Below are 55983 nucleotides of genomic sequence, written 5' to 3' on the forward strand. Positions count from 1 at the left end.
CTGTTGATGGACATTGATCCGGCCACGCTGGACCCGGACGATTTTTCGATCATCACGTCCGATCCGGCGGTGCAGGCCGAACTCGCCTCTGTCTATGACACTGTGCATGACGTGGATCTGTGGGTCGGTGGGCTGGCCGAAGATGCCGCCCCCGGGGCGCAAACCGGCCCCCTGTTCACCCATATCATTGCCGATCAATTCGGGCGGACAGCGGCCGCCGACGAGACTTTCCTCGACCTTGATCCTGCGTTGGGGGCCGAGATCATCGCGCTGGTTCAATCCTCCAGCACCATGTCCGACGTGATCCTGCGCAACACCGATATCGACACGATCGATGGCGACCCCTTCACCGCCCAGACCCGGGCGTTGGAACTGGTGGCCGACGATGTGCTGGGCGTCATGGACGGCGAAGTCATGGAACTGGCCGCCTACGACATCAATGGCGACGTAAACCTGCTGGACGGTGACGACATGGTCATGGTTACGGGCGGCTCGCACCTGTCAGGCGACCTGATGCTGGGCGAAGGCAACGACACGGTCGAGATGTCCTCGGGTCACGTGGATCAAGACGTCATGGGCGGCGCGGGCGATGACCATGTGATGCTGTCCAAGACCGCCCACATCGCGGGCGACGTGATGACCGAAGACGGGGACGACATGGTTTCCCTTACGGATGTGGCGTGGGTCGAGGGCGATGTGATGACCGGCAGCGGTCAGGACACGGTCCTGCTTGGCAACAGCACCCAGATGATGGGGGCCGTGCGTACGGACAGCGGGGCTGACTACGTGCAGGTGAATACGAACCAGACGGACGTTTTGGTGTTTTCCGGCGCGGATGCAGACGTGATCGAGGTCATGTCCGGCGCAGGCACCCTGCACGGGGGCGCGGGCGATGACATGGTCATGATGTCCAACGCCGACACAGACACCAGCACCCTGATCCGCATGGGCACGGGGAACGACACGCTCGACGCCTCGGACGGGGGATCGGCCTTTGTGGCGGGCGGCACCGGCGCGGACGAAATGCAAGGCTCTGCCGTGCATGACCGCCTGTTCGGCGGGCGCGGCGACGATCTGTTGTTCGGCCATGATGGCGACGACCGGGTCATGGGCGCGCGCGGCAATGATATCCTGCGCGGCGGCGATGGGTCGGATTACATCAACGGCGGCGTGGGACGCGACGATCTGGGCGGCGGGCGCGGGGATGACCGCATGTTCGGCGGGCTGGGCGATGACACCATGCAGGGCGGCTGGGGCGACGACCGGATGAACGGCGGCAACGGCAGTGACATCCTGCGCGGCGGACGCGGGGACGACACGCTGGCCACGGGGGGTGACGGCGACGATCACGACATCCTGCTGGCCGGTCAGGGCGACGATGTTCTGTTCTTTGGGGCCAATGGCTCGACCCGGGCCGAGGGCGGCAGCGGCGCGGACAGGTTCGTCCTGCGTGGCGATGGGCCGGAGGGGCAGCTGCAAGGCCAACACGTGATCACGGATTTCGACGGGTCCGAGGATATCCTGAACCTGACGGATGTGTCGGACGGCCAAGTATTGGAGTATCTGTTCGGCCAAGGCGATGGCAACGACCTGAAAATTCAGGTGCAGGGCAGCGACGGCAGTGACTATCTGTTGATCGAGGATCAAGAGGAAGACGACCCCTTCTGGGCCCCGGTGTTGTAGTCCTTTCGGCCTAAAGGCCCCCCAAGGCGAAAACCCCGTGCGCGTATCGCGCCGGGGGCATTGGGTCCTCGGACTGTGAGTGCGTCTAGCGTTGAGCGGCGTAGTACTCGTGCAGCCGTTGCAGGGCGATCCGCAGGACGATCTTGCCGGACCGCGCCGACCAGCCCATGCGTTTCTCGGCGGCCTCCAACCCTTCTAGAAAGCAACACACCCGCAGGACCACATCGCCCAACCCCGGTCCAAGCGCCTTCAGCGCATCCGCCACTCGGGCGCGGGCATCGGTTGGACCGGTGGCCGGACCGTCCCCGTTGAACCCGCCGCGATCTCCGGCGGTCAGAAAGCGGTCCCAGTTCTGGCCCACCCGCGGCCCCATCTGCGCCGTCTCGAAATCCTCGCGCAGACGTTCGCCCGCGATCACCAGATCCATGTTCAGGAAGGGCTTGCCATCCTTGTCCTTCTTGCGGGCCAGTGACCCAAGGGGGCTTTCGGCCAGATTGATCCGCAGCTTGGGGGCGTCCGGTTCGGGGTCCACGGCGCGCACATCCCATTCGGCGTGTTGAGACAGAAAGGGCGACGGCGCCTCGGCCATGCCACGAGCTGCGACCTTTTTCTTGTGATCCTCGGCCAGCAGGCGCTTCAGCGCGGCGCGACCGGCCTCGGTGATGCGGTACTGGGTGACTTTGCCCGCAGCAAAGCAGCTGATCCAGTCCTTCAGGGCGAAGGCTTGCGCGATCATACGCGGCAGCACGGCGGTGCGGGTGGGCGGCCCCTCGGACGGTTGGCGCAGGACCACGGCGCGGTCCATCTCGTGGCTGACCACAAGGACCGCGTCCGCCTCGCACAGACGGCGCAGCACGCGCCGCGCCTCGCGCGCAATGGTTTCATCGTCGGGGGTGCGGGGCATCGGAGACATGACAGTCATTGGGTTTTCGTCCTTTGGTAGGGGGAGGGCTGCGGCCAAACGAGCCGCCAGCAGGTCAAGTGCAGAATCGATCAACGGATCGTCCCTGCGTGTTTCCAGCGCCCGGACCTGTCGCAGGATGGTCGAAGGGTGCACCCCCTCGCCCCGCGCCAGTTCCCGCAACGCCACACCGCCACTGGTATGGGACAGGTAACGCCGCACAGACACAGGCACCCAAGCGGGCAACGACAGGTCATTTGGCGCAATATGCGGGGGCAGAGAAAACGTCATCGCGAGCAGTCCTGACTATCGCCTAGGTTGTTTGAAACACAGAGCCACAACACCTCTGATTGGTTATCAATGCGTTAATGACTGTGGAAAATTCTGTGAATTGTTGACAAATTGTAAACAGTTTCAGGGCCGTCCGCTGCTTGGCTGCGTCCCGCAACGGCCCGAAACCTCGGGCACAGTCGGGGCAGTCAAATCAAAAGGATGCCCCAGATGACCCGATCAACACCCCTTCCCTCGACACCCTACGCCGCCCTCGCATGCTGGTGCGCGCCGCGCGCTGCGGCGTGACCGCTTACGACCGCAAGCGCGATCTGCGCCGCCTGACCCGGGTGGCCGTGCCCAGTTGTCACCGCACCGCGCTGAACCGTTTGATGGATATGGAAGCACGTCTGGACGAGCGGCGCCGCAACCACGACACCAACTACTCCATGACCCGCCATGTGGATGTGTTGATTGCCCTGATGGGCGAAGCGGCGGAGCTATAGGCCCCGCCGCACACGGCTGCCCTAGATGAACGCGTCGGGCATGCCTTCTTTCTTCTTGATGATGTATTCCTTGAGCGCGCTATCGACGGCCGGATCAAGGTGCGGCTGTTGGTAGTCGTTCAGCATCTTGGCCACGCGGGCAGAAGCCAGCGCCGCGGTATCCCGGCCCCCTTCGTCGGCCCATGTCTCGAAGGGTTTGTAGTCCAACAGATCCGACCGCCAGAACGCATCCTTGAAGTTCGCCTGGGTGTGGGCACAGCCAAGGAAATGCCCGCCGGGCCCAACCTCGCGCAACGCATCCATAGCCTGGGCGTTTTCGTCGATCGCCACGCCCCGGGCCAACCCATGCAGGGCGCCCAATTGATCCGCATCCATGACGAATTTCTCGAAGGAGGCGACAAGCCCCCCTTCCAGCCACCCGCAGGCGTGCAGCATGAAGTTCACGCCCGACAGCAGACCCATGTTCAGGCTGTTCGCCGTCTCGTAGGCCGCTTGGGCATCGGGCAGTTTCGATCCACAGAACGACCCTGCCGACCGATAGGGCAGCCCCATGCGCCGGGCCAACTGCCCCGCGCCGTAGGTGATATGGGACGCCTCGGGCGTGCCGAACGTGGGCGCGCCGGAGTTCATGTCGATCGAGGTCACAAAGGCCCCGAAGATCACGGGCGCGCCGGGGCGGATCAACTGGTTGTAGGCCACGCCCGCCATCACCTCGGCCAGCACTTGCGTCAGGGTGCCCGCCACGGACACGGGCGCCATGGCTCCGCCGACGATAAAGGGTGACACGATACAGGCTTGGTTGGCGGCGGCCAGTTCTTCCATCGCGCCCATCATGATCCCGTCAAAGGTCAGGGGGCTGTTGATGTTGATCAGGGAGGTCGTGACCGTGCGGTCATCGAGACCACCGAACAGGATATCGCACATCTCAACCGTGTCGGCGGCGCGAGAGGGTTCGGTTACGGACCCCATGAACGGTTTGTCAGACAGGGACATGTGCGCATAAAGCATATCCAGATGGCGCTTGTTCACGGGCACATCTGTCGGCTCGCACACTGTGCCGCCCGAGTGGTGCAGCCATTTGGACATATAGCCCAGCTTCACAAACTTCTGAAAATCGTCCAGCGTCGCGTAACGGCGACCGCCTTGGGCGTCGCGCACGAAGGGGGGCCGTAGACCGGGGCCAGCACAAGGTTCTTGCCCCCAATCTCGACGGAGCGTTCGGGATTGCGCGCGTGTTGGGTAAAGGTGCTGGGGGCCGTGGCGCACAGCTTGCGGGCCAGTCCCTTGGGCAGGCGCACCCGTTCGCCGTCCACATCCGCCCCCGCGGCGCGCCAGCGATCAAGTGCTGCGGGGTTTTCCACGAAGTTCACGCCGATTTCTTCAAGGATCGTTTCGGCATTGGCCTCGATGATCTGCAACGCCTCTTCGGTCAATACCTCGAAGTTGGGGATGTTGCGTTCGATAAATTTAGCGGTCTCGACGCTGACGGCAGTGCGCTCGGCCCGGCGCGCGGCCCCGCCTCCGCCCCGTGCGCGACGACGACCTGTAGTGACTGCTGCGTCTGACATGGCAAAACTCCCGCTACCTGTTGGACGTCAGATAGCGCGTAAGTGTCACACGGCAGGGCCGATTTCCGCCCCCTGAGGGCGCAAAGCGACATTCCCGCCATTGCACAGCGCCGCCTTTGGGCCTAATCCCGGGCCATGACTGATATCGCCTCCCACGAACGCCTTTTGATCATCGACTTCGGATCCCAAGTGACGCAGCTGATTGCGCGCCGCTTGCGGGAATTGAACGTCTATTGCGAAATTCACCCCTATCAGAACGTCACCGACGCCTTTCTGGCCGATTTCGCGCCGCGCGCGGTGATCCTGTCGGGCGGACCGGATTCGGTGGTGCGCGAGGGCTCGCCCCGCCCACCCGCGTCGGTGTTTGAGATGGGCGTGCCGATCCTTGGCATCTGCTATGGGCAGCAGGTGATGATGCACATGCTGGGCGGCACCGTGGAACGGGGCCACGGGACGGCGGAATTCGGGCGCGCCTATGTGACGCCCAAGGGCAGCCTACCCCTGTTGGACGGCTGGTTCGAAAATGGCGACGAACAGGTCTGGATGTCCCACGGCGACCACGTCAGCGCCATTGCCCCGGGGTTCGAGGTGTTCGGCACCTCGCCCAACGCGCCCTTTGCCATCGTGGCCGACACCGCCCGTGATTTCTATGCCGTGCAATTCCACCCCGAGGTGCACCACACCCCCAAGGGGGCCAAGCTCTACGAGAATTTCGTCCGCATGGCGGGCTTCACCGGCGACTGGACCATGGGCGCTTACCGCGAACAGGCGATCGAGGCGATCCGCGCGCAGGTGGGCGACAAACAGGTGATTTGCGGGCTGTCGGGTGGTGTTGATTCCTCCGTCGCGGCGGTCCTGATCCACGAGGCCATTGGCGACCAGTTGACTTGTGTGTTCGTGGACCACGGGTTGTTGCGTATGGACGAAGGGGCGGAGGTGGTCACCATGTTCCGCGACCACTACAACATGAAACTGATCCACGCCGAAGAGCAGGAGCTGTTCCTGGGCGCGCTGGACGGTGTCAGCGACCCAGAGACCAAGCGCAAGATCATCGGTGGTCTGTTCATCGACGTGTTCCAGAAATACGCCAATGGCATCGAGGGGGCGGAATTCCTGGCCCAAGGCACCCTGTACCCAGACGTCATCGAGTCCGTCAGCTTCAGCGGCGGCCCCTCGGTCACGATCAAATCGCACCACAACGTGGGCGGCCTGCCCGAAAAGATGGGCCTGAAACTGGTCGAACCCCTGCGCGAGCTGTTCAAGGACGAGGTCCGCGCCTTGGGGGCGGAACTGGGCCTGCCTGCGTCTTTCATCGGACGGCACCCCTTCCCCGGGCCGGGCCTTGCGATCCGCTGCCCCGGTGAAATCACCCGCCCCAAGCTGGAAATCCTGCGCAAGGCGGACGCGGTCTACATCGACCAGATCTCGCAAACACGGACTCTATGACGAGATATGGCAGGCCTTTGTGGCGATCCTGCCCGTGCGCACCGTAGGTGTGATGGGCGACGGGCGGACCTATGACTACGCCTGCGCCTTGCGGGCCGTGACCAGCGTCGATGGGATGACGGCGGATTACTATCCGTTCAGTCACGAATTTCTTGGCGAAACCGCCACCCGGATCATCAACGAGGTAGAGGGCATCAACCGCGTGACCTATGACATCACCTCGAAACCCCCGGGCACGATCGAGTGGGAATGAATTCGGGCACGCAACCTATCTAAAAGGACAGGTTCTGTCCCGATTCATTCAACGATAGTCAAGGCCTGCGCCGTCAATTGGCGTCACGTAAATTGACCAGTACCTCTTTTGATCGCTTTCCAATGTAGGGCCGGTATCATGCGACTTTTCCGATGTGCCGAGTGCGGACACAAAATGCGTCTGACGGGCGCACATTGTGGTAAGTGCTACAACGACAAGACAGCGTTTCAACGCCTGTCTACCTACATTTGGATTGCGGTGGGTGTGTTTGGGGTGCTGGTTCTGGCGGCCCTGTAAAGACTTTCACCAAAGATCCGCTTGCACCAACAGATCGGCCGGTATCTCGCCCACGCTGCAGGCTTGCAGATCGCCCCGCTGTCCAACGCTAAACCATTCTGCGCGGGCCTCCAGCCCGATGGAAACCGCAGGCCCCCGGTCCACGGGTGTGCGACCCCAGTGGGAATGGGTGAAGGGTTCACTGTCCACAAGATCCGTCAGCGCGGTGTTCGGCAGGCCCGCGCGATGCCACAGAACACCTGCGATACAATCCACCTGCCGCGTGACCATGCCGCGCAACTCCGCCTCTCGGTGCCGGTTGGCAATTATGGTGGCCAAGGCAAGATCGGCCACCCCGTGGCGCACTTGGGCGGCGTGGCCCATCAAATGGGCGGCGCGATAGGCCTGCAACAGATCAGGCGCATCGGCCAGATAGATGGTGTTGGGGGTCGTACAGTACCGCGCGGGCGCTGTGCCCGGACAGCCCTCTTCCCCGACCCGCGGCGGCATATCCGCAAAAGACGCCGTGGCCGCTGACAGCACCGCCGCCGTATCCGCCTGCGCCGCCCCGATCAGGGCCAGCGCTACACATACCGCCCTTAGAAAAATGCCTGCAACCCCGTCTGCGCGCGGCCAAGGATCAGGGCATGCACGTCATGGGTGCCTTCATAGGTGTTGACCGTTTCCAGGTTCATCATATGGCGCATGACCTGATAGTCCTGCTGGATGCCGTTGCCGCCGTGCATGTCCCGGGACAGGCGCGCAATATCCAGCGCCTTGCCGCAATTCTGGCGCTTGATCATCGAGATCATCTCGGGCGCTGCCGCCCCTCGTCCATCAGCCGCCCCACACGCAGGGCCGCTTGCAGGCCAAAGGCGATGTCGGTTTGCATATCCGCCAGCTTTTTCTGGAAGAGCTGAGTCTGAGCAAGGGGTTTGCCGAATTGCACCCGGTCCAACCCATATTGCCGGGCGGCGTGCCAGCACGCCTCGGCCGCGCCCATGACGCCCCAGCCGATGCCATAGCGCGCGCGGTTCAGACAGCCGAAAGGCCCCTTGAGGCCCGAGACATGGGGCAGCAAAGCCTCCTCCCCCACCTCGACCCCGTCCATGACGATTTCCCCGGTGGTCGAGGCGCGCAGGGACAGCTTCCCCTCGATCTTGGGCGCGGACAGACCGGCCATGCCCTTTTCCAGGACAAAGCCCTTGATCTTGCCATCATGGGCGTCGGACTTGGCCCAGACCACGAACACATCCGCGAAGGGCGCATTGCTGATCCACATCTTGGACCCGGTGATCCGGTAGCCACGTCGCGTCTTTTCCGCACGCGTCTTCATACCGGCGGGGTCGGACCCGGCGTCCGGCTCGGTCAGGCCGAAACACCCGATCAACGCCCCGGCGGCCAGCCCGGGCAGGTATTTCAAGCGCTGCTCTTCGGTGCCGTAGGCCAGGATTGGGTACATCACCAGACTGCTTTGCACGGACATCATGGACCGGTAGCCACTGTCGATCCGCTCGATCTCGCGCGCCACAAGGCCGTAGGTGACGTAGGACGCACCAAGGCCGCCATATTCCTCGGGCACGGTCAGTCCCATCAGACCCGCCTGCCCCATGGCGGCAAAGATGCCGGGATCGACGGTTTCCTCTGCATAGGCCTGCGTGACCTTGGGCATCAGCGTTGCATCCGCAAAGGTTGCGGCGGCGTCGCGCAGCATCCGTTCATCCTCGGTCAACTGATCTTCCAGACGCAGGGGGTCGGCCCAGTCAAAGCTGGACAGATCCGGCGCATCCTTGCCCTTGATCGCACGTGTGACGTTCATCGCAACTCTCCCTTAGCGTTCGGGGATCAACCCGCGTGGGCTGAACCGTAGCACAAGCAACAGGATCAGGCCCATGGTGAACAGACGCATGTGGGCCGCAGCCTCGATCAAGTGATCCTTCAGCCAATAGCCGTCCGCCATGCCGCTGGTGATGATCTGCATCAGACCAAGGCCCATGGGTTCCACCTGAACCCACAGCCACCAGATCAACATGCCACCCAGGATCGACCCCCAGTTGTTGCCAGACCCACCAACGATCACCATCACCCAGATCAGGAAGGTAAAGCGCAGGGGCTGGTAGGTGCCCGGGGTCAACTGCCCGTCCAGCGTGGTCATCATTGCCCCCGCCATGCCGCAAATGGCCGATCCCAGCACGAAGATCTGCAAGTGGCGGCGGGTCACATCCTTGCCCATGGCCTCGGCGGCGACCTCGTTGTCGCGGATCGCGCGCATCATCCGCCCCCAAGGGGAGTTCAGCGCCATCTGCGCCAGCCACAGCAGGATCAGAAGGACAATGGCGAACAGCACCATGTAGTTCAGCTTGACCGTGATGGACGACGCCGTGACCGGGTCAAAGCCCCAGCTGGTCACGCGCTCCACAAAGGTTTCAGAGTTTTGCAGGTCAATCTCATACGGCGTCGGCCGGGGCAGACCGTTGACGTTCTTGACGCCCCGCGCCAGCCACGCCTCGTTCTTGAGAACCGCAATCACGATCTCTGCGATGCCAAGGGTGGCAATGGCCAGATAGTCGGACCGCAGGCCAAGGGCCGTCTTGCCGATGACCCAAGCGGCCCCGGCGGCGATCAGCCCACCTACGGGCCAAGCCAGAACGGTCATGAAGCCCCAGTCGCGCCCGCCCGGGTTGATCCCACCCAGATAGCCGGTGGAGGCCGCATCCACAGCCTCGATCGCCTGCACACCGCCGTCGAATACCGCGCGGAACACAAAGAACCCGACCAGCAGCAGGACCGTCACGGTGATCCCCCGCGCGCGCCCCTTGGGCATGGCGGACCACGTCAAAAGCGCACCCACCACCGTCAGCGCCCCAAGGACAAGGCCGACGATCACCCGGATCCCGCCCGCGGCCCACGCATCCTCGACCGGGGGCATGGAGATCAGCACCGTGGCCAGCCCGCCCAAGGCGACAAACCCCATGATCCCCACATTGAACAGGCCCGCATAGCCCCATTGCATGTTGACCCCAAGGGCCATGATCGCACTGATCAGCCCCATGTTCAGGATCGTCAGGGTCACGTTCCATGATTGATAGAACCCGGTGCCGATGAACAGCAGGGCCACGAATGCGAACAGCAGGCCGTCGCGCGGGGTCAGACCTTTGATCATACGGATTTCCCCTTAAACAGGCCGGTCGGTTTGAACAGCAGGACAATCAACAGGATGCCAAAGCTGACGGCGAATTTGTAATCCGTGGACAGCAGCTGCACGAGGCCGTCCGGCTCCAGACTTTCGGGCAGCAGGTAGCCCAGCACCTTTTTCAGCGGGTAGGTGATGGTCACTTCGGCAAAGGCGATGACAAAGCCCCCGGCGATGGCGCCAAGGGGATTGCCCAAGCCCCCCACGATGGCAGCCGCGAAAATCGGCAGCAGCAGCTGGAAATAGGTGAAGGGTTTGAACGACTTGTCCAGCCCGTACAGGACCCCCGCCGTGGTCGCCAACGCCGCCACGATCAGCCATGTGTACATGACCACACGTTCAGGGTTGATGCCGGACAGCAGGGCCAGATCCTCGTTGTCGGAATAGGCACGCATGGATTTACCCGTGCGCGTCTTGTTCAGGAACCAGAACAACAGGGCCACGACGATGATCGCCACAACGACCGTGATCACGGCGGTGGTGCGGATGGCCAGCCCCTCGGACAGGCCGGTCAGGGTGCGGAACTCGCGCGCCGTGATGATGAACCGCTCCCCGTCCGCGAACCGCTGGTCGTCAGGTCCGATGATAAACCGCACGACCCCGTTCAGGATGAACATCACCCCCAGCGAGGCAATGACATAGATCACCGGGGCCGCCTTTTGGGCGCGGTAGAACTTGTAGACCCCCCGGTCGGTCAACAGGACCAGCCCCATGGTGACCAAGATCCCGAAGGGCAGCGCCAGCAGCGCCGTGGGCAGTGGGCCAAAGCTGAGGCCTGCCCCCTGCATCGCCCAGGTGACAAGGATCGTCGCCATGGTGCCAAAGGCCATGGTGTCCCCGTGGGCAAAGTTGGAAAACCGCAAGATCCCGTAGATCAGCGTCACCCCAAGCGCCCCAAGCGCCAGTTGCGCGCCGTAGGCCGTGGCGGGCAGAAGGACAAAGTTGGAAAAGGCCACAAGGGCGTTCAAAGCATCCATCTCAAATCCTCCCCTCGCAGGAGCCCAGGTAGGTCACGGCCAGCGGCCCGCCCAGGTGGGCCGTCAGGCGCGCGCCCTCGGGCACATAGGTCAGCAGATACCGCGCGGATCCGTCCGACGCGAGGGCCGTCAGGGACCCCGGCGCGCGTTCCGAATGGACCACGATCAGGTCGCCGAACTCCGTGGACACCGTCAGCTCCCCCTCCAAGGTCGGCGCGACCTCCAGGGCAAAGGCGCTGGATTGACAGCCGTCCGCCTCGAAACACTCGGTCTCGAAGGTGCAGGCCAGTTGCGCGCTGGCCGGCAGGGCCACGGCACACAGGGCACAGGTCAGTAAGATGCGCATGTCATCCCCCCAGAAAGCTTTTGCGGACATCAGGGTCGGCCAGCAGGTCGGCCCCGGTCCCGGTATAGGCGTTGCGGCCCTGCACAAGGACATAGCCCTTGTCGGCAATGGCCAGCGCCTGACGGGCGTTCTGTTCCACCATCAGGATCGAAATCCCCGTGCGGGCCACCTCGATAATGCGGTCGAACAGCTCGTCCATGACGATCGGACTGACCCCTGCGGTGGGCTCATCCAGCATCAGGACCGTGGGCTGGGTCATCAGTGCGCGACCCACGGCGACCTGCTGGCGCTGCCCGCCGGACAATTCGCCCGCGGGCTGAAACCGCTTGTCCCGCAGGATCGGAAATAGGGTGTAGACTTGCTCCATGGTGGCCGCGATATCGTCGCGGCGCAGGAAGGCCCCCATCTCAAGGTTCTCTTCCACCGTCATGGAGGTGAAGATGTTCGACGTCTGGGGCACAAAGGCCATGCCCTTGGCCACCCGGTCCTGAGGGGACAGCTTGGTGATATCCTCGCCGTCCAGCCGCACCGCGCCCTCGCGCACGTCCAGCATGCCGAACACGGCCTTCATGGCCGTGGACTTGCCCGCACCATTGGGGCCGACGATCACGGCGATCTCGCCCTTTTCGACCGCTACAGTACATTCGTGCAGGATATTCGGGCCCTTGCCGTAGCCGCCCGACATCCTGTCCCCTATCAAAAACGGCTCCGCCATGGCGCGCCCATCCCCTCATTGTTCTCTAAATACCCTCGGGGGTTTGGGGGCTGGCCCCCAATCCGACCGGCCCACAGGCCAGATCAGGCCCCCACGGCATCCTTGTTTTTCAAACCCGTGCCCAGATAGGCCTCGATCACTTGCTCGTTCGCCTTGATCTCGGCCAGCGTGCCTTCGGCCAGCACCTTGCCTTCGGCCATGCAGATGACCGGGTCGCAGATGCGGCCGATGAAATCCATGTCGTGTTCGATCACGACAAACGTATATCCGCGTTCCTTGTTCAGGCGCAGGATGGCGTCCCCAATGGTGTTCAGCAGCGTGCGGTTCACGCCCGCGCCGACCTCGTCCAGAAAGACGATCTTGGCGTCCACCATCATGGTGCGGCCCAGCTCCAACAGCTTTTTCTGCCCGCCAGAGATCTCGCCCGCCCGTTGCTCTGCCAGATGTTCGACGGTTAGAAACTCCAGCACCTCATCCGCCTTGGCGCGCAGGGCGCGTTCCTCGTCGGCGATGCGCTTGCGTCCGAACCATGTGTTCCACAACGCCTCGCCCGCTTGGTCGCCCGGGACCATCATCAGGTTCTCGCGGCAGGTCATGGTGGAAAATTCATGGGCGATCTGAAAGGTGCGCAGCAGTCCCTTGTGGAACAATGCGTGGGGCGGCAGGCCGGTGATATCCTCGCCCGCCATGGTCACCTTGCCCGACGTGGGCGGCAGAACACCGGCGATCACGTTGAACAGCGTGGTCTTGCCCGCACCGTTCGGACCGATCAGCCCAGTGATGGAGCCGGTTTCGATCCGCAGGGTTGCACCATCCACCGCGTGGAAGCCGCCGAAGTGTTTGTGAAGGTCCTGAACCTCGATCATCGCAAATCCCTCAAATGGGCCACCCTTGCCCCATCGCAAAACGGTCCAATCGTAAAACGGCCCCACAAATTGCGGGGCCGTTGGTCTTGATGTGGGACGTCCTAGCGGAAGCCGACCACGGTCAGCTTGCCGTTTTCGAAGGTCACCTGACGATAGTTGCCAGCGGATTCGCCTGCACCGATCAATTCCACAGCGGATGCGCCGACGAAGTCCACGTCACCGCCATTGGCCAGGATTTCCAGACCTTTGGCCAGCTCGCCGGGCAGGATCTGCTCGCCGGGGGCGTTGGCCACATCCATGACGTGGTCCTTGTAGACCGCGGGATCGGTGGAGCCTGCGGCCTGCATCGCAAGGGCGATCAGGGCTGCAGCGTCATAGGCCTCGGCCGCGAAGGCGGAGGTGCCGTCAAAGCCAGCCTCGGCGGCCAAACCCTGGAAGATGCCCGCGCCATCGCTGTCGGTGCCGGGGTTCGCCCCCAGAGAGCCGTCGATTTCCGTGCCGAAGTTGGTTTCCAGCATGTCGCCCACCATCCCGTCGGGGAAGTAGAACATGTCAAACGCGCCCGTATCCAGTGCTGCGCGGACAATGCCCGACCCGCCGCTGTCCACGTAACCTGCAACCACCAGCAACTCGCCACCGGCGGCAGCCAGCGCGCCCACTTCGGCAGAGTAGTCGGCCTTGTTGTCTTCGTGGGCCGCGTTGATGGTGACTTCACCACCAGCCGCCTCGAAGGCCGCTGCAAATGCGTCTGCCAGACCCTTGCCGTAGTCGTTGTTGGTGTAGGACACGGCCACGGATGTGATGCCGTTTTCCTGCAGGATGTCGCTGATCACAACGCCTTGGCGCGCGTCAGAGGGGGCGGTGCGGAAGAACAGACCGTTGTCTTCCACAGTGGACAGGCCCGGGGACGTGGCCGATGGCGAGATCATCACCATGCCGTTGGGCAGGGCCGCGTTCGACAGGATCGCGCCTGTGGCACCGGAACACATGGCCCCGACAATGCCAGACACGCCGTCGGATGTGATCAGACGCTCGCCCACCGCAGACGCGGCAGAGGCGTCGACGCAGGTGCTGTCGCCGCGCACAGGCTCCAACGTGTGATTGGCAGCGCCACCAGCGGCGTTGACCTCGGCCAGCGCCAGTTCAGCCGCGTCACCCATGGGGCCCGCAAGGCTTTCCAATGGACCGGTGAAGCCCAGGGCAATCCCGATCTTTGCAGCACCATGGCCATCGGCCAGTGCGCCGCCGGTCAACAAGGCGGTCGCCGCCGTTGCCAAAAGTAGTTTCTTCATAAGTCATCTCCCTGACTGGATCTGTGTCCGGATTTTATCCTGAGTCGAAAGCTAGGCCGCAAAGGTCAGAAAGAAAAGGCCAGAAGCGCTGATCACAAGGGCGAGAGGGGCTGGTCGGCGCGGTTTTTGCACTTATCTCTACGTCAACCCGAACGGAGATTGACATGCGCACGCCCCTCATCGCCCTTGGCCTGTTCCTGCTGACGACCCTTGCCCTGCCCGCCAGCGCACGCGAGGTGCAGACCTCGGCAGGCACGCTGCAGGTAAGCCAAGCGGTGGGTGGCCTCGATGAACCCTGGGCCTTTGGCTTTGTGCCAGAGGGGCTGTTGATCACCGAACGCGGCGGCGCGCTGCTGCATATCGCAGACGATGGAACCCGCGTGGAAATGGGCGGCGTGCCAACGGTGGCGGATGTGGGGCAAGGCGGGTTGCTTGATCTGTTGATCCCCCGCGACTTTGCCACCAGCCGCGAGGTGTTCCTGTCCTACGCCAAGCCCCAGGGCCGGGACGAGGGCACGGCGCTGGCCCGCGCCACCTGGGCCGCCGGGTCGGATCGGCTGACGGACGTCGAGGTGATTTTCGAAATGGCCCCCGGCTCGTCCGGCGGACGGCACTTCGGCTCCCGCATCGTCGAGGGGACGGACGGGTTTTTGTATCTGACCATCGGCGACCGGGGCGACCGCCCCTCGGCGCAGGATCTGGGCATCGAAGCGGGCAGCGTGGTGCGCGTGGCCCGCGACGGATCCATCCCGGCGGACAACCCCTTCGCGGCTCAGGCGGGTGCGCGGCCCGGCATCTGGTCCTATGGCCACCGCAACCCCCAAGGGGCAGCCCTGGATGCAGCAGGCCAGCTTTGGGTCATTGAACACGGCGCGCGCGGCGGGGACGAGGTCAACCGGGTGAAGCGCGGGGCCAACTATGGCTGGCCCGTGATCAGTTACGGACGCCACTATTCGGGCCTGCGCATCGGCGAGGGCACCGAGAAAGAGGGCATGGAACAGCCTGCGTTCTACTGGGACCCCAGCATCGCGCCCTCGGGGGCCACGTTCTATACGGGGCCCATCGCGCCCTGGGACGGGGACCTGTTCGTGGGATCGTTACGGGCGGACATGATCGCGCGGCTGGACCCAGACCGCGCCATGGCCGAGGTAGAACGCATCGCCCTGCCCGAAACAGCCCGAGTGCGCGACGTACGCACGGGGCCGGACGGGGCGCTGTGGTTCCTGTCGGTCGGAAACGGCGCGCTCTATCGCTTGGGTCAGTAGTTCGGGCCCCCGGTGGTGCCCATCAGGGCGGCCCAGACACGCTTGCCGAACAAGCCCAGCCCCGCCCCCACGGCGACCAGAAACACGCTCGCATTCACGCCCAGCACACCCAGCACCAGCGAGGCCGCAACCATCATCGCCAGCAAAGCCAGCAGGTCGAATTCGGTCTTCTTCAGCTTGATCTCGGCCAGCATGACGCTTTCGGCCCAGGCCTTCAGCTTCGGCTCCATGATCGGCGTCAGATACCCCACGGCGATCCCAACCACTAAATTCAAAAAAATCATATGCTGCCCTCCGCTGGCGTTTGGCGTCAGATAATCCCACTAATCCCACTGGGCCTTGATCGCAAGCCGGTCTGGACGGATGCGCCGCCGGGGTGTAGGCCGCGCCTATGACTGATACACTCACGATCCGCCGTCCCGACGATTGGCACCTGCACCTGCGCGACGGCGCGATGCTGGCCGCCGTTCTGCCCGAAACCGCCCGCCATTTTGCGCGCGCCATCATCATGCCGAACCTCGTGCCCCCCGTGGTGCGCGGGGCCGACGCCGCCGCCTACCGCGACCGGATCCTCGCCGCCCTGCCCGATGGCATGGTGTTCGAGCCGTTGATGACCCTGTATCTGACCGAAGACACGGACCCCGAGGACGTGCGCGCCGCCGCCGCCAGCGGCCTTGTGAAGGCGGTGAAACTGTACCCCGCCGGGGCCACCACGAACTCTGCCAGTGGTGTGACCGATTTCGACAAGGTCCAGGGCGTGTTGGAGGTCATGGCCGAAATCGGCCTGCCCCTGTGTTTCCACGGCGAAGTCACCGACCCCACCGTGGATATCTTTGACCGCGAGGCGGTGTTTCTGGACACCAAGCTGGACCCGATCCGGCGGCGCAATCCCGACCTGAAGGTCACGCTGGAACATATCACCACCAAGGACGGCATCGACTACGTCGCCGGGGCCTCGGGGCATATCGGCGGCACGATCACCACGCACCACCTGATGATCAACCGCAACCACCTGCTGGCGGGGGGCATCCGGCCCCACTACTATTGCCTGCCCGTGGTCAAACGCGCCACCCACCAAGAGGCCCTGCGCGCCGCAGCCACCAGCGGCAACCCCCGGTTCTTCCTGGGCACCGACAGCGCGCCCCATCTGGATCACGCCAAAGAAAGCGCCTGCGGCTGCGCGGGCTGCTTTACGGCCACCAACACCCTGTCGTGCCTCGCCCATGTGTTCGAGGAGGAAGGCGCGCTGGACAAGTTGGAGGGGTTCACCAGCCTGCACGGCCCCGCCCACTATGGCCTGCCCGTAAACGAAGGCACGGTGACGCTCACCAAAGATGCCGCCGTTGCATATCCGTCGCATATTGAAACGCCCGATGGCGCCGTGACGCTCTTTGATCCGGGCCACGCTTTGCATTGGCACGTTTCCAACTGAACACGATTTTTCGTACGAAAAATCGCACCCCGCCGAAAGGACAGCGCAATGATCCCATCCTCCCACCCCGATGCCACCGAAATCGCCCGCCTGACCGCCCGGATGCTGCTGGAGATCAAGGCCGTGCATTTCAATGCCCGCGACCCGTTCACCCTCGCCTCCGGCCTGCCCAGCCCGACCTATATCGATTGCCGCAAGCTGATCAGCTATCCGCGCATCCGCGCCACGCTGATGGATTTCCTGACTGTCACGGTGATGCGGGACGCCGGGTTCGAGGCCTTCGACAACATCGCAGGCGGCGAGACCGCAGGCATCCCCTTTGCCGCCTTTGTGGCCGAACGCATGGCCCTGCCCATGACCTACGTGCGCAAAAAGCCCAAGGGCTATGGCCGCAATGCCCGGATCGAAGGGGCCATGTCCGAAGGTCAGCGCGTGCTGCTGGTCGAGGATCTGACCACGGACGGTGGATCGAAACTGTCCTTTGTGGATGCGATCCGCGAGACCGGGGCCACCTGCGCGCATACGGCCGTGATCTTCAACTACGGCATCTTCCCCGAAACCGAGACGACCCTGGGGGATCACGGCGTGCGCCTGCATGCGCTGTGCACATGGTGGGACGTGCTGGCCGAGGCCAAGGACCAAGGGGCGTTTGATTCGGACACCCTGGCCGAGGTCGAGGCCTTCCTGAACGCGCCCCGCCCGTGGCAAGAGGCCCGCAAAGGCGCCTAAGCCCGCCGGATCGCTGCACTTTCAGGCGGCCCGCATGGTGCGATGTCGGTCTTGGGTATTTTTGACCCAATGAAGCGGGACTTCGCGCTTTGGGGGCCCGGGCCTGCCAGATGTTGACGCGGCGGCGGTGTTGGCCCCATCATATGGACAGCGCGATGGTTATCCCCGATATCCACATGGGTGGCCCCTTGTGGATCCGGGGCCGCCCGGCGTACCCAAGACGCCTGTACGGTGGGGACATGCAATGAACGAGATCACGACCATTCCAGCGGGCCAGGTGGCCGCAGCCGAGACCACGGAGCTGCCCCACAACATTGAGGCGGAACAGCAGCTGCTGGGCGCGCTTTTGACCAACAACGATCTGTACGATCAGGCGGCCTCTGTGATCGGGCCGCAGCATTTCTATGACCCTGTGCATGCGCGCATCTGGGAAACGGCGGCCGCGCGGATCAGCAAGAACGCCCTGGCCAGCCCAGTGACCCTGAAGGCCTTTCTGGAGGATGACGAGGGGCTGAACGCCCTGGGCGGTGCGGCCTATCTGGTGAACCTTGCCGGCGTGGCGGTGTCGTCCTACGCCGTGCGCGATTATGCCCAGATGATCTACGATCTGGCCATCCGGCGCGAGTTGATCAACCTTGGCAAGGACATCGCCGCCGAGGCCGCAGATGTCACCGTCAGCAACGAGCCCAAGGATCAGATCACCGCTGCGGAACAAAAGCTCTATGCCTTGGCCGAACAGGGCCGGGCTGACAGCGGGTTCCAGTCCTTTCTGTCCGCCATCACCCAGGCCATCGACATGGCCACCGCCGCCTACCAGCGCGACGGCGGTCTGGCGGGCGTGTCCACGGGCCTGCGCGACATGGACAAGAAACTGGGGGGGCTGCACCGGTCGGACCTTTTGATCCTGGCCGGGCGTCCGTCCATGGGCAAGACGTCTCTGGCAACCAACATCGCCTTCAACATCGCCAAGGCCTACCGCAAGAAGATCACGCCCGAGGGCAAGGAAGTGGCCGAGAACGGCGGCGTCGTGGGCTTTTTCAGCCTAGAGATGTCTTCGGAACAGCTGGCCGCACGGATCCTGTCCGAGGCCGCAGAGGTGCCCAGCGAGCAGATCCGGCGCGGCGACATGACCGAGGCCGAATTCCGCCGCTTTGTCGAGGCGGCCAAGGAACTGGAACGCTGCCCCCTGTTCATCGACGACACCCCCGCCCTGCCCATCAGCCAGCTGGCCGCCCGGTCGCGCCGGTTGAAACGGACCCACGGGCTGGACGTGTTGATCGTGGACTACCTGCAACTGCTGCGCCCCGCGACCGCCAAGGACAGCCGGGTCAACGAAGTCTCCGAGATCACCCAAGGCCTGAAGGCCATCGCCAAGGAGTTGGACATCCCCGTCATCGCCCTGTCCCAGCTGTCGCGCCAGGTCGAAAGCCGCGAGGACAAGCGCCCGCAACTGTCGGACCTGCGCGAATCCGGCTCGATCGAGCAGGACGCGGACGTGGTGATGTTCGTGTTCCGCGAGGAATACTACAAGGAACGGGAAAAGCCCGGGGATCACGAGTTGGACAAGATCGCCGAATGGCAGGCCGCCATGGAGGCGCTGCACGGCAAGGCCGAGGTGATCATCGGCAAACAGCGCCACGGCCCCATCGGGTCGGTAGAACTGTCGTTCGAGGGGCAATTCACCCGCTTTGGCGATCTGGCCAAACCCTGGCAAGAGGATCAGCGCTAGGGCACCGCCGCGCGCACAGTGTGCGGTGAAACTGCGCCGTCCTATCCCCCCAGACAACTCTTGACCCTTGGGCGGGAAAAGCCCAAGCCATCCCCCATGGGATGCGGACACTTACATATCGACCTCGAAGCGGTTGCTGCCAACTGGCGCAGCCTTGATGCGAAATCGGCCCAAAGCGTGGAAACCACGGCGGTGGTCAAGGCCAATGGCTATGGTTTGGGGGCCAACAAGGTCGCCCGACGCCTCGCGGCAGAGGGGGCGCGGCACTTCTTTGTCGCCACCACCGAAGAAGGCGCGGCCCTGCGCACCGCCCTTGGCCCCGGCCCGCGCATATCGGTGTTTTCCGGACATATGGCGGGCGACACGCAGGCCATTGAACAGGCGCGCCTGACGCCGATGATCAACTCCATCGACCAGTTGACCCGCCACCTGGAGGCGCTGCCGGGCCGGGCCTTCGGTCTGCAACTGGACACGGGCATGAACCGTCTGGGGCTGGAAATGGACGAATGGGCCGCCGTGGCGGAACTGGCGCTTCAGGCGCGGCCCCTGCTGGTCATGTCCCATCTGGCCTGCGCCGATACGCCCGACCACCCGATGAACGCCCAGCAACTGGCGGCCTTTCACCATATGACCGACGGCATCACCGTGCCGCGCGCGCTGGCGGCCACCGGGGGCATCCTGCTGGGGCCTGAGTATCACTTTGACCTGACGCGCCCCGGCGTGGGCCTGTACGGCGGCTTGCCGTTCGAGGGTGCAGCACCCGCCGTGACCCTGACGGTCCCGGTCATCCAGTGCCGCGACATCGCCGCCGGGGAAACCGTGGGCTACGGCAATGCTTTTGTGGCCAAGGCGCCGACCCGGATCGCGACGATCTCTGCCGGGTATGCGGACGGGTTGCACCGGGCCCTGTCCGGCGGGGCCATGGTCCATGCGGGCCCCGTGGCCTGTACCTTGGCCGGGCGCGTGTCCATGGACCTGATCACCGTGGACATCTCGCACCTTGATGCCGACCCCGAGGCCCTGACGATCATCGGCCCCTACCAAGGGGTGGATGCGCTGGCCGAGGCTGCGGGCACCATCGGCTACGAGATCCTGACCGGCCTTGGCGGGCGCTACGACCGCAGCTACCGCGGAGAGACCTCTTGATCGCGGCACTAGCAGGGTTGGGGCGCGGCACCCTTGGACTGCTGGCGCTGATCGGGCGCATCGCCCTGTTCGCGGGCGCCACGCTGCGGCACATGGTGACACCGCCCTTCTACGTTAAGGAATTCGGCCAAGCCCTTGTCTACATTGGCTTTCTATCCCTGCCCGTGGTGGGACTGACCGCCCTGTTCACCGGCGGCGCGCTGGCCTTGCAGATTTTCGCAGGCGGCAGCCGTTTCAACGCCGAGGCGGTCGTCCCCTCCATCGTGGCCATCGGCATGGTGCGCGAGCTTGGGCCCGTGCTGGGCGGGCTGATGGTGGCGGGGCGGGTTGCGGCTTCGGTCGCGGCCGAAATCGGCACGATGAAAGTCACCGAACAGATCGACGCCCTTGTGACCCTGTCCACCCACCCCATGAAATACCTGACCGCCCCGCGCGTTCTGGCCGCCACCCTGTCCCTGCCGGTTCTGGTGGCCGTGGGGGACATCATTGGGATCATGGGCGGCTATCTGGTGGGCATCACGCGGTTGGACTTCAACGGCACGGTTTACCTGATGAACACCGTGGATTTTCTGGAGGTTTGGGACGTCGCCTCGGGCCTCGTCAAAGGGGCGGTGTTCGGGTTCATCGTGGCGCTGATGGGGTGTTACCACGGGATGAACGCGGGCAAGGGCGCACAGGGCGTGGGCCGGGCGACGACGAACGCCGTGGTCTCGGCTTCGGTGATGATCCTTGCGGCCAACTACCTTCTGACAGAGGCGTTCTTTTCCGCATGATCGAGCTGCACGACGTCCGCAAGTCCTTTGGCGCCAACCATGTGTTGCGCGGCGTGACCCTGTCCGTGCCGCGCGGGCAAAGCATGGTGATCATTGGCGGCTCCGGCACCGGGAAATCCATCACAATCAAGACGATACTGGGCCTTGTTCAACCGGACAGCGGCGTGATCACCGTGGACGGGCAGGACGTGACCACGGGCGACCGGGACGCCTTTCTGGCGCGCTTTGGGATGTTGTTCCAAGGGGGCGCGCTGTTTGATTCCATGCCGATCTGGCAGAACGTGGCCTTTCGCCTGCTGCGCGGGTCCCTCGCCCGCCCCAAGGCCGAGGCCCGCGAGATCGCCATCGAAAAGCTGCGCCGCGTGGGCCTGTCCCCGGATGTGGCGGACCGCTTCCCGGCGGAACTGTCGGGCGGCATGCAAAAACGGGTGGGCCTGGCCCGCGCCATCGCCGCCGACCCCGAAATCATCTTTTTCGACGAACCCACCACCGGGCTGGACCCGATCATGTCCGGCGTGATCAATGACCTGATCCGCGAGATCGTGACCGAGATGGGCGCAACCACCATGACGATCACCCACGACATGACCTCGGTGCGGACCATCGCGGACAGGGTCGCCATGCTGCACGCAGGCGTGATCCAGTGGACCGGCGCCATCGCGGATCTGGACACCGCCGACGACCCCTACCTGCGCCAGTTCATCACCGGCAGCGCCGAGGGGCCGATCGAGACCGTGCGATGATCTGGCTGCGCGCGGCCAATCTGTCCCTGCTGATCCTGTTCCCCATTGCATGGTTCGCGCCCTTGTTGCGGGCGGGCCTGTTGCCCCTGTTCGGTCTGTCTGAAATCAGCGTGATCTCGGGCCTGCAAAGCCTTTGGGGCACGGACCCGGCCTTGGCCCTGCTGGTCACGACCCTCGCCATTTTTGCGCCCTACGCCAAGACCATCGCCTTGGCCCTTGTACATTTCGAACTTTTGGCAGATCGCGCCCTGCCCGCGCTGACATGGCTGGGCAAGCTGGCCATGGCCGATATCTTTCTGATTTCACTGTATATCGTGATCGTGAAAGGCATCGGCGTTGGTCGCGTGGAAACCGCCTGGGGCCTGTGGCTGTTTACCTTTTGCGTCCTGTGCAGCCTTTTGCTGTCGATTGTGACAGCACGGAGCCGCGGGCTGCCCTAAAAGGTCAGTTCCAGCTTGAGGCCACCGCTGGCGGTCTGCATGTCGCCGCTGATCCCGCTGATTTCCAGGGACGAGGAAAAACCAATGCCGTTGCCCAGATCCCCAGAGGCGCCGAATTCCACGCGCCCCGTCACACCGTCTTCGGCCAGAAAGCTGCTGATCAGGGCCGTGTTGTCGAAATCCTGGGCCATGTGGTCCGCGTGCAACCCGGCAAAGTAGGATCCGCCTTCGGTGGTCTTGGTCAACCGCGCCCCAAGGGAGGTCTGGGTGAAATCCATGCTCTCTTGGGTTCCGGCCAAGGTCCCGCCGGTGCCCGTGACCTTTTCACGGCCATGCATCAGACCCACGGTGGGGGCAAGGGTCCAGCCGTTGCCTTGATCCATGGCATAGCTTCCTTCAAAGCTGATCGCCGTCAGGGTCACATCCCCGGTGCCCGTACCACCCGAAGAGGTCTGGGTAAAATCGCCTTTGCCGTACATCAGGCTGGCGTGGCCCTGCCACTGGCCCTTGGTGTAGCTGAGGTAGGGTTGCAGGTAGGCAAAGCTGCCCTCCTGGCTGATGGCTGCGGCGGCATCCACCTCCGAATAGCCGATGGACAGGCCCGCCACCATATTGGCGGCCACCTCGACGTCCGCGCCAACGGCAAAGCCGTAGCCGTCGATGTTCGCCTCCGTGTCGCGGTGCCGGGATGCAAAGGCGGTGACCTCGGCCCATGTATAGACCTTGCCCACCAGACCTTCGGCGTTCTGGGTGGATTGCGTGACGATCATCTCGCCGCCCCCATCGACCCGGTCAAACGACAGGGCCGCGTCCCGGGTGGCAAGGCTGTTGGATCCGCCGCGCGCGGCCGCGTCCATGGCCCCCAGGGCCACGATCCGCACCCCGCGCCCGGCGCCGCCCAACAGGGCAGACACTTCTTCCAGGGTCGAAGGGCCCCAGCCCAGCCGTGCGCCGTTCAACAGAAACTGGACCTGCCATTCGGCCAGAGAGGATGGGTCGGCGAACGCATTGCCCAGCACGATCAACTGGTATTGCCCTGCGGCCAGGCCAAGGTTCTGCAACCCCAGCCCCGTATTGACAGTGGCCCCCGCCGCGCCCTGCGCACCGAATACGAAATCTGAAACATCGAACGGGGTCAGATCCACATTGTCAGGCGTCACAAGGATAAAAATTCCATCACGGAGTGGATCCATAGGCGCGCCAAAAAAACTGGTCGCTTGCGACAACGTGACATCCACGGAAAAATTTGCAAAGTCGTCGATCGTCACGTCAACGCGCTCCACGCCTTGAAAAAGGTTCTGACCCGACCCCAATCGGATCAAATCACTGCTCTGATTATTGCCACTCAGATCAAAGGCGATCCCCTGCCCCATCACCCCGCTGGCAGAGGTGGCAAGAAGAAGGGCGGAAAGGGTCAGGTGTTTCATAATCGGCTCCAGGAAATGCGCTGCGTGCGACTATGGCACAGCGCGCGGGTCCGACAAACTCACGTCACGCGAATTGGCGATCTTTTCAGCCGTTTGCTTCAAACCGTTGCCCTGTGGTCACGTCCATGGGGGGTTGCCGTGTCTTTGTTCAAAAATTGCCACTTTCCCCGGGCGCACCCTTGGACTAAACCGTGAACATGGCAAAATCAGTAACCTCGTTTTCGTGCACCAACTGCGGTGCGATCCACAAGAAATGGTCGGGCAAATGCGACGACTGTGGGGAATGGAATTCCATTCAGGAGGATGTGCCCCTGTCTCAGGGACCGGGCTCCAAATCCTTGGGCGCGGTCAAGGGCAAGCGCATGGCCCTGACCGACCTGTCCACCCAAGAGGAAGCCCCGCCACGGGTGCTGTCCGGCATGGGCGAGCTGGACCGCGTGCTGGGCGGCGGGCTGGTCAATGCCTCGGCCACGCTGGTGGGGGGCGATCCCGGCATCGGCAAATCCACCTTGTTGTTGCAGGCCGCCGCCAGCTTTGCCGCGCGCGGGTTGAACGTGATCTATGTCAGCGGCGAAGAGGCGACAGCGCAGGTCCGCCTGCGCGCCCAGCGTCTGGGCCTGTCCCAAAGCACCGTCAAACTGGCCGCCGAAACCAACCTACGCAACATCCTGACCACGCTGGAGGCGGAGAAGCCGGACCTGTGCATCATCGACTCGATCCAGACCATGTGGGCCGACACCGTGGACAGCGCGCCGGGCTCGGTCAGTCAGGTGCGCGCCTCGGCCCATGAGTTGACCAGTTTCGCCAAACGCTTTGGCACGGCGGTGGTGCTGGTGGGCCATGTGACCAAGGAAGGCCAGATCGCGGGCCCGCGTGTTGTGGAACACATGGTGGACACGGTCCTGTATTTCGAGGGCGAGCGTGGCCACCAGTTCCGCTTGATGCGCGCGGTCAAGAACCGCTTTGGCCCCGCAGACGAGATCGGCGTGTTCGAGATGACCGGCAACGGCCTGCAAGAGGTTACGAACCCCTCGGCCCTGTTTCTGGGCGAACGGGACGCGCCCGCCCCCGGCACCACCGTGTTCGCGGGCATCGAGGGCACCCGCCCGGTGCTGGTCGAGGTGCAGGCCCTTGTCGCCCCCAGCCAACTGTCGCAGCCACGCCGCGCCGTGGTCGGCTGGGACGGGTCGCGCCTGTCGATGATCTTGGCGGTGCTAGAGGCGCGGGCGGGCATCTCCTTCCAAGGGCTGGACGTCTATCTGAACATCGCAGGCGGCATCCGTATCAAGGAACCCGCAGCCGATCTGGCCGTAGCCGCCGCCCTGCTGTCCGCGCGCGAGGATGCCGCCCTGCCCCCCACGACTGTGGTTTTCGGGGAACTATCCCTGTCCGGCGCCCTGCGACCGGTCTCTCAGGCCGAAAATCGGTTGAAAGAGGCCGCAAAACTTGGTTTTACCGGCGCAATCGCACCCGAAGGGTGCAAGCTTGGTGATCCGGTGGGGCTGACAGTGCAGGCCCTGCCCGATCTTGCCACGCTGGTGGGTGACGTGTTCGGCGCAGGCTGACGCGCAGCAAGGAGCGGCCGGATGGAAGGCTTTACAATCGTGGATGCGGTGGTGGCAGGTGTCATCATCATCTCGGCCATTCTGGCATTCTCCCGGGGCTTTGTGCGCGAGGCGATGGCGATTGTCGGCTGGATCGCCGCCGCCGTGCTGGCCTTCACATTCGCAGGCAGCGCCAAACCCCTGATCCAGGAGATCCCTTACGTGGGCGATTTCATTGGCGAAAGCTGCGAATTGGCCGTGATCGTGGCCTTTGCCGCCGTCTTTGCCCTGGCGCTGGTGGTCGTGTCCCTGTTCACGCCCCTGTTTTCCGCCGCCATCCGAAACTCCGCCATCGGGGTGTTGGACCAGGGCTTCGGCTTCATCTTCGGGGTGGCGCGGGGCATGTTGCTGGTGGCCGTGGCTTTTGTGGTCTACGACCGCGTGACCGGCGACACCGGCATTGCCATGGTCGAGGAAAGCCGGTCCTCGGCCATCTTTGCCCGGGCACAGGCCCAGATCGAGGAAAACATCCCCGCCGATGCCCCCGATTGGATCGTCGCCCGCTACGAAACTCTGGTCGCCCATTGCACCGCCCCCGCAGGCGGGGCCACGGATGCAACCTCTGACACGTAACTGCGCCAATACGGCCAATACGGAACACGTGACAAGCGCGGGCGTTGGTCCTAAGAGGGGGCAACCGCTGCCACATCAGGACCAGGAGTTGCCCATGTCCTTCCCCCTTGACGCCACACAGTGGCGCGACGGTCCCTTTGACGACGACAAACTGCGCGAGGAATGTGGGGTCTTTGGCGTGATCGGGGTGCCCGACGCCGCCAACTTCTGCGCCCTGGGCCTGCACGCCCTGCAACACCGCGGGCAAGAGGCGGGCGGCATCGTGGTCCACGACCCGGTGCATGGCTTCAACTCGGCCCGCCGGTTCGGCTACGTGCGCGACAACTTCACCGATCAGGGCACCATGGACACCCTGCCCGGGCCTCTGGCCATCGGCCACGTGCGCTATTCCACCGCCGGGTCCAAGGGGGCCACGGCGATCCGCGACGTACAGCCCTTCTTCGGTGAATTCGCCATGGGGGGCGCTGCCATTGCCCACAACGGCAACATCACCAACGCCGACGAGCTGCGCCGGGAGCTGATCGAACGGGGCAGTATCTTCCAAAGCTCCAGCGACAGTGAATGTATCATCCACCTGATGGCGCGTAGCCTGCAAAAGAACATCCCCGAGCGGATGAAAGACGCCCTGCGCCGGGTCGAGGGCGCGTTCAGCGTCGTCGCCATGACGCGCACCAAACTGATCGGCGTGCGCGACGCCCTTGGGGTGCGCCCGCTGGTGCTGGGCCGGGTGGGCGACGGCTATGCCCTGGCCTCGGAGACCTGCGCACTGGACATCATCGGCGCGGAATTCATCCGCGAGGTGGAGCCGGGCGAAATGGTCGTCATCAACGAGGCGGGCGAGATTGCGACCTACCATCCGTTTGACCGCAAACCGGGCCGCTTTTGCATCTTTGAACACGTCTATTTCAGCCGCCCCGATTCGATCCTGGGGGGCCGGTCGGTCTATTCCAACCGCGAAAACATCGGCCGCGAACTGGCGAAAGAGGCCCCGGTGGACGCGGACCTGGTGTGCCCCGTGCCCGACAGCGGCACGCCGGCGGCGATCGGGTTCTCGCTGGAATCCGGTATCCCTTACGCCATGGGGATCATCCGCAACCAATACATGGGCCGCACCTTCATCGAGCCCACGGAAAGCATCCGTAACATGGGCGTGCGCCTGAAACTGAACGTCAACCGCGCCCTGATCAAGGGCAAGCGGGTGATCTTGGTGGACGACAGCGTGGTGCGCGGCACCACCAGCCGCAAGATCAAGGAAATGATCCTGGATGCAGGGGCCGCCGAGGTGCACTTCCGCATCGCCTCGCCCCCCACGGCGTGGCCGTGTTTTACGGGGTGGACACACCGCAGCGCGAAAAGCTGTTGGCGGCCACCATGTCCGAGGAAGAGATGCGCAGCCATCTGGGCGTGGACAGCCTGAAGTTCATCTCGCTCGATGGTCTCTACCGCGCCGTGGGCGAGGCCGGGGGCCGGGACGCACAGGCCCCACGCTACTGCGACGCCTGCTTCTCGGGGGAATACCCCGTGCGGCCCAGCGACATGATCGAAAAAGGGTTCGAGTTGAAGGCCGCCGAATAGCGCGCCCCAGCCCTGCCCCAGACCCGCCGCACAGCGGGACAGGTCTGACCCAAAGGAAAAGCCGCCCCGAAGGGCGGCTTTATTACTTTTACCGTTTGGCGCGTGTCAGCCGCGTTTGCGTATCAGGCCCCAGCTGCCGCTGACGATCACCGCCGCCAGCACGGCCTTGAGGGCGTCGCCTACCAGGAAGGGGGCCATGTAGTATTGCCAGACCGAGGCAAAGCTGCCCGCGCCCCATTTGGCGGTGTCCAGACCGACCATCTCGGCCCCGACCATCGCCCAGGCCACGCCGGGGATATACAGCAGCGCCGAAAGAACCACGCCCGCGGCGGCCAGGGCAAAGACGTTCTTGATGCCCTTGTCGGACACCAGGCCCGCCAGATAGGCCATGGCCACAAACCCGATCAGAAAGCCTGCGGTGGGACCGGCAAAGGCCGCGCCGTTCATGGCGTTGGAGAACACAGGCAGCCCCATGGCACCCATGCCCAGATAGGTCATCACCGTGGCGGCCCCCATGCGTGCGCCGAAGGCAAAGCCCACGGTCAGGATCGCAAGGGTTTGCAGGGTCATGGCAACGGGCCACCCGATGGAGGCTTGGGCCGCGACCGAGATCAGCGCAGCACCGCCCAGCACGAGGCCGACGTTCTTGAGGGTTGAGGACGGGCCGAAGGCGGCTTGGGTCAGGGTCATGGTGTGTCTTCTCCGTGACAGCAATTGTGTAAACGCTTTGTCCGGCGTCCCGCTGCGCAAGTCAAGCGGCCCTCTTGCGCGCATGGCCGCACCCGTGGCATGGGCAGCCCCATGACACATACACCCGATCTGGCGCTGATCACCGGCGCATCCCGTGGCCTTGGGGCCGGATTTGCCGAGGCGCTGGCCGCCCGCGGCACCCACATTCTGGCCGTGGCCCGCACCACCGGCGCGCTGGAAGAGCTGGACGACCGCATCCAGTCCAAGGGCGGGTCCATGACCATCGCCGCCCTCGACATCACGGACGACGGTGCGATGCAGCACCTGTGCCGGTCGATCTATGACCGCTGGGGCAAGCTGCCCCTGTGGGTGCATACGGCCTTTTTCGCAGCACCCCTGTCCCCGGTGCAGCACATGCCGCAAAAGGACGTGGACAAATCCCTGGCCGTGAACATCAAGGGCCTGTCGCGGCTGATCGGCTATGTGGATCCGCTGCTGCGCGCGGCCAGCCCCCATGCGCAGGCGGTGTTTCTGGATGACAAGGGTCTGGGCCAGTTCCACGCCACCTACACCAGCGCCAAGGCCGCCCAACGGGCCATGGTCCAGTCCTACAAGGCCGAGGCGACGACCCCCAACGCCCCCAAGGTGCACCTGTTGACCCCGCAGCCCTGCGCCACGGCCATCCGGGCGCGGTTCTTTCCGGGTGAGGATCGCAGCACGCTGGCCCACCCGCGCGACGAGGCCGCGCGGCTGCTGGATCAGGTTCTGGGGGCCAAAGCCTAGTCCGACGCCTTGGCGGCCACGGCCTCGGCCCGGTCGGCCAGCGCGCCCAGACGATCCGCCAGCCCCGTGGGCAGTGTGACCACGGGGGCCGGTGCGGGGCGATCCTGCAACTCGTCGATAATGGCGGCTTGGCTGGCCATCTTCTGCTCCATGGCTTTCAGGTCTTCCTCGGCGGACAGGGATTTGTCCGCCAGCATCAGACCCGCCATCAGCAACATGCGTTCTTGGGTCAGGCGTGCGCCTGCGGTCAGCAGGGTCTGCGCCTCGCGGTCCAGCAGGGCGGCGGCGGCGTGCAGATAGGCCTCTTCGCCGTCTTGGCAGGCCACGGCGAACAGACGACCGCCGATATTTACATTCACGTCAGGCATGGGTGCTCTCCTGCAACAGGGGGTCGAGTTCGGCCAGAAGGGTGCGCATTTCGGCCAGGTCCGCCTGGCGGGCGATGCGCAGGGATTCGACCTCGGCCAATAGGGTGCGGTTGATCAGGTCGGCGTCCACCTCGCCGGATTTGGCGGCGCGCAGATCGGCGACGACCTCCAACAGGTCACCCGGGGCCGCTTGGGGGTCAGGGGCCGGTTCGGGCGCCGGTTCGGGCCCCGGCGCTGGCGCGGCCTGCGCCTCGGCCAAGGCCGCCTGCAGGGCCGTAATCTCGGCCTCCTTGGCGGCCAAAGCCTCCGCCAACGCGTCCTTCTCGGCCACAATGGCGGTGACATCCGGGGCGGCCTCGATCTTTTGCTGGGCCTCGGCCAGTTCGATCTTGAGGGCGCGCACCCGTTCGGTCAGCTGGGCGCTGGCCTGACGCTCTTCCTCCAGCGCGGCGCTCATATCTTCGGTTGGCGCGGGCGGTGCATCCAGCGCCCCTTCGATCCGGTCAAGGGCACGGGCCAGACGGGCCTCTAGTTCTGCGATATCGGCATCGACGCTCATGGGGCACCTCATGTTCTTTGGGCCATGAAACCCCCGCGCGCCCCGATTGTCAAAGCGATTACCACCCGGCCGCCCCCACACGCGACACCTTGCAAGGGTTGCAAAGGCACCACAGGGTGGTATCAGGCGCAAAACCGCTGTCCCGCCCTTGAAGGAGCCCCCATGGACCTTGCAGCCCTCCGCGCCGCGCACCCCGCGCATTGGAACAAAGCCGCCTGTATTCGCACCCTGACCCTGGATGCCGTCGCCGCCGCCAACTCGGGCCACTCCGGCATGCCCATGGGCATGGCAGACGTGGCCACGGTGCTGTTTGAAAACCACCTGAAATTCGACGCCTCCCGCCCCGAGTGGACCGACCGGGATCGGTTCGTGCTGTCGGCGGGCCATGGGTCCATGCTGCTGTATTCCCTGCTGTACCTGACGGGTTATCCCGAAATGACGCTGGAGCAGATCAAGAACTTCCGCCAATTGGGCGCGATCACGGCGGGCCACCCGGAATTCGGGCACGCGCCCGGCATCGAAGTGACCACCGGGCCCCTGGGCCAAGGCATCGCCACCTCGGTGGGCATGGCCATCGCCGAGGAAATCGGCCGCGCCCGCTATGGCAAGAAGATCGTGGATCACCACACATGGGTCATCGCAGGCGACGGCTGCCTGATGGAAGGCGTCAGCCAAGAGGCCATCGCCCTGGCCGGCCGCCTGCAACTGTCGAAACTGATCGTGCTGTGGGATGACAACGGCATCACCATCGACGGCAAGGTCAGCCTGTCGGACGTCACCGACCAAAAGGCGCGCTTCAAGGCCAGCGGCTGGAACGTGCTGGAGGTGGACGGCCACGACCCAGAGGCGATCGACGCCGCCCTGACCCAAGCCAAAAAGGGCAACAAGCCCACCATGGTCGCCTGCAAGACCCATATCGCCCTTGGCCACGCGGCGCAGGACACCTCCAAGGGGCACGGCGCGCTGACCGATGCGGACCAGATGGCAGCGGCCAAGGCCGCCTACGGCTGGCCCCACGCGCCCTTCGACATCCCCGCCGACCTGAAGGCAGAGTGGGAGGCCATCGGCGCGCGCGGCTCCAAGGACCGGGCGGAATGGGAAATGCGGTTTGATGGGCTCAGCGCCAGCAAACAGGCTGCCTTCCTGCGCGAACAAAAGGGCGAGGCCCCGAAAAAACTGTCGGCCACGATCAAGGCGTTCAAGCGCCAAACCTCTGAAAATGCGCCGAAACTGGCGACCCGGGCGTCCAGCCAAAAGGTGTTGGAGGTGATCAACCCGATCATGCCCGAAACCATCGGCGGCAGCGCGGATCTGACCGGGTCCAACAACACCCTGACCGGTGACATGGGCGTGTTTGACGAAACCAACCGGGGCGGACGCTACGTCTATTACGGCATCCGCGAACACGGCATGGCGGCGGCCATGAACGGCATGGCGCTGCACGGCGGCGCGCGGGCCTATGGTGGCACCTTCATGTGCTTTACGGACTATGCCCGTCCTTCCATGCGCTTGTCGGCTCTGATGAACGTGCCCGTCACTTACGTGATGACCCACGACAGCATCGGTCTGGGCGAGGATGGCCCGACCCACCAGCCCGTGGAACATCTGGCCATGTTGCGCGCGACCCCCAACATGAACGTCTTCCGCCCCGCCGATACGGTCGAAACCGCCGAGGCGTGGGAATTGGCCCTGACGTCCCAAGGCACCCCGTCCGTTCTGTCCCTGACCCGTCAGGGCGTGCCCACGGTGCGGACGGACCACACCAACAAGAACATGGTCGCCCAAGGGGCCTACACCCTCGCCGAGGCAGAGGGCAAACGCATGGCGATCCTGCTGGCCACCGGGTCCGAGGTCGAGATTGCCATGAAAGCCCGCGACCTGTTGCAGGCCGATGGGATCGGCACCCGCGTCGTCTCCATGCCCTGCTGGGAGCTGTTCGAGGAACAGGACGAAAAGGTGCGCCGCAAGGTTCTGCCCGCCGGTCCCGTCCGCGTCGCGGTCGAGGCGGGCATCCGCTTTGGCTGGGACCGCTGGCTGTTCGGGGAACGTGGCAAGCGCGAGAAGTCGGGATTTGTGGGCATGCAGGGCTTCGGGGCCTCTGCCCCTGCCGATCAGCTGTACGCCCATTTCGGCATCACCGCCGAAGCGGTTGCGCAAAAGGTCAAAGACCTGCTGTGATCGCTTGGGCGGGGCGCGATTTTTCGTACGAAAAATCGAACGCACCCCGACACGCGCGGAAACGTGCACGGGTCCAGGCCGACGCGTGCGGGATCATGCACGGGTCGCGGACCCCAGAAAGACACGAAAAAAGGCGCCTCCCGGGGCGCCTTTTTTACGGGATATTAACCCCTGATCAGTGGGCCGGTTTGTAAAACAGGTTCACCGCGGGCAGCAGGGCAAGGCCGATGGCCAGTCCCAAAATACCGTCCAGCGTGGCCGTGATGGCCCATGCGCCAAACCCCGTGGCCACGGACGCCGCCCCCTTGATCAGGTCGTACGGCAGGTGAAACCCGATCTCGTGCAGGGCATGAACCACGATATTGCCCCCCACCCACAGCATGGCTGCGGTGCCCACAATCGTCAGCGCCTTCATGAACCCGGGCATGCCCCGGACAATGGCACGCCCGACAGAGGCCGTGGCCCCGCCCCGCGCCGCCATGGCCAACCCGACGTCGTCCGCCTTGACGATAATCGCCACCGCCCCGTAGACCGCCACCGTGATCGCCACCGCAATCACCGCCAGAACGGCGGCCTGAAACACCCAGCCCATGGTGGGGTCCGTGGCGGCCAGGGCGATGGTCATAATCTCTGCCGACAGGATAAAATCCGTTTTAATTGCGCCCTTTACGCGGGTTTCCTCAAGGTGGGCGGCGTTCAAGGGCGTGTGTTCGGGGTCCTTGATCTTGGCCTCGCTCGCGCGGTGGGTCCACCAGTGGTGGATCTTGTGCCCGCCCTCGTAACACAGGTAGCCGCCCCCAAGGATCAACAGGAACGGGATCGCCCAAGGGGCGAATTGCGACAGCAGGATCGCCGCCGGCAGCAGGATCACCAGCTTGTTGAAGGCACTGGCCCGGGCGATTTTCCACACGATGGGCAGCTCGCGCGCAGCGGCAAATCCGTGCACATATTTCGGCGTGACAGCGGCGTCGTCGATCACGGCCCCTGCCGCCTTGGTCCCCGCCTTGGCCGCTTGCCCGATCACATCATCCACAGAGGCCGCCGCCACCTTGGCGATGGCCGCCACGTCATCCAAAAGCGCCAATAAACCTGACATGCGCGAATCCCCTATCTGGTGTGCTCTAGCTTGCGTTGCCTTAGTCTTGGGTGAAACACCGTGATAGCGCAAACAGTTACCGCGAACATGGGTGTTTAACGCTAACATATTCAAACTGCGACGGTTTTTCCCTTTGTGGGCCTGTGCTGCCACGGTATGCAGCGGTCACCACATGCGAAAAGGAAGCCCCTCATGACCATCACTGTCGGTATCAATGGCTTTGGCCGCATCGGGCGCTGCACCCTGTCGCACATCATCGAATCGGGTCGCAACGATATCGCCGTGGTCAAGATGAACGCCACCGGGCCAATTGAGACCAACGCGCACCTGCTGAAATACGACAGTGTGCACGGGCGGTTCGCGGGTGACATCCGGGTGGACGGCAACACCATGGATCTGGGGCGCGGTCCGATTGAGGTGCAAAGCACCTATGACCCGACCGAGCTGGACTGGTCCGGTGTCGACGTGGTGCTGGAATGTTCCGGCAAATTCAACGCCCGCGACAAGGCAGCGGTGCATCTGGATCACGGGGCCAAGCGTGTGCTCGTCTCGGCCCCCGCAAAACAGGCCGATAAAACAATCGTTTACGGCGTGAACCACCGCGAGTTGGACACGAACCATCACGTGGTATCCAACGCCTCGTGCACCACCAACTGTCTGGCCCCGCTGGCCAAGGTCCTGAACGACGCCATCGGCATCGAAAGCGGCATCATGACCACCGTGCACAGCTACACGGGCGACCAGCCCACGTTGGATCGCCGCCACGATGACCTGTACCGCGCGCGGGCGGCGGCCATGGCGATGATCCCGACCTCGACCGGCGCGGCCAAGGCCATCGGCGAGGTGATCCCCGTCCTGAACGGCAAGCTGGACGGCACGGCCCTGCGCGTGCCCACGCCCAATGTATCCGCCGTGGATCTGACCTTTGTGGCAAGCAAGGATGTCACCGTGGCGGATGTAAACGCCATCGTGGCCGAGGCCGCCGCTGGTCACATGGGGTCGGTGCTGGCCTATGACCCGGAGCCCAAGGTCTCGATCGACTTCAACCACACCACCCATTCGTCCATCTTCGCCCCCGACCAGACCAAGGTCATTGGCCGCCAAGTGCGCGTGCTGGCATGGTACGACAACGAATGGGGCTTTAGCTGCCGCATGGCAGATGTCGCCACGGCCATGGGACGCTTGATCTAGTCGTTTGAACATCAACGGAAAACCCGCGCTGGACGCGGGTTTTTTGTGGGTCAGAATTTCATGGAGGAGCGCGCCATGACCGACACCTATCTTCTGACCCGGGCCGAAATCGACGACATGGAGGGACTGCGCAAAACGCATTTCCTGAACCCGCGTGCCCAGCGGATCAACAAGTCCCTGGGCGACGCCACGGGACTGACGGGGCTGGGGATCCATATCATCGAGGTCGCCCCCGGCGCCGAAACCACCGAGTTGCACGTACATCACCACGAGGACGAGGCGATCTACGTCCTCGCCGGGAACGCGACAGCGACGATCGGCGCCGCCGAGCACACCATTGCCCCGGGGGATTTCATCGGATACCGCGCGGGCGGTTTGCCCCATACGATTGTCAACACCGGGACGGATGTGCTGCGCCTGTTGGTGGTGGGACAACGCCTGTCCCACGACGTGGCGGATTATCCCCGTCTGGACAAACGGATTTATCGGCAGGCCGGACTGGCCCCCGATCTGGTGGATCACGGGGCGATAACGCACCCGACAATGGGCGCCAAGAAGTAGCTTTCCCTTCGGCCGGCCCCATGTCACGGTGCGCTCATGTCGAACACCACGTCCATCCTGCTTGGGGCCCTGATCCTAGCCATGATCATCGCAGATCAATCGCTGAACGCGGGCGCGGGCCTGCTGTTTCTTGCACGCAAGATGCTGGACGTGATCGCTTGGATGGCGTTCTGGCGCTAGGTCCCTTGCTTTTTGCGTGACACACATGTTAGCGCTATCACAAAATTCAAACGCTATGATCGAGGGAAACCCATGACCGTAAAAGTAGCTATCAACGGATTTGGCCGCATTGGCCGCAACGTGCTGCGCGCCATCATCGAATCTGGTCGCACAGATATTGAAGTGATTGCGATCAACGATCTGGGCCCGGTGGAGACGAACGCGCACCTGTTGCGCTTTGATTCCGTCCATGGGCGTTTTCCGGCCACTGTGACCGTGACCGGCGACAGCATTGACGTGGGCCGTGGCCCCATTGCCGTGACCGCCATCCGCAACCCCGCCGACCTGCCATGGTCCGATGTGGACGTGGTTCTGGAATGTACGGGCATTTTCACCAGCAAAGAGGCCTGTCAGGCCCACCTGGACAACGGGTCCAGTCGGGTCCTGATCTCGGCCCCCGGCAAGGACGCGGACAAGACCATCGTTTACGGTGTGAACCACCAGACGTTGACCGCCGACGACATCGTGGTGTCGAACGCGTCGTGCACGACCAACTGTCTGGCACCCGTGGCCCATGTGCTGAACCAATCTGTGGGGATCAAGCGCGGGTTCATGACGACCATCCACAGCTATACCGGCGACCAGCCCACGCTGGATACCATGCACAAGGACCTGTATCGCGCGCGCGCCGCCGCCATGAGCATGATCCCCACCTCGACAGGTGCGGCCAAGGCCGTGGGTCTGGTGTTGCCTGAACTCGACGGCAAGCTGGACGGTGTGGCGATCCGGGTGCCCACGCCCAATGTATCGGTTGTGGACCTGACTTTTGAGGCGTCGCGTGATGTCAGCGTCGAAGAGGTTAACGCCGCCCTTACCGCTGCCGCCGCCGATGGCCCTTTGAAGGGGGTGTTGGGCGTGACTGACGACAAGTTGGTGTCGATGGATTTCAACCATGACCCCCATTCGTCAATCTTTGCCACGGACCAGACAAAGGTCATGGACGGCAATATGGTGCGGATCCTGTCGTGGTATGACAACGAGTGGGGCTTTTCGAACCGGATGGCCGATACGGCTGTGGCCATGGGCAAGTTCCTGTAAAGGTTTTGCGCCGCGCTTTCGCGCGTCGCCACGCTGGGGGCGTTGCCCCCAGACCCCCCAGGGGTATTTGTGACCCAATGAAGATGGGGCAACGCCCCGTGTATAGACGGAGTGCCCAATGACCTGGAAAACCCTTGATGATATGGACCTGTCGGGTCGCATCGTTCTGACCCGTGTGGACATCAACGTGCCCATGGAAGACGGGCGTGTCACCGATGCCACGCGGATCGACCGGATTGCGCCCACGGTGCGGGACATTCTGGCGGCTGGCGGCCAGCCTGTGTTGCTGGCGCACTTTGGACGGCCCAAGGGCAAGGTCGTGCCAGAGATGTCGTTGCGCCCCTTGGTGCCCGCGCTGGAGGCGGCCTTTGGAGTTGGTGTAACCTTTATCGAAACACCGGATCGTGCGGCGCTGGAGGCCACCTCTGGCGTGGTTTTGATCGAGAATACCCGTTTTTCCCCCATGGAAGAGGCCAATGACCCTGCCATGGCGCAGTTTCTCGCGGGCCTTGGGGACATCTATTGCAACGACGCGTTTTCGGCGGCGCACCGGGCCCATGCCTCGACCGAGGGAGTGGCGCGGCTGTTGCCCAGCTGTGCGGGCCGTTTGATGCAGGCCGAACTGTCCGCGCTGGAGGCCGCACTTGGTGCGCCCAAGCGGCCCGTGATGGCCGTGGTGGGGGGGCCAAAGTCTCGACCAAGTTGGAATTGTTGGGCAATCTGGTGCACAAGGTCGACACGCTGGTCATTGGGGGGGCATGGCCAACACCTTTCTCGCCGCCCATGACATCGACGTGGGCAAGTCCTTGGCCGAGCACGACATGACAGAGACGGCCGTGCAGATCATGGAGACGGCACGGGTGGCGGGCTGCCGGATCTTGCTGCCCGAGGATGTGGTTGTGGCACGGGAGTTCAAGGCCGGGGCCGCCAGCGAGGTTGTGCCCGCCGACGCCTGCCCTGCCGACGCGATGATCCTGGACGCCGGTCCCAAGGCCGTGGCGGCAATCGAGACTGCACTGGCAGGCTCCAAAACCCTGATCTGGAACGGCCCCCTTGGCGCCTTCGAGATCGCGCCGTTCAACACCGCCACCGATGCCGCCGCCGGGGCTGCGGCGCGCCTGACGCGCGAGGGCACCCTGATCTCGGTCGCGGGAGGGGGTGATACGGTCGCGGCCCTGAACCAGGCAGGTGCGGCCGACGATTTCACCTATATCTCGACGGCAGGGGGCGCGTTTCTGGAATGGATGGAAGGCAAGACCCTGCCCGGAGTCGCAGCCTTGATGGGCTAATTCGCCACCGTTAGCGCAACCTCAATTGCCCGGTTGCCATCCCCGGGGTAAGCCCGCGTCAAGACGCACTTACCTCTGGGGACCATCATGACCAAAGCTGACAAAATCCGTTCCGGCAAAGGCTTTATCGCGGCGCTGGATCAATCCGGCGGGTCCAGCCCCAAGGCGCTTGGCCAATACGGTGTGGGGCCCGATGCTTATGCTGACGACGCCCAGATGTACGACCTGATCCACGGGATGCGCGAACGGATCGTGGCGGCCCCCGCCTTTACCGGCGACAAGGTGATCGGCGCGATCCTGTTCGAAATGACGATGGACCGGACCTTTCACGGCAAACCGGCCCCCGATTACCTGTGGGAAGATCGCGGCGTCGTGCCGTTTCTGAAGATCGACAAGGGGCTGGAGGCCGAGGTCAACGGCACCCAGATCATGAAACCCAACCCCGGTCTGGGCGACCTGCTGGCGCGCGCAGCGGACAAGGGAATTTTCGGCACCAAGGAACGGTCGGTGATTTCTGCAGCCAATGCCACGGGCGTGCGCGACGTGGTGGACCAACAGTTCGAGGTGGCCGATCAGGTCTTGAACGCAGGCCTGATCCCGATCATCGAACCGGAGGTCACCATCACCATCGCCGACAAGGCCGAGGCCGAGGCGCTGTTGCTGGAGGCCCTGCGCGCGCAGCTCGACGCCCTGCCCGAGGGGCGAGAGGTCATGTTGAAACTGACCCTGCCCGAGGCCGATAATTTCTACAAACCTCTCGTGGATCACCCCAATGTCATGCGTGTCGTGGCCCTGTCCGGTGGCTATTCCCGGGCCGAGGCCAACGCGCGCCTTGCCCGCAACAGCGGTGTGATCGCCAGCTTCAGCCGCGCCCTGACCGAAGGGCTCAGCGCCCAGCAAGCGGATGACGCCTTTGCGGCCGTGATCGGCCAGACCATCGACGAAATCGCCGCCGCATCAAACGCAGGCTAGGGATTCCCCTCGCCCCCTAGATGTGCCATAGTCTGTGAAACGGCCCGTCAGAGGCCCCGAGCAGACATGGTGCACCGGCATGGCCCAGCCCCGATCCAAATCCCTCTTTGGCATCTTTTTCACGATGACCATTGCGACCCTTGCGGGCTATTTCATCTTTGCCGCTGTGCAGGGGGAATACGGTTTGTTCGAGCGGGTCAAGCTGGAGGCGGACCGCGACATCCTGCAGGCCGAACTGCGCGCCGTGACCGCAGAGGTGGAGGCGATGTCGAACAAGACGCGCCGCCTGTCGGACGATTTCCTCGACCTTGACCTGCTGGACGAACGTGCGCGCGATGTGCTGGGCTTGGCCCGGGCGGACGAAATTCTGATCCAATAATCTTTAGATTTGTTGCGAAATTCGCGCGGATTGACGCGGGGTCCTTGTGCCCTGTGGACAGACGTTTATGGTCACTTTAGGAGATAGTTTAATACTAAACGACCTATCGCGACCGGAGGAGAGTACGGATGGCGACGAAGAAAGCGGCCACGCAGCCGAACGTTTCAGCAGAAGAGCTGATGCAATATTACAAAGACATGCTGTTGATCCGGCGCTTTGAGGAAAAGGCGGGCCAGTTGTATGGCATGGGCCTGATCGGCGGGTTCTGCCACCTGTACATCGGGCAAGAGGCCGTCGTTGTCGGCCTGGAGGCCGCCGCGAAAGAGGGCGACAAGCGCATCACATCCTACCGCGACCACGGCCACATGCTGGCCTGTGGCATGGACCCAAAAGGGGTCATGGCCGAATTGACCGGGCGCGAGGGCGGCTATTCCAAGGGGAAAGGCGGCTCGATGCACATGTTCTCCAAGGAAAAGCACTTTTACGGCGGCCACGGGATCGTGGCAGCACAGGTGCCTCTGGGCGCAGGCCTCGCCTTCCACGACAAATACATGGGCAACGACAACGTCAGTTTCGTGTATTTCGGGGACGGCGCCGCGAACCAAGGTCAGGTCTACGAGACCTTCAACATGGCCGCTCTTTGGGAGTTGCCTGCGATCTTTGTGATCGAGAACAACCAATATGCCATGGGCACCTCGATGAAACGGTCCACCTCGACCGCTGACATCTACACCCGTGGCGCCGCCTTTGGCATCCCCGGCGAGGCTGTGGACGGCATGGATGTTCTGGCCGTGAAAGAGGCGTCTGAAAAGGCGGTCGCACACTGCCGCGCGGGCAAGGGCCCCTACATCCTGGAGATCAAAACCTACCGGTATCGCGGCCACTCCATGTCCGACCCGGCCAAATACCGGACCCGCGAAGAAGTGCAGAAAATGCGCGAAGAGCGCGACTGCATCGAACAGGTCCGCGACCTGCTGCTGACCGGCAAGCACGCGACCGAGGATGACCTGAAGGCCATCGACAAAGAAGTGAAGGCCGTCGTGAACGATGCCGCCGAGTTCTCCAAAACATCGCCCGAACCGGCGCTGGAAGAACTCTGGACCGACATTTACGCCGACTGACCCCTCAAGGAGATTTGAACAATGGCAACTGAAATTCTTATGCCCGCCCTCTCTCCGACGATGGAGGAAGGCACGCTTGCAAAATGGCTGGTGAAAGAAGGGGACACAGTATCCTCTGGCGACATCATGGCCGAGATCGAGACCGACAAGGCCACCATGGAGTTTGAAGCCGTGGACGAAGGCGTGATCGGCAAGATCCTGGTCGAGGAAGGCACCGAAGGCGTGAAGGTGAACACCGCCATCGCCGTGCTGCTGGAAGAGGGCGAAGACGCCTCTGCGGTGGACAATGTGTCCGAGGCCAGCGCCCCCGCGCCCGTGGCCCTGTCCGGCGAGGAAGGCAAGGTGGCAGACGCCCCCGCCGCCCCCGCGCCCGTTGAAAGCAAGGCAAGCCCCGACTACCCCGAGGGCACGCCAATGAAGACGCAAACCGTCCGCGAAGCCCTGCGCGACGCCATGTCCGAAGAGATGCGCCGCGACGAGACGGTCTATCTGATGGGCGAGGAAGTGGCCGAGTACCAAGGTGCCTATAAGGTCAGCCAAGGGATGCTGGACGAATTTGGCGAACGCCGCGTGATCGACACCCCGATCACGGAACACGGGTTCGCCGGGATCGCCACAGGATCTGCCATGGCAGGTCTGCGCCCGATCGTGGAGTTCATGACCTTTAACTTCGCCATGCAAGCCATTGATCACATTATTAACTCTGCCGCCAAAACGCTCTACATGTCCGGCGGTCAGATGGGGGCACCCATGGTGTTCCGTGGGGCCAATGGTGCGGCGGCACGGGTCGGTGCACAGCACTCCCAGGATTACGCCGCATGGTATTCCTCCGTGCCCGGCCTCAAGGTCTGCATGCCCTATTCGGCCGCTGATGCCAAAGGTCTGATGAAAACCGCGATCCGCGACAACAACCCGGTGATCTTCCTCGAAAACGAGATCCTCTATGGGCAGTCGTTCGAAGTGCCTGACATCGAGGATTTCACCATTCCTTTCGGCAAGGCCCGCATCTGGCGCGAAGGCACCGATGTGACCATCGTCAGCTGGGGTATCGGTATGAAGTACGCCCTCGAAGCCGCTGATAAACTTGCAGAAGATGGCATCAGCGCCGAGGTCATCGACCTGCGGACGCTGCGGCCCTTGGACTACGACACCGTGCTGGCTTCGGTCCAAAAGACCAACCGCATGGTCACCGTCGAAGAGGCGTGGCCCGTGGGCAGCATGTCCAACCACCTGTCTGCCGTCGTCATGGAACGCGCGTTCGATTATCTCGATGCGCCCGTGATCAACTGCACCGGCAAGGACGTGCCCATGCCCTATGCCGCCAACCTCGAAAAACACGCGCTGGTAACGACCGAAGAGGTCATCGCCGCCGTGAAACAAGTCACTTATCGGTAAGGAGAAACCACAATGCCTACCGAAATCCTAATGCCTGCCCTGTCCCCCACCATGGAGGAAGGCACGCTTGCGAAATGGCTGGTCAAGGAGGGGGACGAAGTGTCCTCCGGCGATCTGCTGGCCGAAATTGAAACCGACAAGGCCACCATGGAGTTTGAGGCCGTGGACGAGGGTGTCATCGGCAAGATCCTGATCGAGGAAGGCACCGAAGGCGTGAAGGTGAACACCGCCATCGCCGTGCTGCTGGAAGATGGGGAATCCGCCGCGGACATCGGGACCGCACCGGCGGCCCCGTCCGCCGCGGCAAGCGAGGCCACCCCTGCGGTGGTCGAGAGCGCCGCCGCCCCTGCCCCCGCCGCCCCCAAGGCCGCCGATGGCAACCGGGTCTTCGCGACCCCTCTGGCCCGTCGCATCGCGGCGGACAAGGGCTTGGACCTGTCGGCCATCAAAGGCTCCGGCCCCCACGGTCGGATCATCAAGGCGGACGTCGAAAAAGCGACCGCCGCACCCAAGGCCGCCCCTGCGACCGAGGCCCCCAAGGCCGCTGCCCCTGCCCCTGCCACCGCAGCCTCGACCGGTCCGTCCACGGATCAGGTGATCGCCATGTACCAGGGTCGCGATTTTGAGGAAGTGAAACTGGACGGCATGCGCAAGACCATCGCCGCCCGCCTGACCGAGGCGAAACAGACCGTCCCGCACTTCTACCTGCGCAAGGACATCGAGTTGGACGCGCTGTTGAAGTTCCGTGGCACGCTGAACAAACAGCTCGAGGCACGCGGCGTGAAGCTGTCGGTCAACGACTTTGTCATCAAAGCCTGCGCGCTGGCCCTGCAAGACAACCCCGACGCCAACGCCGTTTGGGCCGGGGACCGGACGCTGAAGATGAAGGCATCGGATGTGGCCGTCGCTGTGGCAATCGAGGGTGGGTTGTTCACACCTGTCCTGCAAGACGCTGACATGAAATCGCTTTCCGCGCTATCCGCTCAGATGAAGGACCTGGCAACCCGCGCCCGTGACCGCAAACTTGCGCCCCACGAATACCAGGGCGGCAGCTTTGCGATCTCAAATCTGGGCATGTTCGGCATCGACAACTTCGACGCGATCATCAATCCGCCCCACGCCGCCATCCTTGCGGTGGGTGCAGGTCAGAAAAAGCCTGTCGTAGGCGAAGATGGCGAGATCAAGGTTGCGACTGTGATGTCCACCACGCTGTCCGTGGATCACCGGGTGATCGACGGCGCTCTTGGAGCCAATCTGTTGAACTCGATCAAGGGTCACCTTGAAAACCCGATGGGCATGTTGGCCTAGGGCATCCCCAGAACGACAAAAAGCGGCGGCACCCGGAAAGGTGCCGCCGCTTTGCATTTCAGGACGTCAGTTTGTCAAACTTGGCCAGCGATCACTTGATCCATGGTGAGTGAAGGCGTTGCACACCCGGCCTCGCCGACGATCCGTGCGGGCACGCCTGCAACGGTCTTCATGGGCGGGATATCTTCCAGTACCACGGAACCTGCCGCGATCCGGCAACAGTGACCGATTGCAATATTGCCCAGCACCTTGGCCCCCGCCCCGATCAAGACACCGTCCCCGATTTTGGGGTGCCGGTCGTCGTCGTCCTTGCCCGTGCCGCCAAGGGTGACGGAATGCAGCATCGAGACATTGTCACCCACCCGAGCCGTCTCGCCCACCACGATCGAATGGGCGTGGTCGATCATGATCCCGCGCCCGATGGTGGCCGCAGGATGGATATCGACGCCAAAGACTTCGCTGACCCGCATCTGGATGAAATAGGCCAGATCGCGGCGGTTTTTCTGCCACAGCCAATGGCCGACCCTGTAGGCCTGCACCGCCTGAAAGCCCTTGAAATACAACAAAGGCTGCATGAACCGATGGCAAGCAGGGTCGCGGTCAAACACGGCCACGATGTCTGCGCGCGCCGCTTGGCCCAAAGTGGGATCGGCGTCATAAGCTTCGTCCGCCAATTCGCGCAGCAACTGGTCCGACATCTCGCCAGAGGCCAGTTTTTGCGCGAACCGGTAGGCCAGCGCGGACTCTAGCGTTTTGTGGTGCAGCAGACAGGCGTGCACCAATCCGCCCAGCAACGGCTCATCCGTGACCGCATCGCGCGCCTCGTCTGTGATGCGGGACCAGACCGGATCGACTTCGGTTACTTTGGTTTTTGAATGGGCCATGGCGTGCTCCTTATTCCAATAGGTTAAGTAGCACGCCATATGCTCCGCAACCAGCCCCCGCTTCATCCCACGGACAATTTGCCAGCGGGACCAATGCCATAGCGATCTGAAATCTGCGCAACCTCCAGCGTAACCGGTCCCCCCGATTGCAGTGCCTGAACAACGCCCGGGGGCAGATCCGCGTGCGGCGTTGTCGTTTCAAACTGCGCAAGGGTGCCGCCCGGGCCGGTGGCGGTCACAAAGTACCGCTCCGCCGTTTCGTTCAGGGGCACATCCAGCGTGTCCCAGCGGTCCCCGTCCACCCGGGTGCGGCGGATCCACGACAGGGTGCTGCCATCGGGGCCAAGGCGCAGGTGCACGGGGCGGAAGGGGCGCAGGCCCGCGCCGGTGAACCGCTCGATCCGGTACTGGAACGTCGGATCATTCAGGGCCCGACCGGCAGGACCAAAGCGCAGGTGCCGATCCGTGCCCAAGGCCCCATCCGTCAGCGGCAGCTGGGTGTCCAGCGTGTCCAGCAGCACGACCGTGCTGCCCACGGGCCAGACCCGGTCTGCCATATGTTCCGTCCCGCGCAGCCCACGCAGACGGCGCAGCAGATCATAGGTGCCCTTTCCGGTCACGCGCGCCTCTTGAAACTGGAAGACCTCCCAATTGTCGGGGGATCCATCCCCAATGGCCATGGCATTGGCCCCGGCGAAAACGGCCATGTCGTCGGCGGTCTGCAAGGATCCGCCCTGCATCTGTACCGACAGGGCCGGGCCCTCGTCCCACAGGCCGAAGGGGCCGGGGGCGAGGTCTGTCAGGGTCGTGCCCATGACCGTTGGCACAGATAAGGTCGCGGCCTGTTGGTAGCCCGCATCCTGCGCCGCCGCATAGAGCACCGCAGCTCCGGGCCAAGGATCGGCGGTGGCGGCGACGAAGGGGCTGATCGGGTCTTGTTGCGGTGACAGGATTGGCAGGTCCAGAAACTGCATGGACACAGGCACCATGGGCACAAAGGTCGCGCGCGGCCGGGCATAGGTGATCGTGCGCGCGGGATCATAGACATGGGGATCGTGGCGGGTGGCGGTGATGCGGCGCGCGCCCTCCTCTCGCACACGGTCCACGCGGTAGCGTTCGCGCACGCCGTCCGCCTGTTCCAAGTCGATCAGGTCGCCCGCAGTCACATCACGACAACTGGGCGGCAGCGCGAAGGACACGCTGGTCCGCGCAAGGGTGCTTTCGGCCCGCCAGCGTTCGGCGACCGCCAACCCCTCGGGCGCAGTGAGGGCAAGGGGCACCTCGGTCGTAGCCACGGTCGAGACATCCTCGCCCGGCATCGTCGCCTCGGACACGGCGACGTCATAGGTTGCCTCGGCGTCCACGTATTCCACGCGGATGCGCCCGGGGCTTTCAGCGTGGGGCTGGCGTTCCTTTTCCAGAACGGGCGCGCTGCCATCGGCGGCCACCAGCATATTCTCGGATACGGTGTGGGTCTGGGCGTCGCTGCGCATCTTGAAGACCAGCGCGCCGTTCTGTTCCACCGCTTCGATCCCGTAAGCCAGCAAAATTGGTTGGAGGTCCGACCGGGCCGATTGCACCGCCTGCATCGCCGTGCCCGTCAGCAACCCGTGCACCCCCGAGACATCGAACGCCGTCACGCCAACGGCGCGACACACCTCGGCAATCACGTTGGCAAGGGGCTGTTTTGCGATCCGCCCGTTGATCCAGTGGCCCCGGTCATAGTTGCGCGAGTCCTTCCACACCGCGTCATTGTTTGGAAACGCAGGATAGGGCCGCGCGTCCCAAGCCCAGACGTGGGTGCGCGCGGTGTCGATCATGCGTCCGTCATAGAGGTCCGAGGCGGGGTTCCTGTCCGGGTCCGTCCAATAGCCCAGCATGGCCTGCAAATACCGCGCCTGAATGAAGTCATCCCGCGCGGCATTTGAGTAATGGGGCACACGGCTCTCCGACGAGGCGGCATCGAGGAACACATTGGGCTGATTGGTGCCCTTATCAATGGCGGCGCAGCCCACTTCGGTGAACCAGATGGGCTTGGACCGGGGCACCCAAGGGGTTGGGCTGGGTAGGCGCACACCGTCGATCCGTTCGTTATGGGTCTGCTGCCACCAATTGCGCAGGTCCTTGTAGCGGAACACCCAGGGTTCCTCATAGGCACCGTCGGTGATGGGCACGCGGCGTTGGGCATCGCGGGCCTCGGGCGTGGGGTAGTACCAGTCGTACCCCTCGCCCCCTTCGATATTGGCGCGCAGGTAGTCCAGGTTGTAGATCGAACCGAACGCCGCATCCGCATGATCTGCACCATCGCGCCAATCGCTCAGCGGCATGTAGTTGTCGATGCCGATGAAATCCAACGCAGGCTCCGCCCATAGGGGATCAAGGTGGTAGTACAGGTTGCCATCATGGCTGTGATAGCCGAAGTATTCCGACCAATCCGCCGCATAGCCCAGCTTGGCATCCGGCAGCAGGGACCGCACGTCGTTCAGCAGTTGCCGCAGCTTGTCCACGAAGGGAAAGCTGTGGTCCGCCCCACGGATCTGGGTCAACCCGCGCAGCTCTGACCCGATGCAAAAGGCATCCACCCCGCCCGCAGCGGCACAGACGGCGGCGTTGTGCAGGATGTAGCGGGCAAAGGACCACTCTGCGGGGCCGGTATAGAACACTTCGCCCCCTTGCACGGTGAAATCACCCGCCTGGGCCTGCCCGAAAAAGGTTGCGACATCATCGGCGGCGGTCTGGGTACCATCGGGGCTGCCCTCAACACCGGGGGCCAGGGCCGAGGTGATGCGCCCGCGCCAAGGCAGGCGCGGCTGTTCGGTGGCGGGGTCATAGGGGTTGGTCTTGCCGTTCCCCTGCAAGACCTCCATCAGGATAAAGGGATAAAAGACGCAGGCCTTGCCCGCCGCGCGCACGGCCTGGATGCCCTCGATCAGGGCCTGGTCCGCTGGGGTGCCGCCATAGACGCTGCGTCCCTCTGTGTCTTTGGCCACCCGCTCGGCGGTTAGGCGGGTCAGGCCCGCCACGCGCCAGGGCATGCGGTCGCCATCCCGGTCCACCTGTTCGACCTTGGGCTTGATCTGGCACGACCCGCAGCGCAGGTCATCGCCAAACCAAGACGACACCATCAGGACAGAGTCCAGGGCTGGCAGGGTCTCGCTCGCGTCTTCGAGGCTGTTGACGAAATCCGCGCGACCATCGGTGGTGTGCACATTGGCGGACACGGTTGTACCGCCAGCGCCCAGAAAAACAGGTTCCGTCGCATAGGTGTATTCCCCGGTGCCCGGGATCACGGCGATGCCGCGCACTTGGTCTTGGGGGAGTGTGGGCACGTCCATGTCGCCGGTCTGGGCACGCTTGAACACCTCGAAGGACAGTTGCGGCACCCGGTTGCCGAAACCGGACAGTTGCAGATCCTCTAACACCACATAGGCAAGGCCTCGGTAGGCGGGCATGTTGCCGATGCCCTCGATCGCCTCCATGGTTGGGTCGGGCAGTTGATCGTCCGCCCCAGTGTACAGGCGCAGGTTGATGTCCGCCTTGGCCACCTCGACCCCATCGGCCCAGACGCGGCCAACGCGGTCGATGGGCCCTTCGCACAGGGCAAGGGCAAGGCTGACGGAATAGGAATAGCTGACTTGTGTTTGCTGGGGGGCCGACCCCTTGCCGCCGCCGCTGGTGGTGGCGGTACGATCCTCCAGAAAGCGGCTGGACCAGATCACCTGCCCCGCCACGCGGTAGCCGCCCATGACACGCGCGATGGCCGTCCCCTCGGATGCGCTGGTCAGGCGGAACCGGTCAATGCGACCCTGTTCGACCACGGACGACCCCGGCCCCATCACACGTTGATCCAGGGCCCGCCCCACGGCAGACCCGATGGCACGGCCCGCCACGGCCGCACTGATACCCAGCACGGAGCCGCCGATGCTGCCACCGATAGCGGCGCCAACTGCGCCCAGAACGAGTGTCGCCATGATAAAGTCCTACGAATTGGAATGGGGAAAGGTGAACACGCCGACAATCCGGCGCGCCCATGCTTGGGACAGAGAGGTCTCGACCACCCCGCGCCCGCTGTAGGCGTGGATGAACCGGGGCCAGTCGGGGCCTGCGTCACTGATCACGCCCAGATGCTTGGCCACGGCGCCGTGGCGCATGCGGAACAAAACCACGGCACCGGGCTCGATCACAGGCACCGGGCGCAACAGCGCCCGAGCCTGGGTCGCCAGCATCTCCTCGCCTGAGGGTTCGGACCAGTCAGGCGTATAGGCGGGCACGGCAAAGGGTTCCGGCCCCACGGCATGCAGCCATAGGCCCCGGATCAGGCCAAGGCAGTCACACCCGCCGCCCTTGTGGTGGCCCTGATGCTGGTAGGGTGTGCCGATCCAGCTGCGCGCCTCGTCGATGATGGCTTGCTGAAAGGGCGTCATCGCTTGCCCCCGTCCATGGGTTGGCGGGCACTGGGATAGCTCATCAGCCAATCATCCCCGGGCACATGGGGAAAGCCCCGAAAGTTCAGCAGGTTGTTGAACTTGGCCTTACACGTCGCTAGGCGCTTGTCGCAGCCTACAATTAGACGCACGGTGTCGCCGGGGTCCAATCCCAAGGGCAATTCCTGCCACAGGGCAATGCGGCGCGCGCCCTCGCTTGGGTCGTCGCGCTTGATCTTGGCCCTGGTGCCCTCAGACGGGCCGGACAGCACCTCCAGCGTGCCGCGCTCAAACCAGTGGTCATCAAAACCGTCGGGCAGGGTCACGGTCACGACCCGGGCATCCGTACTGGTTTCAACAGCGGTCTCGATGCTGTAGCCCGGGGTGCTTAGATCCACGCGACAGCGCCCATCCCCCAAGATCGCATCGCAGCCTGCGTGAAACACCCGACCTCGGGGCTGGTTCAACGCTTCGGCCTGCCCGCGCAACTCTGCCTCGAACAGACCATCCTTTTCGGTGATCTGCCCGATGGAGCCGGAAAACCGCAATTCTGACGTCCCGGCCCGCCAATCCACCGCATAGATCTGGATCACCGCCGCATCATAGCGCCCGGCCCCGATATCGGCGGAGGTGATGGCGGCATCACTCAGCGCGCCCATGGCCTCTGTGTTGTCCACGGACAGACCGGTGGTTTGCCCCAGCGAGGCCGCAGAAAACCCCGCAGAGGCCCGACAGGACACGCCCGCAACCGTCAGGTCCCGGTCATGATCGGTAAAGCCCATGACGACCCCATCGGCGCGGGTCAGAACCCAGGCGTGACAGCGGGTCGTGGCGGCCATATCAACGCCGGTCATGTCCGCACCTCGACCACGGGCACGTCAGGCACCTGCCCCGCGCGGAAGGTGGACACGGACACTCGGATCGCATCGGTGTCGAAGCGGACGGGTACGTCGAACTCGAACCCAGCCGTGACCTCCACGCCCACGGGCGGTGGGCTAGTGAAATGGATCAGGCCCGCATCGGGATCTACGGTGAAATGCTGGCCCTCGACCAATTGGTCCTTTTGCTGGCCCGCCACGACGGTGCCTGCCACCAGCTTGGCGATGGGGCGGTCATAGGCGACCGTGCCGGAGCGGTACTGTTTCACCGCACCAAACGCCGTCGTCACCCCGTCACCGATCCCGATGACCTGATCCATGAAGGACACAGGCTGGCTGGGACGGCTGGATTTGAAATCGGCCCAATCCTTCCACCGAAACCCGTAAAGGCGGCCCTGACGCGCCTCGAAAAACGCGATCAACTCTTCCAGATCATCCAGGGACCGCATCCCCACACCGGCGTCATAGCGGCGGCGGGAATGGGCCCAGGGGGTGTTGCGTTCCTCGAACCCGTTGGCAAGGCTGACCACTTCGGTCAAGCGCTCTGGCCCGCCGGAGGATCCCAGGCTCAGACGCGCGGGAAATCGAATGTCGTGAAAGCTCATATCGGCCCCCTATTGATTGCGTTGCCCGCGCGACAGGGCGCGGGACATGTCGGCGGCGATTTGCGATTGGGACCGGCGGAACCCCTGCACGTCCGGGGTCTGAATGTTCATCACCACGCTGATTGGCGCGGCCCCGCCATGCCCGTGGGTCTGCACGCCCAAGCGGCCATCGGGGCCGCGGGTCAGGGGCATGATCGCCTCTGGTCCCGCCTCGCCCATCAGGCCCGTATTGCCGCCGCGGATGGGAAAGGTGGTGGGGCCGCTGACCACACCCCCCGGGCAAAGGGCATTACCCGGCCTTGGGCAAAGCTGCCGCCATCGGCAAAGGGCAGGACGTTGGACACGATCGCATTCATGCCAGACGCGACCGCCCCGCCAAACGCATTTTGCACGGGCCGCATGGCGGCGGAATAGGCCGCGTCCAGCATGCTTTGTCCCATCTTTTTCAGGGCATCGGACAGGCGATCCCCGTCAAAGATCACCCCGTCAAAGGCCCGCCGCATCGAGCTGCCGAAACTTCCCGAAAGCTTCTTGACCTCTGCATCCGTGTAGACCATCCGGCCGCGCAGCGCGCCCAGTTCTGCGTTGAACGCGGCGATCATGGCCTGCGCGCCCCCCGCCTCGGCCTGCAAGGCTTCGAACCGGTCCTGAAGGCGCTGAAATTCACTGTCATCCATCGGGTGCATCCTTTTGAGTTTCGGGGTCAGGTCGGGAAACTGCGCGGCCAACGCTTCAAGGCCCGTGCGGTCCATGGGCAGACGGCCACTGTCCTCGCCCAGCAGCATTGCCAGCTCTGCCGGGGTCAAGGCCCAGAATTGTGCGGGCGTCAGTCCAAGGCCACGCAGACCCGCCCGCATCAGGATCGGCCATTCAAACGCGCTCATGGGGCTTTCACCGGAAAGGCAAAGGCGCGGCCCAGCAACAGGGCGGCGACGCGCGTGGCCTCCAGCGGGCCGCCGTCAATCTCGGCGGCCAGCACATCTGCGGTGTCCCCGGTCCAGCCCCCGCCCCGAAGGCCCGCGACCAACAGGGCGATTACGTCACGGGTGGTGAAACTGCCCGCCTCGAACCGCTCCACGACATTGACCAGGGTATCTGCGCGCAGCTCCGCCTCCAGGGCCGCCAGCGCGCCGAGGGTCAGTTTCAGAACGTGGCGCTGCCCATCCAGGGTCAAGGCCACCTCGCCTGTCCATGGGTTCGCCATCCTACAGCGCCGTGAACGTCAGCGCACCGGCCGAGGCCATGGAGATCTCGTAGGTGGCCTCGCCGTTGTAGCTGCCCGCATATTCCAGCGAAGTGATCTGGAACGCGCCCTCGACCACGCCGAAATCGGGAATGATGACCTGAAACTGGGGCACCTCGCCGTCAAAGAACAACTGGCGCGCGCGGGCGTCCGTATCGGTATCTCGAAACACGCCGGACCCCGCGATGGCGGCGGTTTTGACGCCAGCCCCCGCCAGCAGCTCGCGCCAGCCGCCCGCACTGTCCAGGGACGTGGCATCCACGGTTTCGGCGTTGAAGGACAGCCGCGTGGTGCGCAGCCCGGCAAGGGTCTGAAACACGCCGGTGCCGTTGGTATCGACTTTGACCAGCAGGTCTTTTCCGTTTTGAACGCTCATGGGAAAGCTCCGATTTGTAAGGGGTTAGGGGGCGGTGTTGATGTCCGCGATCCGGGCGCGGAAGTAGAGGTCGATGCGCCGGGTGTCGTCGCGCGTGACGCGGCGAGCGGTAGCCCGGCGGAACTGAAGGGACACAAGACGCCCCCGTGTCAGGGGCAGGTCAGCGTCCACAAGAACGTCCGAGACCCGGGCAGCGATCTGCTTGGCTGTGAGAAAGCCCGACTGGCTGGTGGCCACGGTCACGCGAAACACATGCACGCTGCCGGGGCCGGAGCCGTCGGCGGCGTCCGTCACCTCTTCCGGCCCCAAGGCCACAAAGGTCGCGGGCGGCGTGCCACCCGGGGCCGCGTCAAAGATGGCACCGGGCACAAGGGCGGTCAGGGTCTGGTCACCGGACAGGGCCCCGAACACGGCGGCCTGTAGATCGGCAGAGGCGGCGTAGGTCATGGCGCGATCTCCTCTGTGGCCCAGCATTGCAAGCGACGCCGCAAGGCATCGGCCTCGTGGACCGCGTCCACACGGTAGACCCGCGCGCCTTCGGTAAAGCGCTGCCCGACCCGCGGACGTGTGGCGCTGTCGGGGGCTTGCCAGTGCAGGGTGATGATCACGGACAAGGCCGGGGCCTCGCCAAATTCACCGGCGCGCGACGACCCGCTGCGCGCGGCCACATCGGCCCAATACACCGCGACATCGTCCCAGGTGATGTTGAACCCCCCGGCCCCATCGGGCACGGTGACGGGACTTTGCAGGGCCAGCGCCCGGTTCAGACGGATGCGCCGGGTCATCGGCCAATGCTCCGCAACCGAACCGTGCGGAAGGGCGCGATCAAGCGGTTCACCTGGGCCGAGAGCGTCACCTCCCCCTCGAACAGGGCGGCGGCGTGCAGCAAGACGGCCTGTTGCAGACCATCCGCCAACCCCTCGAAGGTGTCGGACATGCCAGCGGTCATGGTGACATGCAGCAGGTCCTGCGCGCCCACGCCCGGGAACCCGTCCAGCAGCACAACACGCGGGGCGCTGTTGTCAGCCAGCAGGGCGAAGGTGGCGCGGGGCAAAGCCTCGGGCGCTGTGCCCAGACGCTCGATCTCGATGAAGTCCACGGTGTAGACAGGGGCCAGCGTCAGGTGGATCATGTCCGCAACAGGGCCGGTCAGATCCTGGGTGAACGCGCGGCGCAAGAACACCTTGCCAGTGGCGGCCTCTAGCGCGGCAAGGGCACCGCGAAGGGCCGCCTGCAAGCGCGCCTCTTCGCCGGGGCCTGCGGCGAAATCCGTGCCCAGCCGCAGTTGCGCGGCCAATTTCGCCACCGGCAATGCGGCATCGTCCACGGATGTTGTTTCAACAGGTGTCATCGGGACCCCCTTGGTTAGGGCGCGTGGCCCGAAGTGTGAGATGGGAAAAGAGGCGCGCCGCCTTGTCGTCGCTCGGACGGATCAATGCTGCTGGACAACGCCAAGGCGTGGATGTCCAAATGCGCGCCTCACCCCGGCGACAGAAATATCCGCCGGGGATGGTCGCTCTGGCTTTTAGGACACAGAGAACTTCATCAGTTTGATCGCCGCAAAGTCGCTGACGTCACCGCCTACGCGCTTGGTGGCATAGAACAACACATGGGGTTTGGCGCTGAAGGGATCGCGCAGCACCCGCAGGTCCGGGCGTTCCGCGATTGTGTAGCCCGCACCAAAGTCGCCAAAGGCAATCGCACAGGTGCCGGACGCGATGTCGGGCATATCCTCGGCGATCAGGACGGGATAGCCCATCAGGCGTGCGGGTTCCCCTGCGGCAAGACCGTCGGACCACAGAAAGCGGCCATCGGCATCTTTCATCTTGCGCACGGCCCCTGCGGTTTTCGAATTCATCACGAAAGACGCGTTGGCCCGGTAACGCGCGCCCAGGGCATAGACCAGATCAATGATCTTCTCCGCCGCCGTGGCCGCGTCAAAATCCCCATCTGTCCCCGTGGGGATGTAGCCCAGATTGCCCCAAGACCATGTGTCATTGGCCACCGCCCCGTGATCGAGGAAGCCACGCGGTTTGTCCACGCCATCGCCGTTGATAAAGGCGCTGGCCTCGGCCCGGGCGAACTTGTCCGCGATGCGGCCCGCCAGCCAGCCTTCGATGTCAAAGGCACTGTCGTCCAGCAACCGCTGGGATGCCTTGGGCAGGGCCGACAGCTCGTGCAGGGGGATCGAGATACGCTCGATCGTGGGGGTGTCGGTTTCGGCTTGGGTGGCGGTTTCCGTGGCCCAACCGGCCCCCACATCCGTGTGATCCACCAGCACGTCAAAGGACGTCGCCTCGACGTTCACCACTGCGGCAATGGACCGGATCGACGCGCTGCTTTCCAGCACCGACTGGATCTGCGTGGCGGTTTGCGGGTCCACCAGATAGCCCCCCTCGGCCGAGACGGCGGTGTTCATCGACTTGCCCTCCAGGGTCAGGCCGCGCAACCCGTCGTCATCCCCGGACCGCAGATAGGACTGCATGGCCTTTTGGTGCGGCTGTTCGGTGGCCGCGACTTCGAGGGCGGGGCGGCGGTGGGTCATGGTCTTTGTGCTCAGCATGGCGATACGATCTTCCTGTTGTTGCAATCGGGTGGAGAGTTGGTCGTGCAGGCCCTTTACGTCCGCGACCAGACCCGTCAGGGCCTCGGTCACGGTGCGGGCAGCAGTGGCCGTGGCGGGGACAGCATCCCCACCACGTGCCGCATTTGGCAAAGTCATGTGGTGTTTCCTTGTGTGGTTCAGAGAATCTGCCGACCGCTACCCGCGCATCAGCTGTCCGCGCGCGGTCTCCAGCGCGCGGATCAACTCGTGTGTGTGCGGATCAGGGCCCTCGCCCGTCTTCGCATCCACCCGAGCACTGGGAAGCATGGGAAAGGTCACAAGCGACACCTCCCACAGCTCCAGTTCCTGCAGCAGGCGTTGCCCGCTGGCATCTTTCGCGGCCCGCTTGGTGCGGTAGCCGATGGACAGCCCGTCGATGGCCCCCGCCTCGATCAGGGCCACAGCCTCGCGCCCCTTGGCCACATCGGTCAAAAGCCGGCCCTTGACGTAAAGGCCGCGCCCGTCCTCGCGGACCTCGTCCCAAATGCCGATTGGTTGGGCGGGGTCGTGTTGCCACAACATCTTGACGCGGCGCCCCGCCCCCTCCAGCGCCTTGAGCGAGGCGCTATAGGCCCCCGGCTGCACCACGTCGCCGCCGGTATCCACCGCGCCGAAATGGCTGGCGTAGCCTTCGATGACGTGATCATCGCTGACCTCGATCGCCTCGCCCAGCCGGGCGAATTTCGTTTCTAGTCCGTGATCCATCAGATCGCTCCTACGTTGATCAACTCGTTGATGGCCTGGGCCAGGATCGTGGCCACGACGCCAAAGACCGCCAGCCACAGACGCTTTTCCATCCGCTCCAGCCCGGTCTCGATGCCGTTCAGGCGGAACTCCAACGCGTCCCAGCGTTCGGCCAGCACGCGCTCGTTCGCCTCGATCCGGGCTTGGGCCACGTCGAAAGGGTCATAAAGAAACCGCGACCCACCGTTGGGGGCGCGGGCGTCATTCATGGCCATCCACCACGGGCGGCAGGCCCAGCATGGCGCGTTTCTCGGCATCCGTGAGGAAGTCCGCGTCGGCTACGCGCCGCCACTGGGCCTCTCGCTCCACGGCCAAGGCCGGGATCGCGTCGAGATCGGGTTTCAGATGCACCCGCTCGTCCGACAGGACCGACAGCCAATGGGCCAAGGCGCTGGCCACCTTGTCCACCAGCGGCAGGACCGTCAGGCGGTAGAAGGCGCGGTTGGCCTCGGCGTAATTCGCGTAAGTAGCGTCCCCGGGGATGCCAAGGATCATGGGCGGCACCCCGAAGGCCACAGCGATTTCGCGCGCCGCCGCCTCCTTGGTCTTCTGGAACTCCATGTCCGACGGGCTGAATCCCATGGGCTTCCAATCCAGACCCCCTTCCAGCAACATCGGACGACCCGCGTTGCGCGCGCCTTGGTGGTTCGCCTCGACCTCTGCGGCCAGGCGGTCGAACTGGTCGGGGGACATGGTCGCCCCGTCCGGCCCGTTAAAGGTGATCGCCCCCGAGGGTCGCGCGGCATTGTCCAACAGGCCCTTGGACCAGCGGCTGGCGGCGTTGTGCACATCCACCGCACTGGCCGCCGCCTGCATGGGCGACAACCCGTGGTGGTCGTCTTGGGGGTGGAACAGCTTGATATGACAAACCTGTTCGGGGCCAAAGCGGTGCGCCTTTGCCCCCACACGGTAGTCAAAGCCCACCGGCCACCCGTCGGACCCCGCCACAATCGCCATCCGTTCGGACCGCAACACGTGCAACTCCAAGGGAAGGCCCATGTCGCCCACGGCCTCCACGTAGCCGTCGCCGGACAGCAGCATCTGACCGAACAGCGCCTCCAACAGCTCTGCCTTGCCTTGGGTGCCGTTGGGGCGCGACAGAAGGGTCAGGACCGGGTGCTGGGCATAGCGGGTGGCCGCATCCTCCAAGACCAAGGGCACCGCCGCCGCCGCCTCTGCGATCAGCTTGACCGCGCGAAAGCCCACGGGGTTTCCGGCAAAGCCCACGCGCGTCAGGGAGCCGGTGTCACGGGGCGACCACATCACACGGCCCCCGCCCGCGGCTAGCGCGGCCACCTTGCCCGCCGCACTCGCCTTGGCCTCGGGCGGCGCGTCGGCCCGTTTCAAAA

At 64.2% G+C, this 55983-nt stretch carries 52 protein-coding genes and 7 pseudogenes (2 of these 59 cut by a window edge); 27 read left to right on the forward strand and 32 right to left on the reverse strand.

Features of this window, described 5'->3' with window-relative positions; genetic code table 11:
• Positions 1-1683 carry the 3' portion of a peroxidase family protein gene (locus ACZ1G0_RS09185; RefSeq protein WP_472736670.1) on the forward strand. It extends 1131 nt beyond the left edge of the window, so the window shows 1683 of its 2814 coding nt (coding positions 1132-2814); its start codon lies off the left edge, out of view; the stop codon is at positions 1681-1683.
• Between the two features lie 85 nt (positions 1684-1768).
• Here ACZ1G0_RS09185 and ACZ1G0_RS09190 read toward each other — a convergent pair whose 3' ends face one another.
• Positions 1769-2875, reverse strand: a complete 1107-nt coding sequence (locus ACZ1G0_RS09190; RefSeq protein ID WP_472736671.1) for a DUF6456 domain-containing protein — start codon at positions 2873-2875, stop codon at positions 1769-1771.
• 218 nt (positions 2876-3093) lie between these two features.
• On the opposite strand from ACZ1G0_RS09190, the gene ACZ1G0_RS09195 reads away from it, so the two are divergent.
• Positions 3094-3360 carry a DUF6477 family protein gene (locus ACZ1G0_RS09195; protein ID WP_472737787.1) on the forward strand — a complete coding sequence of 89 codons (267 nt, stop codon included), beginning with the start codon at positions 3094-3096 and terminating at the stop codon, positions 3358-3360.
• Positions 3361-3381: 21 nt separating this feature from the next.
• Here the strand turns inward: ACZ1G0_RS09195 and ACZ1G0_RS09200 are convergent.
• Positions 3382-4928: pseudogene (locus ACZ1G0_RS09200) on the reverse strand (trimethylamine methyltransferase family protein).
• A gap of 135 nt (positions 4929-5063) precedes the next feature.
• On the opposite strand from ACZ1G0_RS09200, the pseudogene guaA reads away from it, so the two are divergent.
• A pseudogene (gene guaA / locus ACZ1G0_RS09205) lies at positions 5064-6627 on the forward strand (glutamine-hydrolyzing GMP synthase).
• A 174-nt stretch (positions 6628-6801) separates the two neighbouring features.
• Positions 6802-6924, forward strand: a complete 123-nt coding sequence (locus ACZ1G0_RS09210) for a hypothetical protein (RefSeq protein ID WP_472736672.1) — start codon at positions 6802-6804, stop codon at positions 6922-6924.
• A 6-nt stretch (positions 6925-6930) separates the two neighbouring features.
• Here the strand turns inward: ACZ1G0_RS09210 and ACZ1G0_RS09215 are convergent, their stop codons facing one another.
• The 8 genes and pseudogenes from ACZ1G0_RS09215 to ACZ1G0_RS09250 all read right to left on the reverse strand — a co-directional run bounded on the left by ACZ1G0_RS09215 (position 6931) and on the right by ACZ1G0_RS09250 (position 14292).
• Entirely contained in the window at positions 6931-7413 is a 483-nt protein-coding gene (locus tag ACZ1G0_RS09215) for a hypothetical protein (protein ID WP_472736673.1), read from the reverse strand.
• An 89-nt stretch (positions 7414-7502) separates the two neighbouring features.
• Positions 7503-8722 (reverse strand): annotated as a pseudogene (locus ACZ1G0_RS09220) (acyl-CoA dehydrogenase).
• Positions 8723-8734: 12 nt separating this feature from the next.
• Positions 8735-10066 carry a branched-chain amino acid ABC transporter permease gene (locus ACZ1G0_RS09225; protein WP_472736674.1) on the reverse strand — a complete coding sequence of 444 codons (1332 nt, stop codon included), beginning with the start codon at positions 10064-10066 and terminating at the stop codon, positions 8735-8737.
• Positions 10063-11073 (reverse strand): branched-chain amino acid ABC transporter permease, encoded by a 1011-nt coding sequence (locus tag ACZ1G0_RS09230; protein WP_472736675.1) that lies wholly within the window; start codon positions 11071-11073, stop codon positions 10063-10065. The genes ACZ1G0_RS09225 and ACZ1G0_RS09230 overlap by 4 nt, the downstream gene beginning before the upstream one ends.
• 1 nt (position 11074) lies before the next feature.
• Positions 11075-11419 (reverse strand): hypothetical protein, encoded by a 345-nt coding sequence (locus ACZ1G0_RS09235; RefSeq protein ID WP_472736676.1) that lies wholly within the window; start codon positions 11417-11419, stop codon positions 11075-11077.
• A 1-nt stretch (position 11420) separates the two neighbouring features.
• Positions 11421-12134 (reverse strand): ABC transporter ATP-binding protein, encoded by a 714-nt coding sequence (locus ACZ1G0_RS09240; protein ID WP_472736677.1) that lies wholly within the window; start codon positions 12132-12134, stop codon positions 11421-11423.
• 83 nt (positions 12135-12217) lie between these two features.
• Positions 12218-13000, reverse strand: a complete 783-nt coding sequence (locus ACZ1G0_RS09245) for an ABC transporter ATP-binding protein (RefSeq protein ID WP_472736678.1) — start codon at positions 12998-13000, stop codon at positions 12218-12220.
• Positions 13001-13101: 101 nt separating this feature from the next.
• The gene (locus tag ACZ1G0_RS09250) at positions 13102-14292 is read right to left on the reverse strand and encodes an ABC transporter substrate-binding protein (protein WP_472736679.1); all 1191 of its coding nucleotides are present in this window, start codon (positions 14290-14292) and stop codon (positions 13102-13104) included.
• Positions 14293-14456: 164 nt separating this feature from the next.
• Between ACZ1G0_RS09250 and ACZ1G0_RS09255 the strand changes: the two genes are divergently transcribed.
• The gene (locus tag ACZ1G0_RS09255) at positions 14457-15557 is read left to right on the forward strand and encodes a PQQ-dependent sugar dehydrogenase (protein WP_472736680.1); all 1101 of its coding nucleotides are present in this window, start codon (positions 14457-14459) and stop codon (positions 15555-15557) included.
• On the opposite strand, the gene ACZ1G0_RS09260 is transcribed toward ACZ1G0_RS09255, so the two are convergent.
• Positions 15551-15841 (reverse strand): hypothetical protein, encoded by a 291-nt coding sequence (locus ACZ1G0_RS09260; protein WP_472736681.1) that lies wholly within the window; start codon positions 15839-15841, stop codon positions 15551-15553. The two genes, ACZ1G0_RS09255 and ACZ1G0_RS09260, sit on opposite strands and share 7 nt — an antisense overlap.
• Before the next feature lie 107 nt (positions 15842-15948).
• Here ACZ1G0_RS09260 and pyrC point away from each other — a divergent pair, with 107 nt between their 5' ends.
• The 7 genes from pyrC (at position 15949) to ACZ1G0_RS09295 (ending at position 22549) form a co-directional block, all read left to right on the forward strand.
• On the forward strand, positions 15949-16989 hold the full coding sequence (pyrC, locus tag ACZ1G0_RS09265) for a dihydroorotase (RefSeq protein ID WP_472736682.1): 1041 nt from the start codon (positions 15949-15951) through the stop codon (positions 16987-16989).
• A gap of 48 nt (positions 16990-17037) precedes the next feature.
• A complete protein-coding gene (locus tag ACZ1G0_RS09270; RefSeq protein WP_472736683.1) occupies positions 17038-17718 on the forward strand; it encodes an orotate phosphoribosyltransferase in 681 nt (226 codons plus the stop codon).
• A gap of 244 nt (positions 17719-17962) precedes the next feature.
• A complete protein-coding gene (locus tag ACZ1G0_RS09275; protein WP_472736684.1) occupies positions 17963-19447 on the forward strand; it encodes a replicative DNA helicase in 1485 nt (494 codons plus the stop codon).
• Positions 19448-19543: 96 nt separating this feature from the next.
• On the forward strand, positions 19544-20593 hold the full coding sequence (gene alr / locus ACZ1G0_RS09280; RefSeq protein ID WP_472736685.1) for an alanine racemase: 1050 nt from the start codon (positions 19544-19546) through the stop codon (positions 20591-20593).
• Positions 20590-21366 carry an MlaE family ABC transporter permease gene (locus ACZ1G0_RS09285; protein WP_472736686.1) on the forward strand — a complete coding sequence of 259 codons (777 nt, stop codon included), beginning with the start codon at positions 20590-20592 and terminating at the stop codon, positions 21364-21366. Before alr ends, ACZ1G0_RS09285 begins: the two co-directional genes overlap by 4 nt.
• Positions 21363-22109: an ABC transporter ATP-binding protein gene (locus ACZ1G0_RS09290; RefSeq protein ID WP_472736687.1), complete on the forward strand. Its 747-nt coding sequence runs from the start codon at positions 21363-21365 to the stop codon at positions 22107-22109. The genes ACZ1G0_RS09285 and ACZ1G0_RS09290 overlap by 4 nt, the downstream gene beginning before the upstream one ends.
• Positions 22106-22549: a paraquat-inducible protein A gene (locus tag ACZ1G0_RS09295; protein ID WP_472736688.1), complete on the forward strand. Its 444-nt coding sequence runs from the start codon at positions 22106-22108 to the stop codon at positions 22547-22549. Before ACZ1G0_RS09290 ends, ACZ1G0_RS09295 begins: the two co-directional genes overlap by 4 nt.
• On the opposite strand, the gene ACZ1G0_RS09300 is transcribed toward ACZ1G0_RS09295, so the two are convergent.
• Positions 22546-23976 (reverse strand): autotransporter domain-containing protein, encoded by a 1431-nt coding sequence (locus ACZ1G0_RS09300; protein WP_472736689.1) that lies wholly within the window; start codon positions 23974-23976, stop codon positions 22546-22548. The two genes, ACZ1G0_RS09295 and ACZ1G0_RS09300, sit on opposite strands and share 4 nt — an antisense overlap.
• A 197-nt stretch (positions 23977-24173) precedes the next feature.
• On the opposite strand from ACZ1G0_RS09300, the gene radA reads away from it, so the two are divergent.
• The 3 genes and pseudogenes from radA (at position 24174) to purF (ending at position 27728) form a co-directional block, all read left to right on the forward strand.
• Positions 24174-25541, forward strand: coding sequence for a DNA repair protein RadA (radA, locus tag ACZ1G0_RS09305; protein WP_472736690.1), 1368 nt, complete (start codon positions 24174-24176; stop codon positions 25539-25541).
• A 21-nt stretch (positions 25542-25562) separates the two neighbouring features.
• Positions 25563-26153 (forward strand): CvpA family protein, encoded by a 591-nt coding sequence (locus tag ACZ1G0_RS09310; protein ID WP_472736691.1) that lies wholly within the window; start codon positions 25563-25565, stop codon positions 26151-26153.
• 94 nt (positions 26154-26247) lie between these two features.
• A pseudogene (gene purF / locus ACZ1G0_RS09315) lies at positions 26248-27728 on the forward strand (amidophosphoribosyltransferase).
• Between the two features lie 105 nt (positions 27729-27833).
• Here purF and ACZ1G0_RS09320 read toward each other — a convergent pair.
• Positions 27834-28418, reverse strand: a complete 585-nt coding sequence (locus tag ACZ1G0_RS09320; protein WP_472736692.1) for a biotin transporter BioY — start codon at positions 28416-28418, stop codon at positions 27834-27836.
• 111 nt (positions 28419-28529) lie between these two features.
• Between ACZ1G0_RS09320 and ACZ1G0_RS09325 the strand changes: the two genes are divergently transcribed.
• Positions 28530-29201, forward strand: coding sequence for an SDR family NAD(P)-dependent oxidoreductase (locus ACZ1G0_RS09325; protein ID WP_472736693.1), 672 nt, complete (start codon positions 28530-28532; stop codon positions 29199-29201).
• Here the strand turns inward: ACZ1G0_RS09325 and ACZ1G0_RS09330 are convergent.
• Together ACZ1G0_RS09330 and ACZ1G0_RS09335 are read right to left on the reverse strand one after the other, a co-directional pair.
• Complete coding sequence (locus ACZ1G0_RS09330; protein WP_472736694.1) at positions 29198-29569, reverse strand: cell division protein ZapA; 372 nt, start codon at positions 29567-29569, stop codon at positions 29198-29200. The genes ACZ1G0_RS09325 and ACZ1G0_RS09330 overlap by 4 nt on opposite strands.
• Positions 29562-30128: a hypothetical protein gene (locus ACZ1G0_RS09335; protein ID WP_472736695.1), complete on the reverse strand. Its 567-nt coding sequence runs from the start codon at positions 30126-30128 to the stop codon at positions 29562-29564. The genes ACZ1G0_RS09330 and ACZ1G0_RS09335 overlap by 8 nt, the downstream gene beginning before the upstream one ends.
• A 162-nt stretch (positions 30129-30290) precedes the next feature.
• Here ACZ1G0_RS09335 and tkt point away from each other — a divergent pair, with 162 nt between their 5' ends.
• Entirely contained in the window at positions 30291-32306 is a 2016-nt protein-coding gene (gene tkt, locus ACZ1G0_RS09340; RefSeq protein WP_472736696.1) for a transketolase, read from the forward strand.
• 175 nt (positions 32307-32481) lie between these two features.
• Here tkt and ACZ1G0_RS09345 read toward each other — a convergent pair whose 3' ends face one another.
• Entirely contained in the window at positions 32482-33402 is a 921-nt protein-coding gene (locus ACZ1G0_RS09345; protein ID WP_472736697.1) for a DUF808 domain-containing protein, read from the reverse strand.
• 192 nt (positions 33403-33594) lie between these two features.
• Here ACZ1G0_RS09345 and gap (ACZ1G0_RS09350) point away from each other — a divergent pair, with 192 nt between their 5' ends.
• The 10 genes and pseudogenes from gap (ACZ1G0_RS09350) to ACZ1G0_RS09395 all read left to right on the forward strand — a co-directional run bounded on the left by gap (ACZ1G0_RS09350) (position 33595) and on the right by ACZ1G0_RS09395 (position 42875).
• Entirely contained in the window at positions 33595-34593 is a 999-nt protein-coding gene (gene gap, locus ACZ1G0_RS09350) for a type I glyceraldehyde-3-phosphate dehydrogenase (protein WP_472736698.1), read from the forward strand.
• 75 nt (positions 34594-34668) lie between these two features.
• The gene (locus ACZ1G0_RS09355; RefSeq protein ID WP_472736699.1) at positions 34669-35154 is read left to right on the forward strand and encodes a cupin domain-containing protein; all 486 of its coding nucleotides are present in this window, start codon (positions 34669-34671) and stop codon (positions 35152-35154) included.
• A 36-nt stretch (positions 35155-35190) separates the two neighbouring features.
• Complete coding sequence (locus ACZ1G0_RS09360; protein ID WP_472736700.1) at positions 35191-35334, forward strand: hypothetical protein; 144 nt, start codon at positions 35191-35193, stop codon at positions 35332-35334.
• 72 nt (positions 35335-35406) lie between these two features.
• The gene (gap, locus tag ACZ1G0_RS09365; protein ID WP_472736701.1) at positions 35407-36411 is read left to right on the forward strand and encodes a type I glyceraldehyde-3-phosphate dehydrogenase; all 1005 of its coding nucleotides are present in this window, start codon (positions 35407-35409) and stop codon (positions 36409-36411) included.
• A 118-nt stretch (positions 36412-36529) separates the two neighbouring features.
• Positions 36530-37700 (forward strand): annotated as a pseudogene (locus ACZ1G0_RS09370) (phosphoglycerate kinase).
• Between the two features lie 87 nt (positions 37701-37787).
• On the forward strand, positions 37788-38672 hold the full coding sequence (locus ACZ1G0_RS09375; protein WP_472736702.1) for a fructose bisphosphate aldolase: 885 nt from the start codon (positions 37788-37790) through the stop codon (positions 38670-38672).
• Between the two features lie 79 nt (positions 38673-38751).
• Positions 38752-39051, forward strand: coding sequence for an FtsB family cell division protein (locus ACZ1G0_RS09380; RefSeq protein ID WP_472736703.1), 300 nt, complete (start codon positions 38752-38754; stop codon positions 39049-39051).
• A gap of 128 nt (positions 39052-39179) precedes the next feature.
• Complete coding sequence (gene pdhA, locus ACZ1G0_RS09385) at positions 39180-40172, forward strand: pyruvate dehydrogenase (acetyl-transferring) E1 component subunit alpha (RefSeq protein ID WP_472736704.1); 993 nt, start codon at positions 39180-39182, stop codon at positions 40170-40172.
• Between the two features lie 21 nt (positions 40173-40193).
• The gene (locus ACZ1G0_RS09390; RefSeq protein WP_472736705.1) at positions 40194-41567 is read left to right on the forward strand and encodes a pyruvate dehydrogenase complex E1 component subunit beta; all 1374 of its coding nucleotides are present in this window, start codon (positions 40194-40196) and stop codon (positions 41565-41567) included.
• Positions 41568-41579: 12 nt separating this feature from the next.
• On the forward strand, positions 41580-42875 hold the full coding sequence (locus tag ACZ1G0_RS09395; RefSeq protein ID WP_472736706.1) for a pyruvate dehydrogenase complex dihydrolipoamide acetyltransferase: 1296 nt from the start codon (positions 41580-41582) through the stop codon (positions 42873-42875).
• A 74-nt stretch (positions 42876-42949) separates the two neighbouring features.
• Here the strand turns inward: ACZ1G0_RS09395 and cysE are convergent, their stop codons facing one another.
• The 16 genes and pseudogenes from cysE to ACZ1G0_RS09475 form a co-directional block, all read right to left on the reverse strand.
• Positions 42950-43759 carry a serine O-acetyltransferase gene (gene cysE, locus ACZ1G0_RS09400; protein ID WP_472736707.1) on the reverse strand — a complete coding sequence of 270 codons (810 nt, stop codon included), beginning with the start codon at positions 43757-43759 and terminating at the stop codon, positions 42950-42952.
• A 62-nt stretch (positions 43760-43821) separates the two neighbouring features.
• Positions 43822-47730, reverse strand: a complete 3909-nt coding sequence (locus ACZ1G0_RS09405) for a baseplate multidomain protein megatron (protein ID WP_472736708.1) — start codon at positions 47728-47730, stop codon at positions 43822-43824.
• A 9-nt stretch (positions 47731-47739) separates the two neighbouring features.
• On the reverse strand, positions 47740-48183 hold the full coding sequence (locus ACZ1G0_RS09410; protein WP_472736709.1) for a C40 family peptidase: 444 nt from the start codon (positions 48181-48183) through the stop codon (positions 47740-47742).
• On the reverse strand, positions 48180-49037 hold the full coding sequence (locus ACZ1G0_RS09415) for a DUF2163 domain-containing protein (protein ID WP_472736711.1): 858 nt from the start codon (positions 49035-49037) through the stop codon (positions 48180-48182). The genes ACZ1G0_RS09410 and ACZ1G0_RS09415 overlap by 4 nt, the downstream gene beginning before the upstream one ends.
• Positions 49034-49666 carry a phage distal tail protein, Rcc01695 family gene (locus ACZ1G0_RS09420; RefSeq protein ID WP_472736712.1) on the reverse strand — a complete coding sequence of 211 codons (633 nt, stop codon included), beginning with the start codon at positions 49664-49666 and terminating at the stop codon, positions 49034-49036. The genes ACZ1G0_RS09415 and ACZ1G0_RS09420 overlap by 4 nt, the downstream gene beginning before the upstream one ends.
• A 9-nt stretch (positions 49667-49675) precedes the next feature.
• Positions 49676-50343, reverse strand: a pseudogene (locus ACZ1G0_RS09425) (phage tail tape measure protein).
• Positions 50344-50385: 42 nt separating this feature from the next.
• Positions 50386-50550, reverse strand: a pseudogene (locus ACZ1G0_RS09430) (rcc01693 family protein); the annotation flags it as partial.
• The gene (locus tag ACZ1G0_RS09435; RefSeq protein ID WP_472736713.1) at positions 50547-50870 is read right to left on the reverse strand and encodes a gene transfer agent family protein; all 324 of its coding nucleotides are present in this window, start codon (positions 50868-50870) and stop codon (positions 50547-50549) included. The gene ACZ1G0_RS09435 and the pseudogene ACZ1G0_RS09430, both read right to left, overlap by 4 nt.
• Position 50871: 1 nt before the next feature.
• On the reverse strand, positions 50872-51285 hold the full coding sequence (locus ACZ1G0_RS09440; protein WP_472736714.1) for a phage major tail protein, TP901-1 family: 414 nt from the start codon (positions 51283-51285) through the stop codon (positions 50872-50874).
• A gap of 24 nt (positions 51286-51309) precedes the next feature.
• Positions 51310-51732 (reverse strand): DUF3168 domain-containing protein, encoded by a 423-nt coding sequence (locus tag ACZ1G0_RS09445; protein WP_472736715.1) that lies wholly within the window; start codon positions 51730-51732, stop codon positions 51310-51312.
• A complete protein-coding gene (locus ACZ1G0_RS09450) occupies positions 51729-52070 on the reverse strand; it encodes a head-tail adaptor protein (protein WP_472736716.1) in 342 nt (113 codons plus the stop codon). Before ACZ1G0_RS09450 ends, ACZ1G0_RS09445 begins: the two co-directional genes overlap by 4 nt.
• Positions 52067-52636 (reverse strand): head-tail connector protein, encoded by a 570-nt coding sequence (locus ACZ1G0_RS09455; protein ID WP_472736717.1) that lies wholly within the window; start codon positions 52634-52636, stop codon positions 52067-52069. Before ACZ1G0_RS09455 ends, ACZ1G0_RS09450 begins: the two co-directional genes overlap by 4 nt.
• Before the next feature lie 174 nt (positions 52637-52810).
• Positions 52811-54007 (reverse strand): phage major capsid protein, encoded by a 1197-nt coding sequence (locus tag ACZ1G0_RS09460; RefSeq protein ID WP_472736718.1) that lies wholly within the window; start codon positions 54005-54007, stop codon positions 52811-52813.
• Between the two features lie 39 nt (positions 54008-54046).
• Positions 54047-54595, reverse strand: a complete 549-nt coding sequence (locus ACZ1G0_RS09465; RefSeq protein WP_472736719.1) for an HK97 family phage prohead protease — start codon at positions 54593-54595, stop codon at positions 54047-54049.
• Positions 54595-54843, reverse strand: coding sequence for a GTA head formation protein, RCAP_rcc01685 family (locus ACZ1G0_RS09470; RefSeq protein WP_472736720.1), 249 nt, complete (start codon positions 54841-54843; stop codon positions 54595-54597). The genes ACZ1G0_RS09465 and ACZ1G0_RS09470 overlap by 1 nt, the downstream gene beginning before the upstream one ends.
• Positions 54836-55983: the 3' portion of a phage portal protein gene (locus ACZ1G0_RS09475; protein ID WP_472736721.1), read on the reverse strand. 10 nt of this gene lie beyond the right edge of the window; the window shows 1148 of its 1158 coding nt (coding positions 11-1158); its start codon lies beyond the right edge, outside the window; it ends in the stop codon at positions 54836-54838. Before ACZ1G0_RS09475 ends, ACZ1G0_RS09470 begins: the two co-directional genes overlap by 8 nt.

The organism is Thalassobacter sp. HA4-2 (assembly GCF_055693705.1).

Excerpts from the sequence above, each read along its gene's own strand:
- ACZ1G0_RS09190 (WP_472736671.1), bottom strand. The coding sequence starts at position 2,875 with ATGACGTTTTCTCTGCCCCCGCATATTGCGCCAAATGACCTGTCGTTG.
- ACZ1G0_RS09210 (WP_472736672.1), top strand. The coding sequence starts at position 6,802 with ATGCGTCTGACGGGCGCACATTGTGGTAAGTGCTACAACGACAAGACA.
- ACZ1G0_RS09215 (WP_472736673.1), bottom strand. The coding sequence starts at position 7,413 with ATGCCGCCGCGGGTCGGGGAAGAGGGCTGTCCGGGCACAGCGCCCGCG.
- ACZ1G0_RS09225 (WP_472736674.1), bottom strand. The coding sequence starts at position 10,066 with ATGATCAAAGGTCTGACCCCGCGCGACGGCCTGCTGTTCGCATTCGTG.
- ACZ1G0_RS09230 (WP_472736675.1), bottom strand. The coding sequence starts at position 11,073 with ATGGATGCTTTGAACGCCCTTGTGGCCTTTTCCAACTTTGTCCTTCTG.
- ACZ1G0_RS09235 (WP_472736676.1), bottom strand. The coding sequence starts at position 11,419 with ATGCGCATCTTACTGACCTGTGCCCTGTGTGCCGTGGCCCTGCCGGCC.
- ACZ1G0_RS09240 (WP_472736677.1), bottom strand. The coding sequence starts at position 12,134 with ATGGCGGAGCCGTTTTTGATAGGGGACAGGATGTCGGGCGGCTACGGC.
- ACZ1G0_RS09245 (WP_472736678.1), bottom strand. The coding sequence starts at position 13,000 with ATGATCGAGGTTCAGGACCTTCACAAACACTTCGGCGGCTTCCACGCG.
- ACZ1G0_RS09250 (WP_472736679.1), bottom strand. The coding sequence starts at position 14,292 with ATGAAGAAACTACTTTTGGCAACGGCGGCGACCGCCTTGTTGACCGGC.
- ACZ1G0_RS09255 (WP_472736680.1), top strand. The coding sequence starts at position 14,457 with ATGCGCACGCCCCTCATCGCCCTTGGCCTGTTCCTGCTGACGACCCTT.
- ACZ1G0_RS09260 (WP_472736681.1), bottom strand. The coding sequence starts at position 15,841 with ATGATTTTTTTGAATTTAGTGGTTGGGATCGCCGTGGGGTATCTGACG.
- pyrC (WP_472736682.1), top strand. The coding sequence starts at position 15,949 with ATGACTGATACACTCACGATCCGCCGTCCCGACGATTGGCACCTGCAC.
- ACZ1G0_RS09270 (WP_472736683.1), top strand. The coding sequence starts at position 17,038 with ATGATCCCATCCTCCCACCCCGATGCCACCGAAATCGCCCGCCTGACC.
- ACZ1G0_RS09275 (WP_472736684.1), top strand. The coding sequence starts at position 17,963 with ATGAACGAGATCACGACCATTCCAGCGGGCCAGGTGGCCGCAGCCGAG.
- alr (WP_472736685.1), top strand. The coding sequence starts at position 19,544 with ATGGGATGCGGACACTTACATATCGACCTCGAAGCGGTTGCTGCCAAC.
- ACZ1G0_RS09290 (WP_472736687.1), top strand. The coding sequence starts at position 21,363 with ATGATCGAGCTGCACGACGTCCGCAAGTCCTTTGGCGCCAACCATGTG.
- ACZ1G0_RS09295 (WP_472736688.1), top strand. The coding sequence starts at position 22,106 with ATGATCTGGCTGCGCGCGGCCAATCTGTCCCTGCTGATCCTGTTCCCC.
- ACZ1G0_RS09300 (WP_472736689.1), bottom strand. The coding sequence starts at position 23,976 with ATGAAACACCTGACCCTTTCCGCCCTTCTTCTTGCCACCTCTGCCAGC.
- radA (WP_472736690.1), top strand. The coding sequence starts at position 24,174 with ATGGCAAAATCAGTAACCTCGTTTTCGTGCACCAACTGCGGTGCGATC.
- ACZ1G0_RS09310 (WP_472736691.1), top strand. The coding sequence starts at position 25,563 with ATGGAAGGCTTTACAATCGTGGATGCGGTGGTGGCAGGTGTCATCATC.
- ACZ1G0_RS09320 (WP_472736692.1), bottom strand. The coding sequence starts at position 28,418 with ATGACCCTGACCCAAGCCGCCTTCGGCCCGTCCTCAACCCTCAAGAAC.
- ACZ1G0_RS09325 (WP_472736693.1), top strand. The coding sequence starts at position 28,530 with ATGACACATACACCCGATCTGGCGCTGATCACCGGCGCATCCCGTGGC.
- ACZ1G0_RS09330 (WP_472736694.1), bottom strand. The coding sequence starts at position 29,569 with ATGCCTGACGTGAATGTAAATATCGGCGGTCGTCTGTTCGCCGTGGCC.
- ACZ1G0_RS09335 (WP_472736695.1), bottom strand. The coding sequence starts at position 30,128 with ATGAGCGTCGATGCCGATATCGCAGAACTAGAGGCCCGTCTGGCCCGT.
- tkt (WP_472736696.1), top strand. The coding sequence starts at position 30,291 with ATGGACCTTGCAGCCCTCCGCGCCGCGCACCCCGCGCATTGGAACAAA.
- ACZ1G0_RS09345 (WP_472736697.1), bottom strand. The coding sequence starts at position 33,402 with ATGTCAGGTTTATTGGCGCTTTTGGATGACGTGGCGGCCATCGCCAAG.
- gap (WP_472736698.1), top strand. The coding sequence starts at position 33,595 with ATGACCATCACTGTCGGTATCAATGGCTTTGGCCGCATCGGGCGCTGC.
- ACZ1G0_RS09355 (WP_472736699.1), top strand. The coding sequence starts at position 34,669 with ATGACCGACACCTATCTTCTGACCCGGGCCGAAATCGACGACATGGAG.
- ACZ1G0_RS09360 (WP_472736700.1), top strand. The coding sequence starts at position 35,191 with ATGTCGAACACCACGTCCATCCTGCTTGGGGCCCTGATCCTAGCCATG.
- gap (WP_472736701.1), top strand. The coding sequence starts at position 35,407 with ATGACCGTAAAAGTAGCTATCAACGGATTTGGCCGCATTGGCCGCAAC.
- ACZ1G0_RS09375 (WP_472736702.1), top strand. The coding sequence starts at position 37,788 with ATGACCAAAGCTGACAAAATCCGTTCCGGCAAAGGCTTTATCGCGGCG.
- ACZ1G0_RS09380 (WP_472736703.1), top strand. The coding sequence starts at position 38,752 with ATGGCCCAGCCCCGATCCAAATCCCTCTTTGGCATCTTTTTCACGATG.
- pdhA (WP_472736704.1), top strand. The coding sequence starts at position 39,180 with ATGGCGACGAAGAAAGCGGCCACGCAGCCGAACGTTTCAGCAGAAGAG.
- ACZ1G0_RS09390 (WP_472736705.1), top strand. The coding sequence starts at position 40,194 with ATGGCAACTGAAATTCTTATGCCCGCCCTCTCTCCGACGATGGAGGAA.
- ACZ1G0_RS09395 (WP_472736706.1), top strand. The coding sequence starts at position 41,580 with ATGCCTACCGAAATCCTAATGCCTGCCCTGTCCCCCACCATGGAGGAA.
- cysE (WP_472736707.1), bottom strand. The coding sequence starts at position 43,759 with ATGGCCCATTCAAAAACCAAAGTAACCGAAGTCGATCCGGTCTGGTCC.
- ACZ1G0_RS09405 (WP_472736708.1), bottom strand. The coding sequence starts at position 47,730 with ATGGCGACACTCGTTCTGGGCGCAGTTGGCGCCGCTATCGGTGGCAGC.
- ACZ1G0_RS09410 (WP_472736709.1), bottom strand. The coding sequence starts at position 48,183 with ATGACGCCCTTTCAGCAAGCCATCATCGACGAGGCGCGCAGCTGGATC.
- ACZ1G0_RS09415 (WP_472736711.1), bottom strand. The coding sequence starts at position 49,037 with ATGACCGGCGTTGATATGGCCGCCACGACCCGCTGTCACGCCTGGGTT.
- ACZ1G0_RS09420 (WP_472736712.1), bottom strand. The coding sequence starts at position 49,666 with ATGAGCTTTCACGACATTCGATTTCCCGCGCGTCTGAGCCTGGGATCC.
- ACZ1G0_RS09435 (WP_472736713.1), bottom strand. The coding sequence starts at position 50,870 with ATGGCGAACCCATGGACAGGCGAGGTGGCCTTGACCCTGGATGGGCAG.
- ACZ1G0_RS09440 (WP_472736714.1), bottom strand. The coding sequence starts at position 51,285 with ATGAGCGTTCAAAACGGAAAAGACCTGCTGGTCAAAGTCGATACCAAC.
- ACZ1G0_RS09445 (WP_472736715.1), bottom strand. The coding sequence starts at position 51,732 with ATGACCTACGCCGCCTCTGCCGATCTACAGGCCGCCGTGTTCGGGGCC.
- ACZ1G0_RS09450 (WP_472736716.1), bottom strand. The coding sequence starts at position 52,070 with ATGACCCGGCGCATCCGTCTGAACCGGGCGCTGGCCCTGCAAAGTCCC.
- ACZ1G0_RS09455 (WP_472736717.1), bottom strand. The coding sequence starts at position 52,636 with ATGACACCTGTTGAAACAACATCCGTGGACGATGCCGCATTGCCGGTG.
- ACZ1G0_RS09460 (WP_472736718.1), bottom strand. The coding sequence starts at position 54,007 with ATGACTTTGCCAAATGCGGCACGTGGTGGGGATGCTGTCCCCGCCACG.
- ACZ1G0_RS09465 (WP_472736719.1), bottom strand. The coding sequence starts at position 54,595 with ATGGATCACGGACTAGAAACGAAATTCGCCCGGCTGGGCGAGGCGATC.
- ACZ1G0_RS09470 (WP_472736720.1), bottom strand. The coding sequence starts at position 54,843 with ATGAATGACGCCCGCGCCCCCAACGGTGGGTCGCGGTTTCTTTATGAC.